This is a genomic window from Janthinobacterium darwini (genome assembly GCF_051380905.1).
GTDB lineage: Bacteria > Pseudomonadota > Gammaproteobacteria > Burkholderiales > Burkholderiaceae_D > Janthinobacterium.
In genome coordinates this window covers 1-56,672 of record NZ_JBNYXX010000001.1, presented here as the reverse complement: position 1 = coordinate 56,672, position 56,672 = coordinate 1, and the positions used below count along the sequence as shown (strand labels likewise).

The 56,672-nt window shown below is 57.4% G+C and carries 54 protein-coding genes and 1 pseudogene (1 of these 55 running past the window's edge); 37 read left to right on the top strand and 18 right to left on the bottom strand.

Going from position 1 to position 56,672, the window contains the following annotated elements:
* Nucleotides 1-185, bottom strand: the start of a protein-coding gene (locus ACQ4WZ_RS00275; protein WP_436572297.1) for a hypothetical protein. Its footprint begins 355 nt before the window's first position; 185 of the gene's 540 nt are visible here — the first part of the coding sequence; the start codon lies at nt 183-185; the stop codon falls past the left edge of the window.
* Between the two features lie 72 nt (nt 186-257).
* Entirely contained in the window at nt 258-1,283 is a 1,026-nt protein-coding gene (locus ACQ4WZ_RS00270) for a LacI family DNA-binding transcriptional regulator (RefSeq protein ID WP_133989482.1), read from the bottom strand.
* 207 nt (nt 1,284-1,490) lie between these two features.
* Between ACQ4WZ_RS00270 and ACQ4WZ_RS00265 the strand changes: the two are divergent.
* The 4 genes and pseudogenes from ACQ4WZ_RS00265 to ACQ4WZ_RS00250 form a co-directional block, all read left to right on the top strand.
* Nucleotides 1,491-2,729 (top strand): annotated as a pseudogene (locus ACQ4WZ_RS00265) (malic enzyme-like NAD(P)-binding protein); the annotation flags it as partial.
* A gap of 254 nt (nt 2,730-2,983) precedes the next feature.
* Nucleotides 2,984-4,195, top strand: coding sequence for an O-antigen ligase family protein (locus ACQ4WZ_RS00260; RefSeq protein WP_436572296.1), 1,212 nt, complete (start codon nt 2,984-2,986; stop codon nt 4,193-4,195).
* A 50-nt stretch (nt 4,196-4,245) separates the two neighbouring features.
* Nucleotides 4,246-5,979 carry a lipid A export permease/ATP-binding protein MsbA gene (msbA, locus tag ACQ4WZ_RS00255; protein WP_101482615.1) on the top strand — a complete coding sequence of 578 codons (1,734 nt, stop codon included), beginning with the start codon at nt 4,246-4,248 and terminating at the stop codon, nt 5,977-5,979.
* A 35-nt stretch (nt 5,980-6,014) separates the two neighbouring features.
* Nucleotides 6,015-7,115, top strand: coding sequence for a glycosyltransferase family 9 protein (locus ACQ4WZ_RS00250; protein ID WP_436572295.1), 1,101 nt, complete (start codon nt 6,015-6,017; stop codon nt 7,113-7,115).
* A 14-nt stretch (nt 7,116-7,129) separates the two neighbouring features.
* Here the strand turns inward: ACQ4WZ_RS00250 and ACQ4WZ_RS00245 are convergent, their stop codons facing one another.
* The 4 genes from ACQ4WZ_RS00245 to ACQ4WZ_RS00230 form a co-directional block, all read right to left on the bottom strand.
* A complete protein-coding gene (locus tag ACQ4WZ_RS00245) occupies nt 7,130-7,741 on the bottom strand; it encodes a response regulator transcription factor (protein ID WP_133989476.1) in 612 nt (203 codons plus the stop codon).
* Nucleotides 7,728-9,323, bottom strand: coding sequence for an ATP-binding protein (locus ACQ4WZ_RS00240; RefSeq protein WP_436572294.1), 1,596 nt, complete (start codon nt 9,321-9,323; stop codon nt 7,728-7,730). Before ACQ4WZ_RS00240 ends, ACQ4WZ_RS00245 begins: the two co-directional genes overlap by 14 nt.
* Before the next feature lie 112 nt (nt 9,324-9,435).
* Nucleotides 9,436-10,824: an ATP-binding protein gene (locus tag ACQ4WZ_RS00235; RefSeq protein ID WP_436572293.1), complete on the bottom strand. Its 1,389-nt coding sequence runs from the start codon at nt 10,822-10,824 to the stop codon at nt 9,436-9,438.
* Nucleotides 10,821-11,507, bottom strand: coding sequence for a response regulator (locus ACQ4WZ_RS00230; RefSeq protein ID WP_101482620.1), 687 nt, complete (start codon nt 11,505-11,507; stop codon nt 10,821-10,823). The genes ACQ4WZ_RS00235 and ACQ4WZ_RS00230 overlap by 4 nt, the downstream gene beginning before the upstream one ends.
* Nucleotides 11,508-11,663: 156 nt before the next feature.
* Between ACQ4WZ_RS00230 and ACQ4WZ_RS00225 the strand changes: the two genes are divergently transcribed.
* The 4 genes from ACQ4WZ_RS00225 to ACQ4WZ_RS00210 all read left to right on the top strand — a co-directional run bounded on the left by ACQ4WZ_RS00225 (nt 11,664) and on the right by ACQ4WZ_RS00210 (nt 14,589).
* Complete coding sequence (locus tag ACQ4WZ_RS00225; protein ID WP_166674698.1) at nt 11,664-12,485, top strand: MipA/OmpV family protein; 822 nt, start codon at nt 11,664-11,666, stop codon at nt 12,483-12,485.
* 103 nt (nt 12,486-12,588) lie between these two features.
* Entirely contained in the window at nt 12,589-13,134 is a 546-nt protein-coding gene (locus ACQ4WZ_RS00220) for a universal stress protein (RefSeq protein WP_436572292.1), read from the top strand.
* A gap of 46 nt (nt 13,135-13,180) precedes the next feature.
* Entirely contained in the window at nt 13,181-14,179 is a 999-nt protein-coding gene (locus tag ACQ4WZ_RS00215) for a VirK/YbjX family protein (protein ID WP_166674696.1), read from the top strand.
* 179 nt (nt 14,180-14,358) lie between these two features.
* Complete coding sequence (locus ACQ4WZ_RS00210) at nt 14,359-14,589, top strand: DUF6139 family protein (RefSeq protein WP_436572291.1); 231 nt, start codon at nt 14,359-14,361, stop codon at nt 14,587-14,589.
* A 65-nt stretch (nt 14,590-14,654) separates the two neighbouring features.
* Here ACQ4WZ_RS00210 and dnaE read toward each other — a convergent pair whose 3' ends face one another.
* Nucleotides 14,655-18,203 (bottom strand): DNA polymerase III subunit alpha, encoded by a 3,549-nt coding sequence (gene dnaE / locus ACQ4WZ_RS00205; RefSeq protein ID WP_243857946.1) that lies wholly within the window; start codon nt 18,201-18,203, stop codon nt 14,655-14,657.
* Between the two features lie 137 nt (nt 18,204-18,340).
* Between dnaE and ACQ4WZ_RS00200 the strand changes: the two genes are divergently transcribed.
* The 21 genes from ACQ4WZ_RS00200 (at nt 18,341) to ACQ4WZ_RS00100 (ending at nt 41,016) form a co-directional block, all read left to right on the top strand.
* On the top strand, nt 18,341-19,237 hold the full coding sequence (locus ACQ4WZ_RS00200) for a sulfurtransferase (protein ID WP_436572290.1): 897 nt from the start codon (nt 18,341-18,343) through the stop codon (nt 19,235-19,237).
* Between the two features lie 485 nt (nt 19,238-19,722).
* On the top strand, nt 19,723-20,805 hold the full coding sequence (gene rfbB, locus ACQ4WZ_RS00195; protein ID WP_436572289.1) for a dTDP-glucose 4,6-dehydratase: 1,083 nt from the start codon (nt 19,723-19,725) through the stop codon (nt 20,803-20,805).
* Nucleotides 20,805-21,698 (top strand): glucose-1-phosphate thymidylyltransferase RfbA, encoded by an 894-nt coding sequence (gene rfbA / locus ACQ4WZ_RS00190; RefSeq protein ID WP_101482627.1) that lies wholly within the window; start codon nt 20,805-20,807, stop codon nt 21,696-21,698. The genes rfbB and rfbA overlap by 1 nt, the downstream gene beginning before the upstream one ends.
* A 3-nt stretch (nt 21,699-21,701) precedes the next feature.
* Nucleotides 21,702-22,250, top strand: coding sequence for a dTDP-4-dehydrorhamnose 3,5-epimerase (gene rfbC, locus ACQ4WZ_RS00185; protein WP_436572288.1), 549 nt, complete (start codon nt 21,702-21,704; stop codon nt 22,248-22,250).
* Nucleotides 22,247-23,161 (top strand): dTDP-4-dehydrorhamnose reductase, encoded by a 915-nt coding sequence (rfbD, locus tag ACQ4WZ_RS00180; RefSeq protein ID WP_436572287.1) that lies wholly within the window; start codon nt 22,247-22,249, stop codon nt 23,159-23,161. Before rfbC ends, rfbD begins: the two co-directional genes overlap by 4 nt.
* 74 nt (nt 23,162-23,235) lie before the next feature.
* Nucleotides 23,236-24,006 (top strand): glucose-1-phosphate cytidylyltransferase, encoded by a 771-nt coding sequence (gene rfbF, locus ACQ4WZ_RS00175; RefSeq protein ID WP_101482630.1) that lies wholly within the window; start codon nt 23,236-23,238, stop codon nt 24,004-24,006.
* The gene (gene rfbG, locus ACQ4WZ_RS00170; RefSeq protein ID WP_101484710.1) at nt 24,006-25,073 is read left to right on the top strand and encodes a CDP-glucose 4,6-dehydratase; all 1,068 of its coding nucleotides are present in this window, start codon (nt 24,006-24,008) and stop codon (nt 25,071-25,073) included. The genes rfbF and rfbG overlap by 1 nt, the downstream gene beginning before the upstream one ends.
* A gap of 30 nt (nt 25,074-25,103) precedes the next feature.
* Nucleotides 25,104-26,429 carry a lipopolysaccharide biosynthesis protein RfbH gene (gene rfbH / locus ACQ4WZ_RS00165; protein ID WP_101482631.1) on the top strand — a complete coding sequence of 442 codons (1,326 nt, stop codon included), beginning with the start codon at nt 25,104-25,106 and terminating at the stop codon, nt 26,427-26,429.
* A gap of 8 nt (nt 26,430-26,437) precedes the next feature.
* Nucleotides 26,438-26,971, top strand: coding sequence for a dTDP-4-dehydrorhamnose 3,5-epimerase family protein (locus ACQ4WZ_RS00160; RefSeq protein ID WP_208327689.1), 534 nt, complete (start codon nt 26,438-26,440; stop codon nt 26,969-26,971).
* Between the two features lie 13 nt (nt 26,972-26,984).
* Entirely contained in the window at nt 26,985-27,902 is a 918-nt protein-coding gene (locus ACQ4WZ_RS00155) for an NAD-dependent epimerase/dehydratase family protein (RefSeq protein ID WP_436572286.1), read from the top strand.
* Nucleotides 27,899-29,275: an O-unit flippase-like protein gene (wzx, locus tag ACQ4WZ_RS00150; protein ID WP_436572285.1), complete on the top strand. Its 1,377-nt coding sequence runs from the start codon at nt 27,899-27,901 to the stop codon at nt 29,273-29,275. The genes ACQ4WZ_RS00155 and wzx overlap by 4 nt, the downstream gene beginning before the upstream one ends.
* A gap of 3 nt (nt 29,276-29,278) precedes the next feature.
* On the top strand, nt 29,279-30,307 hold the full coding sequence (locus tag ACQ4WZ_RS00145; RefSeq protein ID WP_436572284.1) for a glycosyltransferase family 2 protein: 1,029 nt from the start codon (nt 29,279-29,281) through the stop codon (nt 30,305-30,307).
* Nucleotides 30,308-30,364: 57 nt separating this feature from the next.
* A complete protein-coding gene (locus ACQ4WZ_RS00140; protein ID WP_436572283.1) occupies nt 30,365-31,627 on the top strand; it encodes a glycosyltransferase family 4 protein in 1,263 nt (420 codons plus the stop codon).
* A complete protein-coding gene (locus ACQ4WZ_RS00135) occupies nt 31,620-32,312 on the top strand; it encodes an acyltransferase (RefSeq protein ID WP_436572282.1) in 693 nt (230 codons plus the stop codon). Before ACQ4WZ_RS00140 ends, ACQ4WZ_RS00135 begins: the two co-directional genes overlap by 8 nt.
* On the top strand, nt 32,309-33,445 hold the full coding sequence (locus tag ACQ4WZ_RS00130) for a glycosyltransferase family 4 protein (protein WP_436572281.1): 1,137 nt from the start codon (nt 32,309-32,311) through the stop codon (nt 33,443-33,445). The genes ACQ4WZ_RS00135 and ACQ4WZ_RS00130 overlap by 4 nt, the downstream gene beginning before the upstream one ends.
* 60 nt (nt 33,446-33,505) lie before the next feature.
* A complete protein-coding gene (locus tag ACQ4WZ_RS00125) occupies nt 33,506-34,717 on the top strand; it encodes an O-antigen ligase family protein (RefSeq protein ID WP_436572280.1) in 1,212 nt (403 codons plus the stop codon).
* A 1-nt stretch (nt 34,718) separates the two neighbouring features.
* Nucleotides 34,719-35,792 (top strand): DUF1972 domain-containing protein, encoded by a 1,074-nt coding sequence (locus ACQ4WZ_RS00120; RefSeq protein WP_101482640.1) that lies wholly within the window; start codon nt 34,719-34,721, stop codon nt 35,790-35,792.
* A complete protein-coding gene (locus ACQ4WZ_RS00115; RefSeq protein ID WP_436572279.1) occupies nt 35,776-36,753 on the top strand; it encodes a UDP-glucose 4-epimerase family protein in 978 nt (325 codons plus the stop codon). The genes ACQ4WZ_RS00120 and ACQ4WZ_RS00115 overlap by 17 nt, the downstream gene beginning before the upstream one ends.
* Nucleotides 36,754-36,763: 10 nt before the next feature.
* Nucleotides 36,764-37,324: a sugar transferase gene (locus ACQ4WZ_RS00110; protein ID WP_101482642.1), complete on the top strand. Its 561-nt coding sequence runs from the start codon at nt 36,764-36,766 to the stop codon at nt 37,322-37,324.
* A gap of 100 nt (nt 37,325-37,424) precedes the next feature.
* On the top strand, nt 37,425-39,371 hold the full coding sequence (locus tag ACQ4WZ_RS00105; protein WP_436572278.1) for a polysaccharide biosynthesis protein: 1,947 nt from the start codon (nt 37,425-37,427) through the stop codon (nt 39,369-39,371).
* Nucleotides 39,372-39,774: 403 nt separating this feature from the next.
* Entirely contained in the window at nt 39,775-41,016 is a 1,242-nt protein-coding gene (locus tag ACQ4WZ_RS00100) for a GumC domain-containing protein (protein ID WP_243857945.1), read from the top strand.
* A gap of 253 nt (nt 41,017-41,269) precedes the next feature.
* Here the strand turns inward: ACQ4WZ_RS00100 and ACQ4WZ_RS00095 are convergent, their stop codons facing one another.
* Nucleotides 41,270-42,820, bottom strand: coding sequence for a DEAD/DEAH box helicase (locus ACQ4WZ_RS00095; RefSeq protein ID WP_133989444.1), 1,551 nt, complete (start codon nt 42,818-42,820; stop codon nt 41,270-41,272).
* A 318-nt stretch (nt 42,821-43,138) separates the two neighbouring features.
* Between ACQ4WZ_RS00095 and ACQ4WZ_RS00090 the strand changes: the two genes are divergently transcribed.
* Entirely contained in the window at nt 43,139-43,390 is a 252-nt protein-coding gene (locus tag ACQ4WZ_RS00090; RefSeq protein WP_257561097.1) for an oxidoreductase-like domain-containing protein, read from the top strand.
* 8 nt (nt 43,391-43,398) lie between these two features.
* On the opposite strand, the gene ACQ4WZ_RS00085 is transcribed toward ACQ4WZ_RS00090, so the two are convergent.
* A complete protein-coding gene (locus ACQ4WZ_RS00085; RefSeq protein ID WP_436572277.1) occupies nt 43,399-45,081 on the bottom strand; it encodes a methyl-accepting chemotaxis protein in 1,683 nt (560 codons plus the stop codon).
* Nucleotides 45,082-45,645: 564 nt separating this feature from the next.
* Between ACQ4WZ_RS00085 and ACQ4WZ_RS00080 the strand changes: the two genes are divergently transcribed.
* Nucleotides 45,646-46,365, top strand: a complete 720-nt coding sequence (locus ACQ4WZ_RS00080; RefSeq protein ID WP_101484713.1) for a Crp/Fnr family transcriptional regulator — start codon at nt 45,646-45,648, stop codon at nt 46,363-46,365.
* A 48-nt stretch (nt 46,366-46,413) separates the two neighbouring features.
* On the opposite strand, the gene ACQ4WZ_RS00075 is transcribed toward ACQ4WZ_RS00080, so the two are convergent.
* A complete protein-coding gene (locus tag ACQ4WZ_RS00075) occupies nt 46,414-46,845 on the bottom strand; it encodes a GFA family protein (RefSeq protein ID WP_436572276.1) in 432 nt (143 codons plus the stop codon).
* A gap of 120 nt (nt 46,846-46,965) precedes the next feature.
* On the opposite strand from ACQ4WZ_RS00075, the gene ACQ4WZ_RS00070 reads away from it, so the two are divergent.
* The 3 genes from ACQ4WZ_RS00070 to ACQ4WZ_RS00060 all read left to right on the top strand — a co-directional run bounded on the left by ACQ4WZ_RS00070 (nt 46,966) and on the right by ACQ4WZ_RS00060 (nt 48,352).
* Complete coding sequence (locus tag ACQ4WZ_RS00070) at nt 46,966-47,460, top strand: DUF4265 domain-containing protein (RefSeq protein WP_101482647.1); 495 nt, start codon at nt 46,966-46,968, stop codon at nt 47,458-47,460.
* Nucleotides 47,461-47,585: 125 nt separating this feature from the next.
* Entirely contained in the window at nt 47,586-47,954 is a 369-nt protein-coding gene (locus ACQ4WZ_RS00065; RefSeq protein ID WP_436572275.1) for a BPSL0067 family protein, read from the top strand.
* On the top strand, nt 47,951-48,352 hold the full coding sequence (locus tag ACQ4WZ_RS00060) for an STY0301 family protein (RefSeq protein WP_436572274.1): 402 nt from the start codon (nt 47,951-47,953) through the stop codon (nt 48,350-48,352). Before ACQ4WZ_RS00065 ends, ACQ4WZ_RS00060 begins: the two co-directional genes overlap by 4 nt.
* A 75-nt stretch (nt 48,353-48,427) precedes the next feature.
* On the opposite strand, the gene ACQ4WZ_RS00055 is transcribed toward ACQ4WZ_RS00060, so the two are convergent.
* Both ACQ4WZ_RS00055 and ACQ4WZ_RS00050 read right to left on the bottom strand, forming a co-directional pair.
* Nucleotides 48,428-48,958, bottom strand: coding sequence for a DUF2947 family protein (locus tag ACQ4WZ_RS00055; RefSeq protein WP_436572273.1), 531 nt, complete (start codon nt 48,956-48,958; stop codon nt 48,428-48,430).
* Nucleotides 48,946-49,671 (bottom strand): pyridoxine 5'-phosphate synthase, encoded by a 726-nt coding sequence (locus tag ACQ4WZ_RS00050; RefSeq protein WP_436572272.1) that lies wholly within the window; start codon nt 49,669-49,671, stop codon nt 48,946-48,948. Before ACQ4WZ_RS00050 ends, ACQ4WZ_RS00055 begins: the two co-directional genes overlap by 13 nt.
* A 131-nt stretch (nt 49,672-49,802) precedes the next feature.
* On the opposite strand from ACQ4WZ_RS00050, the gene ACQ4WZ_RS00045 reads away from it, so the two are divergent.
* The 3 genes from ACQ4WZ_RS00045 to ACQ4WZ_RS00035 all read left to right on the top strand — a co-directional run bounded on the left by ACQ4WZ_RS00045 (nt 49,803) and on the right by ACQ4WZ_RS00035 (nt 51,101).
* On the top strand, nt 49,803-50,516 hold the full coding sequence (locus ACQ4WZ_RS00045) for a YjjG family noncanonical pyrimidine nucleotidase (protein WP_436572271.1): 714 nt from the start codon (nt 49,803-49,805) through the stop codon (nt 50,514-50,516).
* A 97-nt stretch (nt 50,517-50,613) separates the two neighbouring features.
* Nucleotides 50,614-50,898: a hypothetical protein gene (locus tag ACQ4WZ_RS00040; protein ID WP_436572270.1), complete on the top strand. Its 285-nt coding sequence runs from the start codon at nt 50,614-50,616 to the stop codon at nt 50,896-50,898.
* Nucleotides 50,835-51,101: a DUF559 domain-containing protein gene (locus ACQ4WZ_RS00035; RefSeq protein WP_436572269.1), complete on the top strand. Its 267-nt coding sequence runs from the start codon at nt 50,835-50,837 to the stop codon at nt 51,099-51,101. The genes ACQ4WZ_RS00040 and ACQ4WZ_RS00035 overlap by 64 nt, the downstream gene beginning before the upstream one ends.
* Nucleotides 51,102-51,116: 15 nt before the next feature.
* Here the strand turns inward: ACQ4WZ_RS00035 and ACQ4WZ_RS00030 are convergent, their stop codons facing one another.
* The 6 genes from ACQ4WZ_RS00030 to ACQ4WZ_RS00005 all read right to left on the bottom strand — a co-directional run bounded on the left by ACQ4WZ_RS00030 (nt 51,117) and on the right by ACQ4WZ_RS00005 (nt 56,405).
* Nucleotides 51,117-51,452 (bottom strand): FKBP-type peptidyl-prolyl cis-trans isomerase, encoded by a 336-nt coding sequence (locus tag ACQ4WZ_RS00030; protein ID WP_101482653.1) that lies wholly within the window; start codon nt 51,450-51,452, stop codon nt 51,117-51,119.
* 217 nt (nt 51,453-51,669) lie between these two features.
* Nucleotides 51,670-51,951: a hypothetical protein gene (locus tag ACQ4WZ_RS00025; RefSeq protein ID WP_436572268.1), complete on the bottom strand. Its 282-nt coding sequence runs from the start codon at nt 51,949-51,951 to the stop codon at nt 51,670-51,672.
* A gap of 428 nt (nt 51,952-52,379) precedes the next feature.
* Nucleotides 52,380-53,474 carry a S41 family peptidase gene (locus ACQ4WZ_RS00020; protein ID WP_436572267.1) on the bottom strand — a complete coding sequence of 365 codons (1,095 nt, stop codon included), beginning with the start codon at nt 53,472-53,474 and terminating at the stop codon, nt 52,380-52,382.
* 108 nt (nt 53,475-53,582) lie between these two features.
* Complete coding sequence (locus ACQ4WZ_RS00015) at nt 53,583-54,332, bottom strand: LytR/AlgR family response regulator transcription factor (RefSeq protein ID WP_436572266.1); 750 nt, start codon at nt 54,330-54,332, stop codon at nt 53,583-53,585.
* Nucleotides 54,329-55,363 (bottom strand): sensor histidine kinase, encoded by a 1,035-nt coding sequence (locus tag ACQ4WZ_RS00010; protein ID WP_436572265.1) that lies wholly within the window; start codon nt 55,361-55,363, stop codon nt 54,329-54,331. The genes ACQ4WZ_RS00015 and ACQ4WZ_RS00010 overlap by 4 nt, the downstream gene beginning before the upstream one ends.
* A gap of 364 nt (nt 55,364-55,727) precedes the next feature.
* Nucleotides 55,728-56,405: a hypothetical protein gene (locus tag ACQ4WZ_RS00005; RefSeq protein ID WP_436572264.1), complete on the bottom strand. Its 678-nt coding sequence runs from the start codon at nt 56,403-56,405 to the stop codon at nt 55,728-55,730.
* Nucleotides 56,406-56,672 lie beyond the last annotated feature (267 nt).

Below are 56,672 nucleotides of genomic sequence, written 5' to 3'. Positions count from 1 at the left end.
GGGTCAGGCTGCTTGTTGCCGGCGCGGATCTCGGCGATCGCTTTCAATTCCTTGATGATGGCCGCGTCGCGCTCCGTGTAGTCGCGCATGCGTGCGTAAAACTCGGCGTCCAGGAAGGGATTGACGGTCAGCTTGACGGCGCCCTCTTCGCGGCGTTTGGGGGAAGGCGTGGTGGTTTTGGTCATGGCGATGGAGGGCAAAATACGTTGAGGGGCGCCAGTGTACCACCTTGCAGCGGGGCGGCCCCAGGCGTTGCATCAGCCCCTGGGGGCGGCAGTCGATTCACGCACCACCAGTTCGGGTTTCAGGCGCACGTCGAGCACGGGGGAATCGGGCGAATCGATGGTTTGCAGGATCAGCCGGGCCGCTTCCGTGCCGATGCCATGGTGGCGGATGCGGATGGTGGTCAGGGGCGGACGGATCATGTCCATGTAAGGCATGTCGTTGTGGCCCAGCACGGAAATATCTTCGGGGCAGCTCAAACCCAGTTCGCGGATGGCATCGTAGCAGCCGATGGCCACCAGGTCGCTGCCTGTCACCACGGCCGTCGTCTGTGGCGACTGGCGCAGCAGTTCCAGCAGTGCTGCCTTGCCGCATTCGCGTGAATAGCCGCTGCTTTCAAAGACAAACGCCTGCGAAGGATCGAGTTCGCTGGCCTGGATGGCGGCCAGGAAACCCAGGCGGCGCACGTGGCCCGTGGACAGGTTTTCCGGACCGGCAATGTGCGCGATATGGCGGTGGCCCAGCGCCAGCAAGTGCTCCACGGCCAGGCGCATGCCGACCACGTCGTCGCTGACGACGCAGGAAGCGACGCCCGTCTCGTCGCTGCGGTTGACAGTGACGACAGGCACATTCTGGTCGATGCACATCTTGATGACGGGATCGTGGCGGCGCGCCGTGGCCAGGATCAGGCCATCGACCTGCTGCCCCAGCAGCCGGTTGATGACGAACAGCTGCTCTTCCTCATCGGCGCCCACATTGGCGACGATGGCCAGGTAGCCATGCTTGCGCAAGCCTTCCTCGATGCCCAGCAGAATCGGTGGAAACACAGCATTGGTAATGTCGGGCAAGACCACGCCGATGATGCGCGACTTGCGCGTGACGAGCGTAGAGGCGGCGCGGTTGGGCCGGTAGCCGAGCCGGCCCGCCTCGGCAAGCACGCGCGCAGCCACCTCGGCGCTGACCATTTGCCGCGTTGCCGGGTTCATCACGCGCGAGACGGTGGAAAAGTGCACGCCGCTGGCCCGCGCGACGTCACTTAAAGTGGGGTTCTTGTTTGTCATGGGCTTCCCGGATCGCAATACCGTGATTTTATCGTAAAAATTCCCCATTCCGTCAAAAACCGAGCAAACGCTTGCATTGAAATAAAGCCGTTGCCCAAAGCGGTTTTGGGACTCTTAAGCACAATCCAGCCTTGACAGCGTGCAAACGCTTGCATACCATGGCCCGGATTGACCACTCGGGCCCTGTATGCCCTTCCCAGAATTCTTATGTCTACTTCCCACAGCAAGCACGCCGACCAGAACGGCGAAACCTTCAACCTGAAAGAAGCCGCCCTCGCCTATCACGCCGAACCCCGCGCAGGCAAGATTTCCGTCACGCCAACCAAACCGCTGGGCGACGCCCGCGCCCTGACCCTGGCGTACTCGCCGGGCGTGGCCTTCGCCTGCGAAGCCATCGTGGAAGATCCGCGCACGGCCGGCATCTACACCTCGCGCAGCAACCTGGTGGCCGTGATCACGAATGGCACGGCGGTGCTGGGCCTGGGCGATATCGGCCCGCTGGCCAGCAAACCGGTCATGGAAGGCAAGGCTTGCCTGTTCAAGCAATTTGCCGACGTCGATGTGTTCGACATCGAACTGGCCGAGAACGATCCCGACCTGTTCATCGACACCGTGGTGCGCATGGAGCCGACCTTCGGCGGCATCAACCTGGAAGACATCAAGGCGCCGGACTGCTTCTATATCGAGCAGCAATTGCGCAAGCGCATGAACATTCCCGTCTTCCACGACGACCAGCACGGCACGGCCATCATCGTCGCGGCCGGCATCCTGAACGGCCTGGAGCTGGTGGGCAAGGATATCGGCAACGTGAAAGTGGCCGTCTCGGGCGCCGGCGCCGCCTCGATCGCCTGCCTCGACTTGCTCGTCTCGCTGGGCCTGAACAAGTCGCTGCTGAAGGTATGCGACAGCCAGGGCGTGATCTACCCGGGCCGCGATGCCAGCATGGAAGAGAACAAGGCGCGCTACGCGAATGACACGAGCGACCGTGACCTGGCCGATGCCATGGTCGGTGCCGACATCTTCATCGGCGTCTCGAAGGGCGGCGTGGTGAGCGCGCAGATGGTCGAATCGATGGCCGCCAAGCCGCTGATTTTCGCCCTGGCCAACCCCCATCCGGAAATCGCCCCGGAAAAAGTGCATGCCGTGCGCGACGACGCCATCGTCGCCACGGGCCGCTCGGATTACCCGAACCAGATCAACAACGTGCTGTGCTTCCCGTACATCTTCCGCGGCGCGCTCGACGTGGGCGCCACCACCATCAACGAAGAGATGAAGCTGGCCTGCGTGCGCGCCATCGCCGCGCTGGCAAAAGAACCGTTGCCGGGCCACACCACCAGCGCGCTGACGCCGCTGCAACTGATTCCGTCGCCGTTCGACGAGCGTCTGCGCAGCTGGGTCGCGCCTGCCGTATCGCAAGCGGCCATCGCCACCGGCGTGGCTACCCGCGTACCGGCCAGCGCCTGATACGCATGACAGGCCTGCCGGCCTTGGCAAATTAACGGCAAGTTACCATTGCTTACAAAAAAAACCATGGCTAAAAACCATGGTTTTTTTCATTTTTGCCCTTGAAACCGCCTAAATAGCTATACGGAAGCATATTTCTCAGGGGCGTTCCTGCCAGTGCCTTCGATTACAATGATGCCTACTTTATGTTGCTACATTTGCCAGGATGGCGATGATGTGCGTTACCAAGGATTTTCATGCTCGGCCTGACTTCTGTTTCTGTTTTTCTTTTCTTGGCATTGGCGCTGGCTGTCAATAGCGGATATTCATTCGGAGCCCTGACCCTTCTGCTCGCCAGCACCTTCCTGCTATGGAAACGTCCCCGCCTGAATCTGCAACGCCAGGATTATCTGATGCTCGGCGCCCTGCTGCTGTACTTCCTCATCTTTTCCGCCAATATGCTGTACCACGGCGATCCGGCACGCGAACTCGACATGCCCCTGCGGGCGCTGCTGGCTATACCCGTACTGCTGCTGCTGATTGCCTATCCACCGCGGCCTGAGGCGTGGTGGGGCGGTTTGGCAATCGGCGCTATCGCGGGCGCCGCCTTGGCTGCCACACAATATATCCCAAGCAGCCCCTTCCGGCCACAGGCCGCCACCAGCAATGCTATTCACTATGGCAATGTCAGCATGCTGTTTGGCATGTTATCGTTATGTGGGCTCGAATGGGCCATCAAACAGCGCCACCGAATCGCCTGGAGCGTATTAGTGCTGGCCGGCGGCCTTATCGGAATTTTCGGCTCCGTTATCAGCGGCAGCCGCGGCGGCTGGCTGGCGCTGCCCGTCTGTGGATGCATATTTGTCGTCCACTATGCGAGAACACGCGGCAAGCACTATATGACTGGGCTGGTGGCGGTGCTACTGGCCGTGGCCGTACTGTCTTACGCAGTGCCCAATTCACCTGTGCTTGAGCGAGCGGCAGATGCCGTAGAAGATTTGAAAAAATTTGAAGACAGCGACAACGTCAGCACGTCCGTCGGCCAAAGGCTGGAAATGTGGCGTACCGCACTCACTTTATCAAATGACCATATATGGCTAGGCATGGGGCGTAACGGCTACTTAGAGGCAAAGCAAGAGCTGTCGGCCGAAGGAAAAATGAGCGAGATCGTCCTGAATTACACCAATGCGCATAACGATTACATCGACTCCCTGGTCAAGCGTGGCATCTTCGGCTTGCTGGCCCTGCTGCTGCTTTTCCTGCTGCCGTTGACCCTGTTTGCGCAGGCACTGCTGCGCAGCGCCGCTGCAGCCCGCCCATTTGCGCTGGCTGGCGTGATGCTGTGCACTTGCTATATGATTTTTGGCCTGACGACGAGTTCGCTCACCCTGAACATCGGCATCATCATGCTGGTCTTCCCGATGGTGATATTGTGGTCTCTGCTGCGCCATCAAAAGCGCATGAGCTGATTCGTTTTCCGTCTGACCGTTTTTGCTATCCCCTGCAAGGAATCATACCGATGCTCACGCCCGACCTGAAGCGCCTCACCGCGCTGCACGCGCCGTATAAAAAACATCTGGCCCTGGCTCTGCTGGCAATGGTCGTCACGGCCGCCACGGAGCCACTGTTGCCGTATGCGCTCAAGTTATTGCTCGACAATGGCTTCGGTGGCAAGGTCGATTTTTCCTTCTGGCTGGTGCCGCTGATCGTCATCGGTATCTTTGCCATGCGCGGCGCATCGACGTTTGCCAGCAGTTACCTGATGAGCTATGTCTCCACACGCATCCTCAACGAGTTGCGGCGCAGGATGTTTGCCAGCATGCTGAACTTGCCCATCGACTTCTACAACACGCATACGGTTGGCAAAGTCATCAATTCCATCATGTTTGAAGTGCAGCAGATCATTGAGATGGTGACCAAGGTGTTTACCTCGATCGTGCGCTCCTCGCTGACCGTACTGGGACTGCTGGCGTGGCTGCTGTACCTGAACTGGGTGCTGACCCTGGTCACCCTGGTGCTGCTGCCTCTGCTGACCATCGTCGTGCGCACCACGGGCAAGCGCCTGAAAAAACTCAACCGCGACTCGCTGGCCGTCAATGCCGAGCTGACCCAGGTCATCGAGGAAACCACGCGCGCGCAACAGGTGATCAAGATCTTCGGCGGCCAGGACTACGAAAAGGCGCGCTTCGAAGAGCGCGCCGAACAATTGCGACGCTACAGCATGCGCATGACGACGACCTTTTCCGCCACCGTGCCCATCACGCAAGTGATCACGGCAGCCGCCGTGGCCCTGGTCATCGTGATGGCGCTGCTCCAGTCGGAACAGGGGCAAATCACGGTCGGTGGTTTTGTTTCCTTCATCACGGCCATGCTGATGCTGCTGACGCCCTTGAAGCAACTGGCCGAAGTCAACGGGCCCCTGCAGCGCGGCATGGCCGCCGCCGAGGAAGTCTTCCAGCTGATTGACAAGACACCGGAACGCACGGGCGGCAAGCCGCTCGCTGGCCGCTGCAACGGCAACATCGAATTCAAGGACGTGAGCTTTGCCTACCCCGGACATCAGGAGCCGGCCCTGCGACACATCGATCTGAGCATCGCGCCAGGACAAACGGTCGCCTTTGTCGGCATGTCCGGTGGCGGCAAATCGACCCTGGTCAGCCTGCTGCCCGGTTTTTACTCGGCCAGCAGTGGTGAAATATTGCTAGATGAACAAAATATCGACACCATCTCCCTGACGAGCTTGCGCAGCCAGATCGCCATGGTCAGTCAGCAGGTGGTGTTGTTCGACGATACCCTGGCCGCCAATATCGCGTATGGCGATGCATCCCCTGACCGGCAGCGGGTCGAAGCGGCCGCTGCCGCCGCCTTCCTGTCTGACGTTATCGATGGCTTGCCAGAAGGCCTGGAAACGCGCCTGGGCGACAACGGCTCGCGCCTGTCCGGTGGCCAGCGCCAGCGCGTGGCGATCGCCCGCGCCATCTACAAGGATGCGCCCATCCTGATTCTCGATGAAGCCACCTCGGCACTGGATACGGAGGCGGAACGGGCCGTACAAGCGGCGCTGGAGCACCTGATGCAAGGTAAAACCACCCTGGTTATTGCTCATAGGCTATCAACAATTGAACGTGCGGACCGTATCGTGGTATTGTCACACGGGAAAATAATGGAAACCGGCAGTCACCAGCAATTATTGGATGCCAACGGCGCGTATGCCAATCTGCACCGCCTGCAATTTTCCCAGCAAGTGCTTTGACACCATCGAATGAATACCTGAAATCGTACTGATACATGACGCCTTTGATTCCCGCCGAACTTCTACAAAAGTCGGACAAAATTCTTTTCATCGCCCATCTGGCGCTGGGAGACTTTACCTACCTGCAGAACGGCTTCCGCGCCTTTGCCGCGGCCTATCCCCATATTCAGATCCACCTGTGGGTCGACGAAGTCCGCCGCACGTCCGACGCCAGGCAATGGGAAGGCTTGCGTACCTATTCGCTATACGACTGGGTCGAACAGTCGGGCCTGTTCGCCAAGGTGTACCGCAAGACCTACAGCCCCGCGCTGTACGAAGAGTCACTGCGCGAAGCCAAAGCGGAACACTATCCTGTCGTCGTATCATTGGCCCACGTACGGCCACAGCAGTACGCGGATCTTGCCCGCGAGATCAGCCCGAACGGGCTGGTGATCGGCACGCGCAAACCGTTCAGCCCCTTGCGCCCCTGGCATTACCTGGCCTACCGCAAGATCGATGCCGTGCTGGCCTCGTATGCGGGACAGGATGCGGGTGAGCACCATATCAGCAGCGTGTATGCGGACTGGTTCCGTCAATTGACGGGACTCGACATTCCCGTGGCCGAGCGCTATCCCTTCGTGCACATCCCCGAGTTCGCGTTGCAACAGGCGCGGGAACAGCTGAGCGCCTGGGGCTTCGCCCCGCGCCACGGTCCGCTCGTACTCCTGAATCCGTTCGCCAAATCGCACAAGCGCAGCTGGCCGCTGGAGCGCATCGCCGAGATGATCGCACGCATGCAAACGATGCCCAAATGGCAAAACGCCTGCTTCCTGATCAATGCCATGCCGCAGGAACTGGCCAAGGTGAATGCCGTCGTGCAGGCGCACAACTTGCCGCGCACGCAAGCCTTCAGTGCCGTCGACAACTTTTTCCAGCTGCCGGCGATGCTGGCGCAATGCGACCTGATTATCTCGGTGGAAACGTCGATCATGCATCTGGCGAACGCCGTGCATGTGCCCGTGGTGGCATTGATGCGCAAGAAAAATCCCGAATGGGCTCCCTTCGACAGCGGCAACAGCACCGTCATCACGGTGGCGCGGCGCAGCGAGTGGGTCAAGGCGATATCAGTCGATCAGGTATTGAAAACCATCACCTAGATAATTGCTAACGCTTAGCCGGTGCCCAGCATGCTGATGCGCACCAGGTCGGCCACATTATCGACCCCCAGCTTGTCCATCAGGCGCGCCTTGTGCACTTCCACCGTGCGCACGGAAATACCCAGCACCGGTGCGATATCGCGGTTGTGCTGGCCCGTCACCACCAGGTGCATCACTTCCCGCTCACGCGGCGTCAACGCGCGCAGCAAGGCTTGCCCCGCCGCTTGCCGCTGCAACTGGCCGCGCGCATGTGCCTCGCGCGAAAATGCTTCCTCGATGGCTGCCAACAACTTGTCGTGGTCAAATGGTTTTTCCAGGAAATCGCTGGCCTGTGCCTTGAAGGCCTGACGTGCCAGGGCCACGTCGCCGTGTCCCGTGATAATGATGATGGGCAGCATGCATTTGAGCTCCAGCAGGCGGCGCTGCAGGCTCAGACCATCCATGCCCGACATGCGGATATCGATCAGCAGACAGCCGGCCCACTCTGGCCGCCAGCTTTGCAGGAAATCCTCGCCGCAGGAAAACAGGGCCGTACGATAGCCGCGTATACCCAACAGCAAACCCAGCGCATCGCGCACGGCGGGATCGTCGTCCACGATAAACACCGTCAAGTTACTTGTCACCATGTTCTCCTGTCGCGGCCGCACTGGCACGCGCCAGGGGCAGGATAAAACGAAAAATACCATGCCTGCCCACTTCGGCCCAGAGCTGGCCGCCATGCGCTTCGACTATGGTGCGGCTGAGTACCAGGCCCAACCCCAGGCCGCTGGCCTTGGTCGAGACAAAGGGTTCGAACAGGCGTGCCGCCAGGCTATTGGAAATACCGGGGCCGCTATCTTCCACGGACAGGCGCAAGCGTCCGCCCTCGAGCCGCTCGGCCGACACCGTGATGCGGCGCTGGCCACGCGGCTGGCACATCACCGCATCCTGCGCATTGGCCAGCAAATTACGCAGTACCAGCTCGATTTGCAGGCGATCGGCATTGACCGCCAGCGGCGACGGCGGCGCCAGCACTAGCTCGATGCCATGCTCATGAAACAGCGGCGTGAACTGGCGTGCCATGCCCTCGATCAAGGCGCCCGCCTCCACCGCTTCGAGTTGCATCGCGCCCGTGCGGAAAAAGTCGCGCAGGCGACGCACCACATCCGCGGCGCGTCCCGATTCAACAATCATATGCCCTACCGCACCTTGCAGCAAGGCACCAGTCTCCCCCCGTTCCAGCAGGTATTCACACGCCTTGCCATAGGTGGACAAGGCCGTCAGCGGCTGGTTCAGCTCATGCGCGATCGCCGCTGCCATCTCGCCGGCGGCCGCCAGGCGCATCGTGTGTTTCAGTTCGTCGGCCACCTGGCGCATTTCATCGACGACGATGCCGATAAAAAATCCCACCAGCGCCAGCACGGCATCGAGCAGTTGCAATTCATAAAACTGGATATCGACCGCATGCGTCCATTTCACCAGGGTGATGATGCATAACTGCAATACAAATACAGCCAGCACGGCACCATGCAAGCCCTGACGCGAGGCGGCCCAGATCACGGGGAGAAACAGGAAATAGAAATGCTTGTATTCGGAACGCACGATGGAACCGAAGACGCTCCACAGCACAAAGCAGGCCAGGGCCAGATAAGCCAGGGTTTCCCAGCGCCAGACGGCAGCATGCAGGCGCTCCCGCCCCCGCTCGCTGAACAGCACCCAGATCAGCGGCATCGATACCAGCATGCCTACCGTGTCGCCGATGCCGAAACGCCATACTGCCGTCCCCCATTCGCCGGCCGGGATACGCCCCGTCAGCGACAGCAAGGAGATATAGCCCAGCGCATTGAGCACGGTGCCCATCAGCACGACGGCGACCCAGGTGCCCAGGCGGCTCCGGTTGTCGAAGATATCGCTGCTGCTGAAACTGCGGCGCAAGACTGCGCCGATAGCACCATAGCCAAGCACCAGCCAGGCCGAACAGAGCAAAGTCAGGGGCAGACCTGCCGGCATGCCGCGCACCAGCACCTCGCCAGCCAGCAAGGCGACAAACCACGGCAGCGCCGCCTTGCGGCCATGGATCAACCAAAACACCAGACCCAGCGCGGGATCGGGATTCCAAGGGGTGATGTTCAGCCCGTACATCGGGTCGATATAGGTCGCCCAGTCAAACAGCAGATACAGGCCGACAAAGGCGGGGTATTGCAGGTAGCGGGACAGGAATGGGCGCATAACGGTGTTTTTTGACTGTCCTGCATTATGCATCGCAGGCGTGCGCCACGCCATGCCATCTTGCGTTATGTGCACATATCTTCATGCCATATCACGAAGTCCGCCAGTACACTCAGGCATCGGCCAAGGGCAAACGGACCTCCACCAGCAAGCCCAGGCCGCCATTACCGCTATGCAGCTGAATCGTGCCGCCGTGCAGGCGCACGACAGAAGCGACGATGGACAAGCCCAGGCCGCTGCCCGCCTGCGCCTGCTGCGGGGCGCGGAAAAAGCGGTCGAACACGCGCGCATACAGCGCCGGCGCGATACCCGGTCCCTGATCGGCCACATGCAGCACGGCCTGGCCCCGCTCCGCATGCAGCGACACCGTCACGCTGCTGCCAGGCGGGCTGTACTTGATGGCGTTTTCCACCAGGTTGTCGATCAGCGACACCAGGCTCTCGCGCTGTCCGGGTACGCTGAGCGAGACGCTGGCTTGCAACTCGAGCTCGATACCGCCAGCCTGAGCCAGGCCGGACAGGGCCGCCAACCGGTCTTGCAGCAAACTATCGAGCGCCTGCCGCTGCGGCAGCTCGCCAGCGCCAGCCTGCACTTCGCTGCGCGTCAGCTGCAGCAACTGGCCCACCAGACGCGCGGCACGGTTGCCACTGTTCAAGATACCGTCCAGCAACTCTTGCTGGCGTGCGTCATGCGCCTGGCCCTGCAATGCCTCGACATTCACGCGCATGGCCGCCAGCGGCGTGCGCAGCTCATGCGTAGCGTCGGCGATGAAGCTGCGTTCACGCGCGGCACTGGCATCGACCCGCTGCAGCAGGGCATTGATATTGTCGACCAGTCCCGCCAGTTCGCCATGCGGCGGCTTGAACGCCAGCGGACGCAAATCCTGCGGCCCGCGCGCCGCTACCTCCTGCGCCACCTTGCGCCAGGGGCGCATGGCAAGGCGGATCGACAGCCAGGCCGGCACCAGCAAGAATGGCAGGCTGATCAATAGCGGCAGCAGGTAGTAGCCGTGTGAATTGATCGTGATGAAAAACTGCCAGGCCCCGCCCACTTCCAGTACCGTCACACGCGTAGTCCCCTCGGTCAGGCTGCGGCTGCGCCAGGCCTGCCCCTTGATGTAGATCACTTCCATCTGGTCGGGGCCGGCGCTGCGGATACCGCTGGGCGCTGCGGGGGCCTTGTAGACCAGCTTGCCATCGCGCCAGACCAGGATGCGCGGCGCCAGCTCCGGCACTTTCCCCATTTCAAACTCTTCGCGCAAGGCTTCGTCGATCGCGCGCAAGCTCTGCTCCTGGCGCTGCGGCTGTTCGGCCAAATTGTCGGCCACGCTGATAATGGCGTGCAAGACACCCCGACTCACGTTGCTCGCTTCACCCGTTCCCTCGAACAGCACATAAGCCACGGCCAGGCTCCACAGCACGGTCAGCATCAGCATTTGCGCCATCATCAGGCGGCGCACCAGGGTAGGCCGGCGCAGCATGACCCAGAAACGCCCCATCATGCGGCGGCACCCGGCGGAGTGAATGTCTCGCCTTGCTGATCGATGACATAGCCAACGCCGCGCACGGTACGGATATAACCTTCGCCTATCTTGCGGCGCAGGTTACCCATATGCACATCCAGTGTATTACTGGCATTGGCCAACCCGCCGGGCAGGATATGCTCCTCCAGCACGCGGCGCGTGATGACTCTGTTGGCGCGCATCAGCAAGGTCTTCAGCAAGGCATATTCACTGGCGGTCAGCTCCACCGGACGCCCATGCACGCTGACGCGGCGCGTGGGCACCTGCAGCAGCAGACCGCGCAACTCGATGGTGTCGCCATCGAAGCCATAGCTACGGCGCGCCAGGGCACGCACGCGCGACAGCAGCTCGGCCAGCACGAAGGGCTTCACCAGGTAATCGTCGGCACCGCCATCGAGGCCCCGCAAGCGCTGTTCCAGCGTGTCGCGGGCGCTGAGGATCAGCACCGGCAAGCGGGCCGCGCGCAGCCGAGCCAGCAAATCGAGGCCATCACCATCCGGCAAGCCCAGGTCCAGCAACACCAGCTCGCAGCTGTCGTGCTCGATGCTGCGCGCCGCATCCTCCAGGCTGCGCACCCAGACCACTTGCATGCCCTGGTCGCGCAAGGCGATCCGCACGCCATTGCCCAGGTCCATATCGTCTTCAATCAGCAGTATCTTCATGGTGAGTATTAAACCATCACAAGCTGAAGAATGGGTAAAGACGCGCTCTTCATGCAATCTTAATAAAGGGCTCATTTTTCCTTCATGGCACAGGCCGATACTGTCAGCAGTCAATCGAGCCACTCCGGACTCGGTTCTCCACCTGACGGAAAACCCATGCACGCACCCACAACCCTGCTGACCTCGCTGGCACTTGCCAGCGGCATGATCTTCAACCCCCTGGCCGCCGTGGCGGCCGAACCGCCGGCGGAAAATGTCTTCACCATCGGTGGCGGCGTCGCCGCAGTATCCAGCTATTCCGGCTCCGACAAGCTGTCGGCCTCGCCGCTGATCATCCTCGACTACGCCATGGCCAATGGCCTGTTCATCAGCACCTCGCGCGGCATCGGCTATGGCGGCCAGGCCGGCCCCTTCAGCTATAGCGCTGCATTGGGCTACCGCGGCAACCGCGAAGACCACAAGCGCAATGGCGCCAACGGCTGGGGCGGCAGCGATTATCTGAAGGGCATGGGAGAGGTCAAGGGCAACGCCAGCGCCCTGCTCAGCGCGGGTTATTCTCCATTGCCGGGCCTGTCGCTGAGCATTTCAAGCGACATTCCCCTGTCGAATCGCGAAAATGGCGCGAACGTGCATTTCGGCGCGACAGGCCAGATCTACGGCCGCGCCGATGCCAAGGGCGTGCAGCAGGACAGTGTGAGCATCAGTGGCGAGCTGGGCTGGGGCGAACGCAAGTATGTGCAGACCATGTATGGCGTAACAGCCACCCAGGCCGCGAATACCTCGTTCAAGCAATACACGCCCAAGGGCGGGTTCTATGAAGCGCAGGCCACCGTCAACTGGGAGCACCGCTTCGATGCGCGCTGGGGCATCAATACCCTGGTCGGCGTCGAACACCGCATGGGCGACGCAGCCAAGAGCCCCATCGTGCAACGCAAGACGGCGCCGATTGGTGCCGTATATGTCACCTACCGCTATTAAAACAGGGCAGGCATAAGGGAAACACGTACGCTGTTTCGCCAATTTACAGGGGGTGAGGGCATGGATAAGATGATACGGTTTTCCTGCCACGGTCATCTTTTCCATGCATGCATCGCGCCTTGCCCCGCAACGCCACCGCGCCCAAGATAGCGCCGAGGGCGAAGGCGCGGGCGGCAATCCGGACCAGGATACCCTGCTGCTGCTCTTGCCCGTCAAGCGCGCCAGCGACATCATCTACGGTGCGCGCTACGCCAGGCGCTTGCAGGAATGGGGCATCAAGGTTCGCGTCAGCCTGCTGCACGTGACACCGGCGCTGCCGTACCAGGCCGATGGCTTGCCCCAGCACAGCGCCAGCGACTGCCATGCGCTGGACCTGGCTACACAGCAGATGATGCACGAGGCGGGACTCTACCTGAGCCGTTCCCATCTCGCCTTCAGCACCCATATTTTCGCCGGCGAGCTGCTTTTCACGATACTCGACACGGCTGAACTGCTGGGCTGCCATGAAGTTATCTTGCCCGCGCACAGGCATAGCGGCTGGCCCCGGCATTTTTCGGGCGGACTGGCCGCCAGACTGGCGCGCAGCACCCGCAGCACCACCATCTTGCTGGCAAACCACGAGGGCGTCAGCAGCCCGGTACCCGTCTGAGCCAAAACGGCTTGGACGTTCTCTCTTTATCATGGACATGCGCACGATGATGCCAACTATTACCCTATCTGACGGCTTGATGGCGATGCCAAGCGGCATGCGCCGCTGGCGCGAAATGCTCAAGCTGCATCTGCGCGCCCGCGTGCAACAGCGCCAAACCCGGCTATGGCTACAACTGCTGAACTCGCATCCGGTCTTTCATGATCTGGTACAAGCCTATCCGCACATGATCCACAAGGTCTACCGCCCTTATCTGAGCCTGACGCTGAATTGCGGCCAGCGCGTGGCATTGCTTGCCGAACACTACCGCTTCATCTTGCAGCAAGGCTGGGGCAAGCTGATGAGCCAAGCGGCGCACGGGCCCGTGCGACTGGCCACGGTGCCGGGCAAGTCGGGAGCGCCCTACCATCTGCAACTGTGTTCGCTGCACCCCATGGACCGCGAAGGCGAGATGGTGCTGCAACTGATGCATGAGGATGACGTGCTCTATTCGATCGCCTTTTCTTTCTTTGGCTGCCCCTTGCGCTCCACCCTGGGCGTGAGCGTCGGCTGCGTGCAAGGCCCGAAGGGCCAGGAAAGCGCCCACCGCGTGCGTGAAGCAACGCGCGACCTGCATGGCATGCGTCCCAAGACGCTGATGGTGCGCCTGGTACGCCAGTTGGGATACGAACACGGCTGCCGCAAGATGCTACTTGTCGGCAATATCAACCGCGCCGTGCACCACTCCGCCAAGAAAGGCCGTTTGTTCGCCGACTACAATGCGTTATGGCAAGAACTGGGAGCGCAAGCGCGCCAGGATGGCGATTTTGAGTTGGCGTGCGAAGACCTGCCCTTGCCTGCGCTGCAAGAAATTCCTTCAAAAAAACGCTCGGAAGCGCGCAAACGCCACGAACTGACACTAGCCATGATCGCCAGCCTGCGCAGCGGTCTCGACGCCCATCGCAGCACGGTGCAGGTCGCCACGCCTAGCGCTGCGGTAGCCGCCAACGATGTACGGCAATCAGCCGGCCTCGACGACGACGACTACGTTTCCGCTGCCGCCTGAGCGTCCCTGGCCCCACACGGCGCCCCGCCCCCGCGTCGTTGCTCGCCGTCACTAGCCACACCGCCTTCCCTCTTGCGCCACACGCTAGAACCCATGCGTGGCGCAATCCTGTTACGCTAGCGCTATCGGTCATGCATTACGGTGCGCCGGTTCCCCCAACGCTTACTAGGAGGCAAGTCATGCGCGTAGACATCTACCGCCGGGCCGAGCACGACGGCATTTTTTCCTACCTCGCCGTGCCGGAAGGAAAGCTCATTCCGGAAGAAGTTACCAATACAGACTGGCAGCTCGAAGTACGTGCCAGCGAAGTGGCCGACGATGCCAAGGCCTTGCCCGACTTTCATATCGAACAGCCGCACCAGCAGATCGCTGCCAAAGGCTATGCGATCACGGGCCTGAAAGACATGTAAACGTCAAAAGCCAAACCCGATTCACATCCGGTTTGGCTTTGGCGTAGCGCCTGCGCTGCAGCCGGTCAGTATTCGACCGCCACCTCTTGCGCACCCAGCATTTGCTCCAGTGCCATCTGCAATTCATCCGATGGCGCCACTTTCCACTCGTCCCCAAACTGCAGCACGCAACTGACGCCTTGCGGGCTGACCCGCGCAGCGATAGGCAAGCCCGTCTCGGCACGGTGCGGCATGATCACATCACGGATGCGCTTGGCGTCCAGGGTCGCCGGCAACGTCAGGCCCAACTGGCGGCCATACTGTACGCGCGCGGCGATGATGTCGAAAGCGCTCTCGGCCGTGATGCGCAAGCCGCCCGAAAAACGGTCTTCCGACACCTTGCCCACGACGGCCAGGAATTCATCTTCCTTGAAGATTTTCCGGTTGGCGTCGAACAATTCGCCATATACCGTCACTTCCACCGTGCCACTCTTGTCGTCCAGGGTGACGATGAGGATCTTGCCGCGCTGCGTCATCTGCGTGCGCAAGCCCGTGATGACGCCGGCCATCATGCGCGGTTCGCGCGATGGCGACAATTCGGACAATTTCGTGCGCGCAAAACGGCGCGCCTCGGGCGCATACGAATCGAACAAGTGGCCGGAAAGGTAGAAGCCCAGCGCGATCTTTTCTTCCGTCAGGCGCTGCTTGTCGGTCCACACGGGCACCTTGACGTACTCGGGCGGCGCCACCATGTCGCTGTCGTCGCCGCCGAACAGGCTCACCTGGTTCGCCGCCTTGGCGGCCTGGTCCGCGCATTCCATGGCGAACGCCACGGACGCGAGCAGGATGGCGCGGTCGACCTTCAGGCAGTCGAAGGCACCGCTGCGTATCAGTGACTCGATGGTGCGGCGGTTGATTTGCTTTTTATCGACACGCTTGCAGAAATCGAACAGGCTGGTGAACGGTCCGCCCGCCTCGCGAGCGGCGATGATCGCTTCGATGGCGTTCTGGCCCGAGCCTTTCACGGCGCCCAGGCCATAACGGATTTGCGTGACCTTTTTACCGCTCACGGACGGCGCTTCGCCGCTCGGCGTGAAGCGGTAGTCCGATTCGTTGATATCGGGCGGCAACAAGGTCAGCTTGCAGATTTCCAGCGAGTCTTCCACCAGGATCTTGATCTTGTCCGTGTCGTCCATGGCCAGCGACAAGTTGGCGGCCATGAAGGCGGCAGTGTGGTGCGCTTTCAAATACGCCGTGTGGTACGACAGCAAGGCGTAGGCGGCGGCGTGCGATTTGTTGAAACCGTAGCCGGCGAACTTTTCCATCAAGTCGAAGATCTCGTCGGCCTTTTCCGCCGTCAAGCCGTCTTTCGCCGCCCCCGCGCGGAAGATCTCGCGGTGCTCGGCCATTTCCTCGGCCTTCTTCTTACCCATGGCGCGGCGCAGCATGTCGGCGCCGCCCAGCGAGTAGCCGCCGACGATCTGCGCCATCTGCATCACTTGCTCCTGATACACCATGATGCCGTAGGTTTCGGACAGAATCGATTCCGTACGCGGGTCGGGATAATCGAAGCGCTCACCGTGCTTGCGCTTGCAAAAGTCGGGAATCAGGTCCATCGGGCCCGGACGATACAGGGCCACCAGCGCAATAATGTCTTCGAAACGGTCGGGACGCGCATCTTTCAGCATGCCCTGCATGCCGCGCGACTCAAGCTGGAACACGGCCACAGTCTTGGCCTTGGTCAGCAAGTCGTAGGACGGCTTGTCGTTCAGTGGCAAGGTAGCCAGGTCGAAATCGGCTTGCGCGGGATCGAGCTGCTTGATGTAGCGCACGGCGCGGTCGAGAATCGTCAGCGTGGTCAAGCCCAAAAAGTCGAACTTCACCAGGCCGACGGCTTCCACATCGTCCTTGTCGTACTGCGACACGACGCCCGAGTCGCCGCCCTGCGTGTACAGCGGGCAGAAATCCGTCAGCTTGCCCGGGGCGATCAGCACGCCCCCGGCGTGCATGCCGATATTGCGCGTGATGCCTTCCACTTGCTGCGCCAGCTCCAGCAACTGCTTGACCTCTTCCTCGTTTTCCAGGCGCTCCTTGAGCAGCGGCTCTTCCTCAATGGCATCGGCGATCGACACGGGTTTGCCCGGTTTGAACGGGATCAGCTTGGAAATGCCGTCGCAGAAGTTATAGCCGAAATCCATTACGCGGCCCACGTCGCGGATCGCCCCCTTGGCCGCCATGGTACCGAAGGTGGCGATCTGCGAGACCGCCTCCTTGCCATACAAATCCTTGACGTGCTGAATGACGCGGTCGCGCCCTTCCTGGCAAAAGTCGATATCGAAGTCGGGCATCGAGACGCGTTCGGGATTCAGGAAACGCTCGAACAGCAGGTTGTACTGCAATGGATCGAGGTCGGTAATGAGCAGCGAATACGCCACCAGCGAACCCGCACCCGAACCACGGCCCGGGCCGACGGGCACGCCGTTTTCCTTGGCCCACTGGATAAACTCGGCCACGATGAGGAAGTAGCCAGGGAATTTCATGTTGCAAATCGTGTCCGTCTCGAATTTCAAACGCGATTCGTAGCGCGGCCGTTCCTTTTCACGGCGCTCGGGATCGGGATACAGCTGTAACAAGCGTTTTTCCAGGCCAGCCTGCGATTCGGCGACGAGGAACTGGTCGATCGTCATGCCGGGCGGCGTGGGGAAATTCGGCAGTTGCGGCTTGCCCAGGGTCAAGGTCAAGTTACAGCGTTTGGCGATTTCCACGGAATTGGCCAGCGCGGCCGGCAAGTCGGCGAACAATTCCGCCATGTCAGCCTGCGACAGGAAGCGCTGGCTGTCGTTGAAGCGTTTCACGCGCTTGGCGTTGGCCAGCATTTCGCCTTCGGCGATACAGGTGCGGGCTTCGTGGGCAATGAATTCTTCAGGGGAAATGAATTGCACGGGATGCGTGGCCACCACTGGTAAACCCAGCTTGGCCGCCAGCGCCACCGCATGACGCACCTGTGCCTCTTGGTTGGCCTGGCCGCCGCGCTGGATTTCAATATAGAAATGGCCAGGGAAAATCTCGGCCCAGCGCTGGGCATTGCGTTCGGCCAAGGCCAGGTTGCCATTCTCGATAGCAATACCAACATCGCCGAAATGCGCGCCGGACAGGGCGATCAGGCCATTGGCCGCGCTTTCGCCCGGATACAGATCATAGGTATTCGTCGCCAGCGCCTGCAGCCACTCGATGCGCAGCTCGGCGCGTCCCTTGTACTGGTTGGTCAGCCAGGCCATCGACAGCAGTTCGCACAACTGCAGATAGCCCATGCGGTTCTTCGCCAGCAACAACAGCCGCGACGGCTTTTCACGGTTGTCGTCATTCGTGATCCACACATCGACGCCGACGATGGGCTTGATGCCCTTGCCGCGCGCTTCCTTGTAGAACTTGACCATGCCAAACAGGTTCGACAAGTCGGTAACGGCCAGCGCCACCTGCTTGTCCTTCGCCGCCGCCTTGACCACATCGTCGATACGCACCAGGCCATCGACGATCGAATACTCCGAGTGCACGCGCAAGTGGACGAAGGCGGGTCCTTGCGGGGCTTGCTGCATCGCTTGCGGTGAACCTGCCGGAGCGCCGGCCTCTTGCATTACCATTTCCATCCTGTGTACCGTTTCGTGCAAAATTCAATGGGGTCTATTCTACCGCGTCGCGGGTACGGACCGGGTATCCTGCCAGGCCTGTCGGGCTTATAATATCGGCTGTTCAGTCTAAGCCGATCGCCATCATGCAAGCCATCACCCCAGCAACACCCGCCGTTTCCGCCGCCGTCAGCCCGCTGGCCGCCACGTTTGTCAATATCGCCGCGTATAAATTCATTACGCTGGCCGATACGGAAGCCATGCGCCCCTTGTATCAGGAGCAATGCCTGGCACTGGAACTGAAGGGCACGATCCTGCTGACGCCGGAAGGCATCAATATGTTCCTGTCCGGCACGCGCGAGCATATCGATGCCTTCCTCGCCTGGGTGCGCAGCGACGAACGCCTGGCCGATCTGGAGTGGAAGGAAAGCTTGTCGAACGAGCAATCGCACAAGCGCATGCTGGTCAAGCTGAAAAAAGAAATCATCACCATGCGCATGCCGCTGATCAAGCCGGAACTGGGCCGCGCCCCGTCAGTCGACGCGCATACGCTCAAGCGCTGGCTCGACGCCGGCGTGGACGACGCGGGCAAACCCGTGGTCATGATGGAAACGCGCAACGCCTTTGAAGTGGACGTGGGTACGTTCAACAACACGCTTGATTACCGCATTGACAAGTTCACGGAATTCCCGGCCGTCGCCGCAGCGCACAAGGACGAACTGGAAGGCAAGACCGTCGTCACCTTCTGCACAGGCGGCATCCGCTGCGAAAAGGCCGCCATCCACATGAAGGAAATCGGTTACGACAGCGTGTACCAGCTCGACGGCGGCATCCTGAAGTATTTCGAGGAAGTGGGCGGCGAGCACTATACGGGCGACTGTTTCGTGTTCGATTACCGCACCGCCCTGAACCCGAAACTGGAACCGACGGAAACGGTGCAGTGTTTTGTGTGCCGCGCCGTCGTTACGCCGCGTCAGCAATTGGCGCCGGAATATGTGTATGAAGTGTCTTGCCCAAACTGCCACGATAAAACGATGCCTTGATGTGCTTACGATTTCGCCATTTCCCAGGCGGAATCTTTCAAAAAAATCAATTCAAAATAGCAATTGATCAGCATTTTCTCTGCCAGGCCTGGCGCTGTCCAGGCGGCTCAAAGAAGCAAACAAATGTAACAATATTGGATTTGTTTGCCATTCTCATAAACACTCGCTTTCTTTGGCTCATTGAGTCATGTGAAATATTCAATTGCCAGCTGCTTCGTGCCGAACTGCCCACAGGCGGCTTGCCTATGGGAAAACAACAACACGCCCTGTGGAAAGCGCTCACTAGTACGCGGGAAAACTGCTGTAAATTCGGCAATTTATGGGGTTCTGAATTATAATCAAGAGTTAAGGATTGATTGATTTTTTCAGTTATTAACCTCATGAAATATACGCATCTTGGATAGACAAATTCTCGTTGCCTACTATTATTAGAGAAATGAATTGACAGCATCTCTTATTTGTATTTTTTTGCTCAGGAAGCTCAGATGATTTTAGTGACAGGTGGCGCAGGCTTTATCGGATCGAATTTCGTTCTGGATTGGCTCGCGCAAAGTAATGAACCGGTAATTAATCTGGATAAGCTGACGTATGCAGGAAATTTAAATAACTTGCTAGCGGTACAAAACGACCCACGTCACCAGTTTGTCAAAGGCGATATCAATGACGGTGCCTTGCTGGCACAGTTATTGGCACAGCATAAGCCACGTGCCATCGTGCATTTTGCAGCGGAGAGCCATGTCGACCGCTCGATTCATGGACCTGCAGATTTTATCAGCACCAATATCAATGGCACCTTCAGCCTGTTGGAAGCCGTGCGCACCCATTGGCAAGCACTGCCTGAAGCAGAACGTATGGCATTTCGCTTCCTGCATGTCTCGACCGATGAAGTGTACGGGACACTGGGGCCGGATGATGCTCCGTTTACCGAAACCACGCCTTATGCGCCCAACAGCCCTTACTCGGCAACAAAAGCAGCCTCGGACCATTTGGTGCGCTCCTATCATCATACCTATGGCTTGCCGACGCTGACCACCAATTGCTCGAACAATTATGGTTCCTATCATTTCCCGGAAAAGCTGATTCCCTTAATCATTGCCAACGCGCGCGCTGGCAAGCCCTTGCCTATTTATGGCGATGGCCAGCAGGTGCGCGACTGGCTGTATGTCAGCGATCACTGCACGGCCATTCGCCGGGTACTGGAAAGCGGACGTACGGGAGAAACCTACAATATCGGCGGCTGGAACGAAAAAGCCAATCTCGACGTCGTGCATATCCTGTGCGACATCCTCGATGAACTGCAACCGAAGGCAGCTGGCGGCAGCTATCGCGAGCAAATCAGCTATGTTGCCGACAGGCCCGGACATGACCGGCGCTATGCCATCGATGCACGCAAGATTGAGCGCGAACTGGGCTGGAAGCCGGCAGAAACCTTCGACACCGGCATACGCAAGACGGTGCAATGGTATCTGGACAACGATGCATGGGTGCGCGACGTACAATCCGGCGCTTACCTGACCTGGCTGGAAAAAAACTATGTGGCCCGCGCCGAACAGAAGGCGGAGGCCTGATGGAAGCCAAACTGGCCCGCAAAGGCATCATCCTGGCTGGAGGTTCAGGCACACGCCTGTATCCCGTGACCATGTCGGTCTCGAAGCAACTGTTGCCCGTGTACGACAAGCCGATGATTTATTATCCGCTGACAACATTGATGCTGGCGGGAATACGCGACATCCTGGTCATTTCCACGCCCTCCGATACGCCCCGCTTTCAAGAGTTGCTGGGTGACGGTAGCCAATGGGGGATTAAGCTGAGCTATGCGGTACAGCCATCACCCGATGGCCTGGCGCAGGCGTTTCTCATCGGCCGCGAGTTTCTGGGCGATGCGCCCTCGGCATTAATCTTGGGCGACAATATTTATTATGGGCATGATTTTGAATCGAGCCTGTCTGCCGCGACCGAGCGCACTGACGGCGCAACCGTATTTGCCTATCATGTGCAAGATCCGGAGCGATATGGCGTGGTGGAATTCGACGCCAATCAGCAAGCCATCAGCATAGAAGAAAAGCCATTGCAGCCAAAGTCGAACTATGCCGTCACTGGCCTGTATTTTTACGACAAGGACATTGCCGATATCGCCGCATCGATCAAGCCCTCCGAACGGGGAGAGCTAGAAATTACCGATGTCAACCGCGTCTATCTGAACCGCGGAACGCTCAAGGTGGAACGCATGGGGCGCGGCATGGCCTGGCTCGATACAGGTACGCACGAGTCACTGCTCGAAGCAAGCCAATTTATTGCCACCATCGAACACCGCCAAGGCTTGAAAGTTGCTTGCCCTGAGGAAATTGCTTACCGTAAAGGCTACATTACCGCCAACCAGTTGGAACAGCTTGCTCAACCGCTGAAAAAAAACGGTTACGGACAATATTTGTTACGCCTGTTGAATGATAATATTTTTTAAGCCATGCATATTCAAACCACTGTCATTCCCGACGTATTGATCCTCGAACCCAAAGTATTTGGCGACGATCGGGGCTTTTTTTACGAAAGCTTCAACCTGCAGCGCTTTGCCGACTTGACGGGCATTACCGCCAATTTCGTCCAGGATAACCACTCCAAGTCCAGCAGGAATGTCCTGCGCGGCCTGCATTACCAGATCCAGCAACCGCAAGGCAAGCTGGTGCGTGTCGTGGCAGGCGAGGTCTTCGATGTCGCCGTCGATATCCGCGCCTCCTCCCCGACGTTTGGTAAATGGGTCGGCGTCGTGCTGTCTGCCGAGAACAAACGTCAGCTCTGGATACCTGAAGGATTTGCCCACGGCTTCATGGTGACCAGCGAGAGCGCCGAATTTCTCTACAAGTGCACGGACTATTGGGCACCCGAGTTTGAGCGCAGCATTGCCTGGAATGATGCGGATATCGGCATTGACTGGCCATTGCATGGCGACGCACCCATGCTGTCGGCAAAAGATCAACTGGGCAAGCAACTGGCAGCTGCCGAGGTCTTCGCATGAAAATCCTCATTACTGGCAAGACCGGGCAGCTCGGATATGCATTGCAGAAACGCCTGCAGGACATGGGTGAAGTGATAGCGCTGGACCGCTCGCAAATGGACTTGGCCGACCTCGATCAGGTTCGAAGCGTGATCCGCGCAATCGAGCCAGACCTGATCATCAATCCGGCGGCCTATACGGCCGTCGACAAGGCAGAGACCGAGCTGGCGCTGGCGATGCGCATCAATGGCGAAGCGCCAGGAGTCATGGCGCAAGAAGCCAAGCGGCTCGGTGCAGCCATCATCCACTACTCGACTGACTATGTCTTCGACGGCAGCAAGGGCAGTCCATACACGGAAGACGATGCAACGGGGCCGCTCAATGCCTATGGCCGCAGCAAGCTGGCGGGCGAGCAGGCGGTGCGCGAAAGCGGCGCAAGCCACCTGATATTGCGCACAAGCTGGATATACGGTGAGCATGGCAACAATTTTCTAAAAACGGTGCTCCGCCTGGCACAGGCGCGGGATGAGCTGCGCATCGTTGCCGATCAACATGGAGCGCCCACCTGCAGCGCCAGTATTGCCGATGCAACGGCCTGCGCCATTGCCAAACTCGGTTCGCCCTCCGGTTTCGCGACGGCAGAAGACGCCAGGACTGATGCGTGGAAACAACACTCCGGCCTGTATCATCTGACTGCACAAGGGGAAACCACCTGGTATGGCTTTTCCAAAGCCATCTTGGACCATCCATCAACGTCCAGGAAACCACCAGTCGTCCCTATTGCCACGCAAGACTACCCATTGCCGGCAGAACGGCCGGCCTACTCGGTGTTGTCCAGCGCGCGGTTTATCAAGACCTTCTGTGCGTTGCCGGATTGGCATGATGCACTCACGCTTTGCCTCGATGGCATGGCCAAAGACAACAATCAGTAAGCAACAGAAGTTGTCAATTCAATAAAAATAACGGCGCTAGCAGCCACCACTTCGATCAAGAGGAATAATTAATAATGAAAGCAGTCATTCTTGCCGGCGGCCTTGGCACCCGAATTTCCGAAGAGACACATCTCAAGCCAAAACCGATGATTGAAATTGGTGGCAAACCAATCCTGTGGCACATCATGCAGAGCTACTCAGCGCACGGCATTAATGATTTCGTGATTTGCTGTGGCTACAAGGGCTATGTGATCAAGGAATATTTCGCCAATTATTTTTTGCATACATCCGATGTCACTTTCGATATGCAAAACAATCAGATGGAGGTACACGCACGCAATGCCGAGCCCTGGAAGGTGACCTTGGTCGATACTGGTGACGAAACCATGACGGGGGGCCGATTGAAGCGCGTCCGCGAATATCTGAATGATGAAGAAATGTTCTGCTTCACCTATGGCGACGGTGTCAGCGATGTCGACATCACCGCGCTGGTCGAATTCCACCGCGCGAATGGCAAGCTCGCCACCGTCACCGCGACCCAGCCACCGGGCCGCTTTGGCGCCCTGAGCCTGGACGGCCACAAGATCAACAGTTTCCAGGAAAAGCCGCAAGGCGACGGCGCCTGGATCAATGGCGGCTATTTTGTCCTTTCACCAAAAGTCATCGACTTCATCAGCAATGATGCTACCGTCTGGGAAAAGGAACCGATGGAGAGCCTGGCCAAACAAGGTGAAATGAATGCCTTCTTCCATCACGGCTTCTGGCAACCGATGGATACCTTGCGCGATAAAGTGCATCTGGAAGAACTGTGGCAATCGGGCAAGGCGCCCTGGAAGGCGAAGTGATGAATTCCACATTCTGGCAAGGGAAACGTGTTTTCCTCACCGGCCATACCGGCTTCAAGGGAGGCTGGCTGAGCCTGTGGTTGCAGCAGCTTGGTGCCGACGTGACCGGTTACGCGCTGGAAGCGCCCACTAAGCCCAGCCTGTTTGAGGTGGCTAATGTAGCGCACGGCATGCAGTCGGTCATTGGCGACGTGCGCGATGGCGACGCCGTCAAACGCGCCATGGCTGCCGCGCGCCCGGACATCGTGATTCACATGGCGGCTCAGCCGCTGGTGCGCTACTCGTACGTGAACCCGGTGGAAACGTATGCCACCAACGTGATGGGCGTGGTCAACCTGCTCGAAGCCGTGCGCGCCACGCCAGGCGTGCGCGCAGTGGTGAATGTCACCAGCGACAAATGTTACGAAAACCGCGAGTGGCCCTGGGGCTACCGCGAAAACGAAGCCATGGGCGGTTATGACCCGTATAGCAACAGCAAGGGCTGTGCGGAACTCGTCACGGCCGGCTATCGCAGTTCCTTCTTCAATGCGGAGAAATATGCGGAGCACGGTATTGCCCTGGGCAGCGGCCGCGCCGGCAACGTCATCGGCGGTGGCGACTGGGCGCTGGATCGCTTGATTCCGGACATGCTGCGCGCCATCGGCGCCGGTGAACCCGTCATGATCCGCAACCCCCACGCCATTCGTCCGTGGCAGCACGTGCTCGAGCCGCTCAGCGGCTATCTGACCCTGGCGGAAAAACTGTACACGGAAGGTCCCGTCCATGCCGAAGGCTGGAATTTCGGTCCGTACGATACCGATGCCAAACCGGTGGAGTGGATCATCGAGCGCATGACGCAAGAATGGGGCGCTGGTGCTTCCTGGTCGCTCGATGGCCAGGACCATCCGCACGAAGCAAGCTATCTGAAACTCGATTGTTCCAAGGCCCGCAGCACGCTGGGCTGGCATCCGCGTTGGGACATTGGCCGGACCATCGCCAACATTGTCGAGTGGCATAAGGCGTTCGACCAGGGTGCAGACATGCGTGCGTTCACCCTGGCGCAAATCGCCACTTATCAAAATACCTAATAAATCATCCAACAAATTGAAGGCTGTATCATGAGCGAACAACTGACCCAACAACAAATCCGCGAACAGATCGCTGCACTCGTGGCGCAATATGGCGCACTGGCCAGCATACCGAAACCATTCGAACCGGGCGTGACGGTGATTCCACCTGCCGGCAAAGTGGTCGGTGCACCTGAAATGGGCCTGATGGTCGAAGCGTCGCTCGACGCCTGGTTGACGACGGGCCGTTTCAATGACGAGTTCGAAAAGCGCCTGGCCAAATTCATCGGCGTCGAATTTCTGATCACCGTGAACTCCGGTTCGTCGGCCAACCTGGTCGCCTTCTCCGCCCTGACCTCACCTAAATTGGGCGCGCGTGCCATCCAGCCCGGTGACGAAGTCATCGGCGTGGCCGCTGGCTTCCCGACTACCGTCAATCCTATTTTGCAGTTTGGCGCCGTGCCCGTCTTCGTCGATGTCGAACTTGGCACCTACAATATCGATGCCTCGAAAATCGAAGCGGCCATCACGGACAAGACCAAGGCCATCATGCTGGCCCATACCCTGGGCAATCCATTCAATCTGGAAGTCATCGTCGCGCTGTGCAAGAAATACAATCTGTGGCTGGTGGAAGATTGCTGTGACGCCCTGGGCGCCACGTACAACGGCCAGATGTGCGGCACTTTTGGCGATATCGGCACCATGAGTTTCTACCCTGCGCACCATATCACCATGGGCGAAGGCGGCGCGGTCTTCACCAACAATCCGGAACTGAAAGCGATTGCCGAATCGTTCCGCGACTGGGGCCGCGACTGCTATTGCGCGCCGGGCAAGGATAATACCTGCGGCCAGCGCTTCTGCTGCAAGCTGGGCACGCTGCCGGAAGGCTATGACCACAAGTACACCTACAGCCACCTGGGCTACAACCTGAAAATCACCGACATGCAGGCCGCTTGCGGCCTGGCGCAGATGGACCGCGCGGCTGGCTTTGTGCAGGCACGCAAGGATAACTTCGCCTATATGAAAGATGGCCTGCAAAGCTGTGCGGAATTCCTGATCCTGCCGGAAGCGACGCCAAACTCGGATCCATCGTGGTTCGGCTTCCCGATCACGTTGCGCCCGGAAGCCAATGTGGACCGTGTCAGCCTGCTGACGTTCCTCGATCAAAACAAGATTGGTACCCGTCTGCTGTTCGCCGGCAACCTGACGCGCCAGCCGTACATGATTGGTCGTAACTACCGCGTCTCGGGTGAACTGACGAATACCGACCGCATCATGCACGACACGCTGTGGATTGGCGTTTTCCCGGGTTTGACCAAGGAAATGATGGACTTCTCGATCAGCAAGATTGAAGAATTTTTTGGTGTGAATTTCTAAATTACATCATGAAACTAATAGAAGAACTCCTTCCCGCCTGTTTTTTGCTTGAGCCTAGCCGCTTTGAAGATGCGCGTGGCACCTTTGTTAAAACCTATCATGAAGGCATCTGCAAAAGTTTAGGCGTCAATCTGGATATCCAAGAGGAGTTCTATTCTGTTTCACGCAAGGACGTAATTCGCGGCATGCACTTTCAGCTACCGCCGCACGATCATGAGAAGTTGGTTTACTGTACCCGCGGCGCCGTCCGCGATGTGCTGCTAGACCTGCGAAAAGGACCAAATTACGGCAAAGTAGCTTCAGTCGACCTGTCTGGAGAAAACGGCCTGATGGTCTTTATTCCCAAAGGAATAGCCCATGGTTTTGTTGCGCTGACAGAGGAAGCGTTGATGCTGTACAAGACCAGCACGGTGCATGCCCCGTCCGCCGACTACGGCATCCACTGGGACAGCTTCGGATTCGATTGGCAAGTGACGCGCCCCCTCCTGTCGGCGCGCGATGAGCAGCACGGCGTCTTTGCCGATTTCATTTCTCCGTTTTAATAGGATATGTTACGTGAAAGTATTTCTTACAGGCGCTACCGGTTTTATAGGCAGTCAGCTGGTCAAACGTCTGCTTGGCGATAATCACGAGGTTGCAATCCTGGTACGCGAGCACTCTGATCTCAGCGTATTGCATGACGCTTTACCAAAGATCAGCGTGCATATTCATGATGGCAGCTATCTCTCATTACATGCGGCACTGGCGCAAACTCAGCCAGACGTCGTGTGTCACGTTGCCTCCTTGTTCCTGGCACAGCATCAACCGGAAGATGTGACCCGCCTGATCGAGTCAAATCTCGGCATGCCAACGCAGTTGCTTGAGGCCATGCAACAGTTGGGCCTGCGTCGCCTGATTAATACCGGCACGTCCTGGCAGCACTTTGAGGACGCTGCCTACAACCCCGTGAACCTGTATGCGGCGACCAAACAAGCATTCGAGAATTTGCTGGCTTACTATGTATCAGCGCATGGTTTTCAGGCCATCACATTGAAGCTGTTCGACACGTACGGCCCCGGCGATACCCGTGCAAAATTGTTCAGCCTGTTGCGCAAGACAGCCCGCAGCGGCGTCATGCTGCGCATGTCGCCGGGAGAGCAACTGCTCGACCTCGTGTACATCGATGACGTACTCGATGCCTACCTGTTGGCCATGCACCGCCTCCCCTCGATTGGCGCAGCGGAATGCTATGCCGTCAGCAACCCCGAACGTCTGACATTGAAAGATCTGGTGCAGGTCTACGGCGCCGTCGTAGGCAAAGACCTGCAGATAGAATGGGGTGGCCTTCCCTACCGTCCACGTGAAACGATGCAACCGTGTACACATCAGCCACGCCTGCCAGGTTGGCAGCCACATATCAGTTTGCAGCAGGGGATCGCACGCATGGAAGCCGACACGCTCATCGACGGCTTGCTGGTCGGGCCAAGCAAATGAAAAAAGACATGATCTGGGGCTACCTGTCTCAGTTTCTACAGTACGGAGCAGCTTTGCTGGTTCTGCCATTATTACTGAGAAAACTGAGTAGTGCCGAACTAGGCATCTGGTATGTCTTCATGACGATATCGGCTCTGGTGACGATGCTCGACCTCGGATTCACGCCCACGCTTGCTCGCAATGTCAGTTATGTCCTGGGCGGCGCGAAACGCCTGCTCAAGGATGGTTTCGAGGTGCTGAGCACACCGTCCCCTGTCGACTATAGCCTGTTCAACGCCATCATTCACGCAGCACGGCACATCTTCATGGTATTGGCCGGCTGCGCCTTCGTCTTGCTGGCCACTCTGGGTAGCTGGTACATCGTGCATGTATCGCAAGGGCAGATCGCCGCGCAAGAAGTGTTGCTTGCCTGGGGTGTGTTTGTTGTCGCTACAGTAATCAATCTGTATTACAAATACTATACGCCGTTGCTGCAAGGCCGCGGCCTGTATTCTGCCTTCTACAAATCGAGTGCTCTTTCCAATCTCGGCTTCGTGATTGTCACGGCCATTCTTTTGCAATGCGGACTGACCTTACTAGCGGTGGCTTTGGGATACCTTGCTTCGGCGCTCATTGGACGCTGGCTCAGCTGGTATTATTTTCACGACCAGTCTTTCCAGGCAGCCCTGCATCAGGCGCCGCCTTCCAGCATCTCCACGCGTGATATTTTCGGTATTCTCTGGCATAACGCCTGGCGCATGGGCCTTGGGGTTATCGGCGCTTTCCTGATACTAAGAGCCAATACCCTGCTATCGTCGGCCTATCTGGGCTTGGCCACCACCGCCGCGTATGCATTGACGCTGCAGGTCTATTCCGTCTTGCAAAATATGTCGATGGTTTTGTTCAATATCCAGCAACCTAAACTTGCGCAATACCGTGTCGCCAATGACCCAGAGCGCCTGCGTCACACAATACAGCTAGGCATCGGCTACGCACTCGGGATCTTTCTCTGTGGAGCGGTCATCCTAATATGTTTTGGCCCGGCCATGATTAAATGGATCGGAGGTCAAACCGGACTGGTAGCACTACCGCTGCTGATTTGGGTTGGAATCATGGTCCTACTGGAATTGAACCACTCATTGGCCGCCAGCGTCATTGTCACCGGTAACCGAGTGCCATTTGTCAAACCAGCACTCGTTTCTGGAATAGCTATTGTCACGCTCTCATGGCTCGGCCTGCGTTTTGGAGGAATGGGTCTGACGTGGCTCATTGCAAGTCAATTTACAGTACAACTCATCTATAACAATTGGAAATGGCCATACATGGTCTGGCTCGAACTGTATCGCAATAAAGCGTCGCCTGCGGCCTCCTCGCAACATCAAATGAAAGTGTAACGTTTGAACATTCTTGATATTGAAGACCAGTTTGCCATTTGTGCAGATCGCCCTTCGTCACTCATCATTGATGGTGGCAAGCACATCTTGCCAACACTGTCCATCATGATCCCGACCTATCGCCGCCCAGCCATGCTGGCGCAGGCGATTCGTTCGGTACTGGCCCAAACAAGCGATATCGACTTCGAAATCGTCGTGGTGGACAACGATCACTCAATGAGCGAGCAAATCGACGAGCTGGTTCGTCAATTTGGCGATGATCGTCTACGCCTGTTCCGCAACAGTGAGAACCTGGGTATGTTCGGTAATTGGAACCGCTGCATTGAACTGGCGCGCAGCGAATGGATTTCCATTTTGAATGATGATGATTTATTGCATCCAAATTTTGTCGACGAAATGTTTTCAGTACTGGAGAAAAAACCAGCGATTAGCATGCTGTACTGTCGTTCCATTTTCATGGATGATCGCGGTAATTTTGCCAGAAAGCTCAAAAGCACGGTAAAACAGGGCCTGAAAAATATCAAGAATACCTGGCTGATGCCGCAGCTGAGCACGATCCCGATTTCGCATGTGTATATGGATGCGCCATCAAGCGCTCTCGGCCTCATTTTCAAGCGCAGCAATGCTATGGAGATAGGTGGCTATAAAGCGTCGGCCTTTCCGAGTTCGGACTACGTATTTTTCACGATGTATTTCCTGCGCTTTGGTGCCAGCAGGCTGAACAAGACCCTGGCTTATTACCGCATACATGAAAATGAGACCGCCAACCCGAGTACCGGTGAAGGTTTTATCGCAAAAAATCTGCAATTACGCAGCAGCCTTGAACAGCATGTCAAGGCGCCGCCTTCGCTGTTGCGCATTTATGCACAACTCTATGCGTTGACCACGATAAAACAATATAAAAGCTTCTGGAATGTCGAGCTTGACCTGGATCGCCTGCGCCGTGAACACGGCTTGACGGATTTGCCAGTCTTTCCGTTTTACCATTTTAGCCGGCTGGCATTGCGTCTGTGGCTGCTCGTTTCCCGGTAACCAGATCGCAGCTATATTGAAATACGTTCAGCAATACTTTTATAAAAAAATAAATTCATGACTTCCAAAATTTCGCAGAAGAAAAAGATACTGATTGCTGCCTACGCTATTTCTCCGTATTCCGGTTCGGAATTCGGCGTGGGGTGGAATTTTGTTTCCAAGTTAAGCGAATTTTATGACATTACCGTCATGTACGGCACCTCGGGAGTCTGCATGGGCAATCGTGATGCCATGCTCGCCTATCTGCAATCCCAGCCTGCGGACGGCGTCAAGTATGTCTACGTTGAGCCAAATGCACTGGTGCGCCTCTTCGACTGGATGAACCGTTCGGTGACGCCGCTGTTTTTCTCCTTTTCTTACATGTTATGGCAACGACAAGTACTGGCAACTGCAAAAAAGTTAAAGAAAAATGAAGATTACAGCCTGGTGCATCAGTTGAATACCATCGGTTTTCGTCATCCTGGTTTTTTGTGGAAACTCGACCTGCCCTATGTCTGGGGCCCGGTAGGCGGAAGTTCGGATTTGAACGATATCTTCTTCCCCATCCTCAGCAGAGGAAATTACCTGCGAAATAAGCTGCGTAACTGGACAAACTGGTATTTTCTGCGGCATTCCGCACGCGTCAGGAATGCCGCAACAGCTGCCAAGGCGGTTTTTTGCGCCACCTCGGCGGACAGCGACAATTTCAGACGGTTTCTCAATGTGGATTGCCAGGTTATCCGTGAAAATTCAGTGCTGAACATGAAGGAAGCGATCAAGCCTACAGGTGCCAAGGTGCAGTTCGTCTGGGCCGGCAGCGTCGACGAACGCAAGGCATTAAATCTGCTGCTCAGTGCCCTCGAGCAATTGCCGTCCCGTTCAGACTGGTGCTTGCACGTGATCGGCGACGGACCGAGCAAATCCATGCTGCAGGCCAGGGCCGTGGCATCCGGGCTGGACAAGCAGATAGTCTGGCATGGCCAGGTCCAGCGCGAGGAAGTGCTGCGTATCATGCGCGAAGCAGATGTGCACATCATGCCCTCGATCATGGACAGCAATCCGACTGTCTTACTGGAAGCGTTTGAAATGGGCTTGCCAAGTATTGCTCTGGACCAATTTGGCGCGCATGACCTGATAACGGCAGAAACTGGCTTCAAAGTGAGCGTTAATTCACTGGAAGAAATCATCGAGCAATTGGCACAGCATATAACGTTCTGTCTCGATAACCACGCCACCGTCGACTTGATGAAGACCAATGTCCTGCTCCGCCAAAAGGAATTACATTGGGATATCAGCCTTCGCCAGGTGCGCGACCTCTACGAAAAGGTATCACATGAGTGATTTTTTCTCGGCACTGGCCTCACGGGCGAGAAAGGAGAAATTTGCCATTGATCCTGACGTGCCTCGCTCCTACCTGCTGCGTTTTTTCTCGGCTAAGGTCATTGACCTCCTGCGGGGCGTGCTCGTCTTCCGGCGACTGAATGCACGTATTTTTATCGGCAAGAAAGCCGAGATTTTGTGCGCGTCGAAAATCAGTACGGGTCGCTTCATTAAATTCGCTCCCGGATGCTATGTCGATGCCCTGTCGCGCGATGGCATCAGGCTGGGTAACAATTTCTCCCTGGGGCGGGGTGCGTCCATTGAATGTACGGGTTCCCTGGCCACCTTAGGCGTAGGTTTTTCCGCGGGCAATAACGTCGGCATTGGTTCCTTCAGTTTCCTGGGTTGTGCAGGTGGCGTCAGCATAGGCGATGACACGATACTGGGAAATTTTGTCAGCATACATTCCGAAAACCATAATTTCGAACGCCTTGATATCCCTATCCGCCTGCAAGGCGTTACCCAGCAAGGCATACGCATCGGGAAAAACTGCTGGATCGGCGCCAAGGCCACTATACTTGACGGCGCAAGTATCGGCGACCACGCCGTGATCGCCGCCGGTGCGGTCGTCACGGCGGGAGAATATGAAGGTAATGCCGTATATGGCGGTATTCCTGCGCGCAAATTGAGATCACTCATCGCATGACACAAGCTACTCCCATCCCTCGCGCGGACCACGCAAAAATCGGCCTGGTTTTTTGTCATTTGTTAAATGATGCGTCGGGCAGTCCACGCGTTCTGCGTGGAACGATCAAGGCATTGGTGGACGATCCTGCGCGCGCCATGCTGTTTGTCGGCTCCCAGGGCCGCGGCGTGCTGGAAAACTGCGGTATTCCCATCCGCCGCTATTGGTACCACCGCTCACAGTTTCGTATCATTACCCTGTGCAATTTGATACTCAGCCAGCTATTTCTGCTGTTTTCGTTGCTGTGCGAGCGACAGATTGCCAAGGATGCCGTTATCTATGTGAATACCCTGCTACCATTCGGCGGTGCACTGTATGGCAAGCTCACCGGACGCAAGGTCATCTATCATGTGCATGAAATTTCGATAGAACCGAAGCCGTTGCGCGTATTCTTATGCACTATCGCGCGCCTTTGCTCTGCCTATAACATTTATGTGTCAAAGTCGCATGCGGATGCCTTGCCCATCGCTGGCGTGCCGTCCGTGCAAATCTACAATGCGCTTGATGATGATTTCACGGCAATCGCTGCCCAAGCCGTCTATCAGGCGCGCCACGACGGCATATTTACGGTGCTGATGCTGGCTTCGCTGCGCGACTATAAAGGCGTACCAGAAATGGTGGCGCTTGCAGTGGCGCTTGCTGACCGCACGGACGTGCAATTTGAACTGGTTGTCAATGATGATCAGGCTGCCATCGATCAATATTTCGCCAATAGACCGGTCACGGCTAACCTGCGAATTTATCCTCGCACCGACAATCCGGCCATGTTTTACCAACGCGCCGGCCTCCTGTTCAATCTCTCGCGCATCGACAGCTGGATTGAAACATTCGGCCTCACGGTGCTGGAAGGAATGGCATTTGGAATACCGGTGCTGGTACCGCCAGTGGGCGGACCCGCCGAACTGGTTAACGATATGCAAGAAGGTTTTCTAGTCGATTCACGTGACTTCGCCAAGTTAAAGCAAAGAACGCTCACCCTGGCAGACGATACGGCCCTGTGCAAATCCATGTCGGAAGCCGCACGTCGCAGAGCGGACAATTTTTCAAAAGAAAAATTTTCTCAGGCGCTCAGAAGCGTCATGCAAAAACTGTAATAAAGCGCAACACACCGGCCCAATAATAAGACGTGCCCTTCCAATATAACGGGAAATAGTTTGTTAATCAGTAAAATAATCCATACCCCACGTCAGATCGGTGCGCCGTCGCAATTCCTATTCTGGGGACTCCTGCTGTCTGTGCTTGGCCTCTTTTTCAGTTCCAACTATCTCAAGCTGGGCAGCCTGTTCCTGATGGGAATCTATATTTTTCTGCCCGTAAAAAAGGTCCGGCTCTACCATGGGGAAAAGCTCGAATTTTATTTGCTTTTACCATGCGTCATTGGTATTGTTTTTGCCTGGAAAAACCATCTCGCCGATGCGGTCCGGGATATTTTATTCTTTCTCATTCCATACATTTATTTTTTGGCGGGTAAAAGGTTCTTCAAGCAAGGCGGAAATATTCGGGCATTGATTTTTGGCTACTCAAAAATATACTGCGTTATTTTCCTGTTGCTTCTATGTTGCTTATGGTATGAAATGGGATTCATAGGCGTACTGGAGATACGTGATTTTGTCAGCCCTGGCAGCTTCTTGCTGGTTTACTGTATCGTACTGCTGTATGAAAAACGAAAATCATGGCAAAATCTCTTGCATAACCCCTGGTTTATTGCCGTGCACGCCGTTTTCCTCGCACAATTTTCACGCACTTATGTAATTATTCTGGCGGCATTTTTCTTTCTATCCGGAAAAAAAATCGTGGACGCCAAAATAATATGGCGCGCCATCGCCTTTTTTGTCATCGCCACGCTCATAGCGGGAGCTTTTGGCTTGTATGATTTAATCGGCGAGACTCTGCATAAAGCCATGTCTGAACTGCATTTCAATGACGATTGGACTCAGGAAGACATGGGTACCAGTTATCGTGCCTACGAGATTTTTGCCGCGTTTAATGAATTTAAAAACTATCCTTTTATCAGTAAAATCTTTGGCGGTGGGTTTGGCGCCTTGGTGCATTTGGATTTTTCAGTCGTGCTGGGTGGTGGCGAGTATTCCGAAATTCCCTGGATGCACAATGGTTATCTTTACATTCTGATCAAGAGTGGATTGATCGGCATGCTGTGTTATCTAACTTTCCTGGTAAAAATATTCAAGCGTGCCAAACACTGTGTCGATCCCCGTGGCAGAGTCATGATACTTGGCAGCATCGCAGGACTGTTACTGTCCAATATGGTGATCTGCGGTATCTTCAGCAATGAATCCGTATTCTGTTACATCGTGTTAGGCTATTTCTCAAGTTTTCTTGCAACAAAAAAAACAGGTTTACATTAATATGAAAAAAATCGCTATCGTAGGTTCCGTCGGATTGCCAGCAAAATATGGAGGATGGGAAACACTTGTCGACCACCTGACGGCGCGCTTGTCCACCTCCTTCGATTTCACCGTGTATTGCTGCGCTGAAAAATACCCGGAGAAACTGGCAACCTATAATGGCGCCAAGCTGGTTTATATCAACCTGGATGCCAACGGCATGCAAAGCATTATCTATGACCTGTGGTCGATGCTGAAAGCTATCCGTTATGCCGATACGATCGTGGTCTTGGGGGTGTCCGGCTGCGTCTTCATGCCTGTGCTGAAACTCATATCGCGCAAAAAATTTGTCATCAATATTGATGGCCTGGAGTGGCGCAGGGCCAAATGGAGTGGCTTTGCCAAATGGTTTTTGAAACTATCGGAATCGGCCGCCGTACGCTTTGCCGACCAGGTAGTGACCGACAACAAAGCGATTCAAGATTATGTCAAAACGCAATATGGACGCGATAGTGCATTGATCGCCTACGGTGGGGACCATGCCGTACGTCCACAACGGGATGATGCCATTTTGGCAGCATACAAGCTTGATCGCGTGAAATACGCATTTAAAGTATGCCGCATCGAACCTGAAAACAATATCGACATGATTATCGAGGCATTCGCCAGCGCGCCCACGATGGATCTTGTCATTGTAGGAAACTGGGACAATAGCGAATATGGCAAGCAATTAAGGCAAAAATATTCCGGCATTGCCCATTTACATTTACTCGACCCAATCTACGATCACACTATCCTGAATCAGCTACGCGCTGCCTGCCAGGTGTATGTCCACGGCCACAGCGCCGGCGGCACCAATCCATCGCTGGTCGAGGCGATGAGCCTTGGCTTGGCAGTGCTCGCGTATGGCTGCATCTTCAACCGCGAAACTACCAAGCAGCAGGCTTGCTTTTTCAATACGTCAGTAGAATTAACTGAACTGCTGAACAATCTGGATGAAGCAAAACTGACGCTCCTGGGACAGCAGATGAAACAGTTGGCGGATCAATTGTATACATGGGACAGAATTTCGAGCGGCTATGCAAACATCTTTTAATCCCCGCAGTTTTCTCGTAACGGGTGCCTCGGGCTTTGTCGGCAGGGCACTGACACAACACCTTGGCGTACAGGCCGGAACGCGTGTGGTGTGCGCTGCACGTAGCCACATCCCATGCCCGGCGCCAAACATGGTGTACTTCCAGTGCGGCGACGAGCTTGAAACACAGGACTGGCGCCCGGCGCTCAACGGTGTGGAGGTGGTCATTCATCTTGCAGCAAGAGTCCACGTCATGCGAGATACGGCGGCGTCTCCCGCGGATGAATTTCGTCGTGTTAACGTACAAGGCAGCATCAATGTGGCCCGCCAAGCAGCGGATGCAGGCGTCCGCAGATTCATCTTCATCAGTTCCTTAAAGGTGAATGGCGAACAGACACTTCCTGGACACCCTTTCCAGGCCACTGATGCCGCGAATCCACAAGATCCTTACGGCATCTCCAAACACGAAGCCGAACAGGCCCTGCTGGCCATGGGACGCGAAACGGGCATGGAAATCGTTATTCTGCGCCCCCCGCTAATCTATGGGCCTGGCGTACGCGCTAATTTTGAACGTTTGATGCGTTTGGTACAGCGCGGTGTACCATTGCCATTCGGCGCTGTACACAATGCCCGCAGCATGGTTGCACTAGAAAATTTTGTAGATTTGATTGCTCTCAGTACATGGCATGCACAGGCACCGGGAAAAATATTCCTTGTGTCAGATGACCACGATGTCAGCATTGCACAGTTGCTGCGCATGTTGGCAAGCGGCATGAAAAAACATATTTGGCTGATACCCATTCCTCCCAGCCTGATTGTGGCGTTGGCGCGCCTGGCAGGAAGATCGATGGATGCGAGCCGCTTGCTTGACTCCTTGCAGGTTGATATTAGCGAAACCAAACGCACACTGAACTGGCAGCCCCCCCATGCAATGCAGGACGCCATCAATAAGACGGTGACTTCTTTTACTTCAAAACAATAAAAATACTCCAATGAAAAGACTATTTGATTTCGCCCTTTCGGTGGTACTGCTGCTGGCCTTTGCCATCCCTATTCTCATCGTTACCATCCTTGTCAAGCTGACCTCACCAGGGCCTGCCATTTACTGGTCAGACCGGATCGGGGTGCGTAACAAGATCTTCCGCATGCCAAAGTTCCGTACGATGCGTACAGATACACCGGCCGTGGCAACGCACCTGCTCAATAACCCTGGGCAGTTCCTCACACCGATAGGCTCCTTCCTGCGCAAGTCCAGCCTTGATGAGTTACCGCAATTGTGGAGCATTCTGCGCGGCGACATGAGCTTTGTCGGCCCCCGCCCCGCCTTGTTCAACCAACAGGATTTGATCGCGCTACGGACAGAATACGGCGTCGACCGCATACTGCCCGGCCTGACCGGCTGGGCGCAGATCAATGGCCGCGATGAATTGCCGATTCCGGAGAAGGTCAAACTCGATCTGGCCTATATGCAGCAGCAGTCGTTCTTATTTGACTTGAAAATTATCGTCCTGACGGCACTCAAAGTTGTACGCCGTGATGGCGTCACGCATTGATGAGTTTTACATTGGAAACAGTACAGTTATTGCAATGTTTCAACGACATGCAGCAAAGCCAATGCTGCCCTTATCCTTTCTAAAGTAATTATTCGTCAAAATGAAATTAATTATTGATTTGTCACGCTTTAAAAAACAGCTGATTGCTGTTACAGCTGATTTGATATTCTTGCCATTGACCTTTTGTCTGGCGATTATTTTGCGCTACGATGTCGTCAACCTGAACCTGTTCCTCGGCTATTTTTGGATCATTGTTGCGGCCCCCATCGTTGCCATCCCCATCTTTATCAAAATTGGCCTGTACCGCGCCGTCATCCGCTTCATCGATCAGAAAATCGTGTATGTGGTCGTCTTCGGTGTCACGCTGTCGGTCGCTTTTTTACTGGCATTGGCGGGGCTATTGACGCATATGGCAGGAGTCTCACGCGGCGTATTTGGCATTTATTGGGTGAGTGCCTTGACCTACGTAGTGGCCAGCCGCTTTCTCGCGCGAGGTGTGCTATTACACCAGATGGGACGTCGCTGTACTCGCGTCGCCATCTATGGTGCAGGCAAAGCGGGCGTGCAACTGGCCAGTGCCTTGCGTGCAGGCCGCGAGTATCTGCCAGTGGCGTTCATCGATGATATGAAAGAATTGCGCGATGCAACTATTTCTGGCATCAAAGTACATCCGTCCAATGCCCTTGCCGACGTGATCGAAAAATATGGTGTGAACGAGATACTGCTGGCCATGCCTGCATTGAACAAAGGCGAACAGAAAAAAATCCTCAATAGCCTTGAACACCTGAAAGTGAAGATCAAGGTTACCCCGCCCGTTGAAAGCCTGGTCAGTGGCGAGTTACGCGTGCAAGATGTCCGCGACATCGAAATTGAAGATTTGCTGGGCCGTGACCAGGTATCGCCCGATCTGTCGCTGATATCCAGTTGCATTGTCGGCAAATCCGTCATGGTCACGGGCGCAGGTGGTTCAATCGGTTCCGAACTGTGTCGACAGATCATCCGATTGAAACCTGCACGCCTCGTCTTGCTGGATATGTCCGAATTTGCTCTTTATTCCATCAAGCAGGAGTTAAAAAGCATCAATGAGGGATATGAGTTGGGTGTGGACATACTCCCCTTCCTCGGCAGCGTGCTCGATACGGAAAAAGCTCAGCGCATCTTGCAGTCCTTCTCGGTGGAGACGCTGTATCATGCGGCGGCCTACAAACACGTGCCATTGGTCGAGCATAATCCCATTGAGGGAGTACGTAACAATGTCTTTGGCACACTCAGCATTGCCAAGGCGGCGATGGCGGCCCATGTCAAATCTTTTGTCTTGATTTCCACGGACAAAGCGGTACGCCCAACCAATGTAATGGGCACTACCAAGCGCCTTGCGGAACTCATTTTGCAGGCATTTACACGCGAGCAGAGCCACACGCGCTTTTGCATGGTACGTTTTGGCAATGTCCTGGGCTCGTCCGGTTCCGTCGTTCCCCTGTTCCGCCGGCAGATCGAGGCCGGTGGTCCGATCACCCTGACGCATCCGGAAATCACACGCTATTTCATGACCATTCCAGAGGCCGCCCAGCTTGTCTTGCAGGCCGGCGCCATGGGCACCGGCGGCGATGTGTTCGTTCTTGACATGGGCGAGCCCGTGAAGATCATGGATCTGGCTGAACGCATGATCCATTTGAGTGGCCTGGAAGTGAAGAGCAAGGCTGCCCCCGACGGTATTGAAATACAACATGTAGGTCTGCGCCCCGGAGAGAAGCTCTATGAAGAGCTATTGATTGGGGGCAATGTAGAAGGGACTGAGCATCCTCTCATCATGCGTGCAGAAGAGTCGGAAATACCTTGGCAAGATTTGAAAAAAATCTTGGAGGAAATGGATCTGGCGTGCAATAACTTCAATTTCGAGATGCTACGCAATCTGCTGCTGCAGGCTGTGCACGAATATGTACCGCAATGTGGTATCGAAGACCTGATCTGGACGGAACAGCAGCGTCAGCAGTCCGAACCGCTAGATAAGCTGCCATCACTCAAGGAGTCCAATTTTTTGACATGAAACGAGCAACTCACTGAAGACTGCTTTGACTAGCAGTGGAGCGGGGAATGTATAGGCAATGAGACAGGAAAGCCAAGAAATTATAGAAAATGCCTATTACATTCCCGCATTATTCCCTATGATATTTTTGTGAAACAATCTGCTCTCCATGCCTCAAAAAAAACAATATCGTTTTTCATCCAGATTGCTCCGAAAAAATCGTTGCCTCAGTGTTTGCACTCAATAGAAATCAATCCATTCAGCAAGAATAGCATTACAGAACACATATTATTCAGGCAAGGCATATTGCGAAAGGTCATATCCACCCTGCATCTTCCGGCGGAACTGAACAATATAACGGCCTGGTCCTTTGAAACATCCTTACCTGCCTTAAAAAAATTGCAAGCTGAAATTAGAAAGCGAAATGATGGAAAAATATGACGAATTGAATAACGCGGAATTTTACGTTGAAGATGATGACTTCAATTTGACAAATTTCCTTGCAGTCTTATGGCAATCGCGTGGCGTGATCATCGCGGGAACTGCATTGGTGACGCTGCTCGGCACTTCCAGCGCTTTGTTTCTCGGGAAATACCAAAGCGAGGGTTTTTTACAATTCGGCGGCGCCATTCCTGAAAAAAAAATAGATAAGGACGCGAAGGAAGTAAAAGAACCGCCGCCTGGCATTGCCTTGGCTGACTACAAGCGTTATTCCTCGGCATTAAACACCAGCGAACGTTTTTACGAATTTGTCAGGCAAAATAATATAGAAAACGACCCTGCCGTAATCGCTTTGACCCAGACATTTAGCTCGCGCGGCGGAATTACCAAAGTCATCGAACCAATATTTCCATTCACCAAGCTTGATGCGAAAGAATTGATGGCCAGCACCAAGGATGCCGAAAACAATGTCATCGCGGTGTCCATCAACTACGCGGCCAATACGCCGGAAAGCGCACAACAAGGGGTGAGTTTGCTTGGGCGATATACAGTCGACACTATTGTCTACATGATTTATACGGATATTTTACGCTTCAAGAATTCCGAAATTTCCGTTGCCATTACCAAGTTGGATAATAAAATCATTGAAAACAAGGAAAAAATCGATTCGTATGAACGCAAGGGCAACAAGCTGAAGCAAATCGTTACACGCTACCCGGACGCTGCCAGCCAGGCTTCCCGCCAGTTGGTTTCAATCACCGAAGATACAGCGCGCTACCTCTCTCCGCTAAGCCAGCTGATGACTAGCGAAGTCGAGATTACTGAAGCGAATGAAGCCATTTACAAGGCAAAGCGGGAACAAAAGCAGTACAAGATACTCGAAGAGTACTATGGCCGCGCAAAAGCATTGGCTGAGAGCACAAAATCTGGCGAGGCCATTCTGCGAGGACTGGAGCCAATCAAGAAAACGGTTTTTAGCAACAAGGATATGGAAGACGAAACGATCAAGGAAGTCTATAACAAGATCAGTGTCGATAATAGTTCCGCCATTAGTCTCTATCTGGAAAAAACACGATTTATTGCCGGTCCCAGCCTGCCCAAGAATCGGACAACCCGTACGTCAATTGCCCTGCTAGGCAGCCTGCTGGCAGGCTTGGGGATCTCTATCTTTTTCGTGCTTGGACGTCGTTGGTGGCAGAATAACCGTCAACAACTGCAAGGCTGATTGCGATAGCACACGCGGCGCCGGCTCCGCTAACTGGTTTGCCAGCCTTCGCTTTGGGCTGTCGCCGGCACAGCGCCTGGATTTCCTGCCGCGCGGCGGCCACAGCCAAAACATGGTGCACGGTCGCCCCCCATCAGCAGCAGCATAAAAAAACCCAAAAAGTTCGCATGGAACTTTTTGGGTTTTATTCATAAATGCATGGGCCTTTGCTTTCCGTACAATAACGGGCAACACTCAGCCGCGGCAAAAAGCGTCAACTCTTCAGCAATCCACCCAGCAACGCCGCCACCTTTTGCTTCGGCTTGGCGGCCACAGGCGCCATGCTGGCGGCAGCGGGAGCGGCTGCCTTGGCGGGCTCATACGGCTTCAGGAACCAGGGATCGGCCTTTTCGCGACGGGCGCCAGGGCCAAAGGCGGGACGCGTACCGCGCTCGGCGGAGCGGCTGTCGCGGCTCTCGCCAACATGGCGGCTCTCGGGCGCGCGCGCAGGACGCGCCTCGCTACCTTCGGTCCGGCGCGGAGGGCGGCGCTCGCTGTCGCTGCTGCGGGCGGGAGCCGGATTGAAGCCCGTCAATTCACCACGCTTGATGCTTTGCTTGATGAGTTTTTCAATGTCGGCCAGCAAGCGCTCGTCTTTATCCGAATAGATCGAAATGGCGTCGCCCGAGGCGCCTGCACGGCCCGTACGACCGATGCGGTGCACATAGTCTTCCGCGTTGTACGGCAAGTCGAAGTTGATGACGCAAGGCAAGTCAGAAATATCCAGGCCGCGCGCTGCCACGTCGGTGGCGACCAGCACGTCGATTTCGCCCTTCTTGAACGCTTCCAGCGCCGCCATGCGCTCCTGCTGGCTCTTGTCGCCGTGAATTGCCGTGGCGCTCATGCCTTCCTGTTCCAGCACGCGGGCCAGGCGCGAGGCGCCGATCTTGGTGTTCGAGAATACAATGACCTGCTTCAGGTCGCGCTGGCGCAGCAGATGGGCGACCAGGGCATGCTTCTGATCTTCCGTCACCTTGTAGACCACTTGCGTGACCTTGTCGGCCGTCTGGTTGCTGCGCGCCACTTCGATCGTCAGCGGATCGTTGAGGAAGGTTGCGGCCAGCTTCTTGATTTCTGGCGAGAACGTAGCCGAGAACATCAGGTTCTGGCGCTGTTTCGGCAGCAAGTTGATAATGCGCTGCAAGTCCGGCAAGAAACCCATGTCCAGCATGCGGTCGGCCTCATCCATGACCAGCATCTGCACCTGGCTCAGGCTGATGTTCTTTTGCTCGATATGATCGAGCAAGCGGCCCGGCGTGGCGATGACGATTTCCACGCCCCCGCGCAGGAGAACGGTTTGTGGCTTCATGTCCATGCCGCCGAAAACGACGGTCGAACGCAGTGGCGTATGCTTGGCGTAGGCCTTGACGTTTTCCGCCACCTGCACCGCCAGTTCACGGGTCGGTGTCAGGATCAGCGCGCGCACCGGATGGCGTGCCGGCGACATGCTGCTACTGGCATGCGCCAGCAGCAACTGGATGATCGGCAAGGAAAAACCTGCCGTCTTGCCTGTGCCCGTTTGCGCGGCACCCATCACATCGCGGCCTTGCAGCACCACGGGGATCGCTTGTTCCTGGATCGGTGTCGGATGGGTGTAGCCTTGATCGGTCAGTGCGCGCTGGATTTCAGGCGCGAGGCCAAAGTCGGCAAAAGTCAGGGTGGGGGCAACGGATGCGGCAGGTGCAGGTGCAGCGGTAACGGCAGCGGGCGCCGCTTCAGGGGCATTCGCCGGGCTGGGCGTAGGAGTCGATTCGGTTTCAGACATAAATTTTCTGGTGTGCCTCCGCACTGCGGAAGCCATGCTTTCTCAATAAACAACATTTCGGGGCACAGGCAGCTCCGTCTTGCAAGCCATGGATCATCGTTCTTGCGGCACCTCCGTGCTCCGGGACATGCTGTATGGCGTATGCGGAAGCGTCGAAGAGATGTGCTGCGATGGCGGCGGAGATCGCGCCGGCGGAACATCGCGCGCAGAAGATACAATATCAGTGCTGTAAACGATACCCTAATTCACCGCAACTGTACACGGAAACCGTCATTTTTGAGCAAAAAGCGTTCCAGCGATGGCACGCCGGAATGCCGTATGATGCCAGCTCCGCCGTCGCCTTCCCTCACCATGCCCACCCCGCCTCTCCCCCATGATCCGCAACCGCAAGCGCCCAGCAAACCCGGCAACGACGAGTGTTGCCACAGCGGTTGCACCTTTTGCGTGCTGGAAATGTACCAGGAAGAGCTGGCCGCCTACGAAGCTGCCCTGAGGGCGTGGCAGCAGCGCCAGCAAGCCGCTGCAGCGCCTGCCAGCCAAGGCATCAAAAAAGCGCGCAAGCGCGCTTAATGTATTCATTAAAAGCTTTCCCACTCCTCCGCTGAAGCCGTGCGACGTGCAGTGCTGCTGGCCAATTGACGCGGTGCCGGTGCGGGCGCTACGGCTGCTGGCGCCTTGACGGGCGCACGCTGCCGGTTTCCAGTGGCATTGGCAACGTCAAGCTTGAAGATGCTGACCACGGCGCTCAGGCTGGCCGCCTGCTCCTGCATCGATTCGGCCGCCGCGGCCGCCTCTTCCACCAGGGCCGCATTTTGCTGCGTCACCTGGTCCATCTGGGCGATGGCCTGGTTGACCTGCTCGATACCGGCGCTCTGCTCGCTGCTGGCGGCCGTAATCTCACTCATAATGTCCGTCACGCGAGTAATGCTGGCAACGATGTCGTCCATCGTGCGGCCCGCCTGGTCCACCAGTGCTGATCCCGCTTCGACTTTCTCGACGGAATCGCCGATCAAAACCTTGATATCCTTGGCCGCCGCGGCCGAGCGTTGCGCCAGGTTGCGCACTTCCGTGGCCACGACGGCAAAGCCGCGCCCCTGCTCGCCTGCCCGCGCCGCCTCGACGGCAGCATTCAAGGCCAGGATATTGGTCTGGAAAGCAATGCCGTCGATGACGGCGATGATGTCGACGATCTTGCGCGACGACGCATTGATCGACGCCATTGTGCCCACCACTTCGCTGACGACCTTGCCGCCCTCGATGGCGATGCTCGACGAGGTCAGCGCCATGGTGTTGGCTTGGCGCGCGTTGTCCGCATTCTGCTTCACGGTCGAGGTCAGTTCTTCCATCGACGACGCCGTTTCTTCCAGCGAACTGGCCTGCTCTTCCGTTCGCGACGACAGATCCTGGTTGCCGGCGGCGATCTGACTCGACGCCGTAGCAATGGTATCGGTGCCGCTGCGTACCTGGCCCACCAGGTTCTGCAGGCTGGCATTCATGTCTTTCAGCGCCTGCATCAATTGCCCCGTTTCGTCTTGCGATTGCACAACAATATGCGCCGTCAAGTCGCCGGCAGCCACCTGGCGCGCCACGCCGACGGCCGCGATCAGCGGACGCGCCACGCTGCGCGCCACCCACAGCGCCAGCAGCATGCCGATGACGACGATGCCCACCAGCAAGCCGATCAGGCTGGCGCGCGAGGCCGCATACGTTGCATCGGCGCTGGCGCTCGAGCGCAGGCCGCCGTCCGTGTTAATGGACACCAGCTTATCGAGGGCCACCATCATGTCCGCCATGACCTTGGCCGACGGTCCAACGGCCAGCGCGCGCGCCTCTTCCTTTTTCATTTCACGCGACAGGCTCATCATGGTTGCGTGCAAGCGCATGAATTCATCGTTGAGCGCCAGGAAGCGTTCGAAGACTTCGTTCTCGCCCGGCTCCGAAATCAGGCGGCGGTAGTTGTCACCGTCCGCCTTCAGCTTGGTCTGCGTTTCCGTCATGCGTGCTTCATTCTGCGTCATGTCGGCATCCTGCGCGGCCAGCATGTGCGCCAGTTCCCAGCGGCGGAAATCGCTGACATCGCTGCGCATGGACATGGCGGCCAGCACGCTGGGCATCCAGTTGGCGGACAGGTCCGTCGACGCGGTATTGATGCGCGCCATGGAAAAGATCGCCGACACACCCAAAGCCGCCGTCAACAACAGCACGGCACCAAACGTCAAGATCAGCTTGGTGGCAATTTTCAAATCAAAAAACCATTTCATGCGTTGCTTCCTTCATTAAACGGAAATACGGGACAAGGCAGGCGCGCGAACCGGCACATGCACGGCGCGGGCAGTGAAGCGACCATCGCAGGCGTCGCAGGATGAAGCGGAAGTGAGCAGGGTCGAACGGCAGGTGCCGCAACTCCTATCGAACGCGCGTCAAATTTCCACAAGGCAACATCTTATCACCGCCGTACTAGCACGCAGAGTGATTTGACTGCGGCCTGTGGCCAAAATTCGCATGTAGCGGTCTGCGTGTCGCATTTTTGCCCAGTCGCAATTGTTTCCACGGGAGAAAACAGAAGCAAGCGTAGGAGTCGGATGACACGAGGCAATGTTCCTAGCCTACATAAGCGCGTCGGCTCATCCGATGCCCGCCCGCAGCCCCTGGCCCTATAGTGGATACAAGATTCAGCACAACGCTAGCAAGCCAGAAAAGCAGCGCCATCCAACAAAATCAGAAGACGAGGCCCTACCATGTACAAAGCTTATAGCAACCTGACCCCAGCAACGAATAGCCACGCCGCCGCCCAGCACAACTGGCAAGCCGCGCCGGCCACGCCCATGATCAGCATCACTGGCGCCCAACAGAACGAATTGCTGCGCGCCTTGTCACGCGCCGATCTGGAGCGCCTGTTTTGCCAATTGGAACTGGTCGCTCTGCCTGCCGGCAAGCACTTGTTTGATTGCGGCGGCAAGATTGAATACACCTACTTCCCCACCAACGCCATCGTTTCCCTGCTGTATGTGATGGAAGACGGCGCCACCACCGAGATCGCCGTCATCGGCCGCGAAGGCGTCGCTGGCGTGGTGCTGTACGAAGCCGAGCGCGCCACCTGCACCGCCATCGTGCAAACGGCCGGCTACGGCTACCGCCTGAAAACGGCCTTCCTGCGCGAAGTCTTCAATGAAGGCGGCGCGCTGGCACAATTGCTGATGCGCTACACCAGCGCCATGTTTGCGCAAATGGCACAGAACGTGGTGGGCGGCCGCCATTGCAGCATCGAACAGAAACTGTGCCGCTGGCTGCTGGACCGCCTCGACCGTTCGCTGTCGAATGAGCTGAAGGTCACGCAAGACACCATGGCCAATATGCTGGGCGTGCGGCGTGAAAGCGTCACCGTCACGGCGCGCAAGCTGCAGGACGAAGGCTTGATCCAGTACCGCCGTGGCACGGTCGAAGTGCTCGACCGCGAAGGCCTGGAGGCGGCAGCCGGCAATTGCTACAAGGCAGCACGTGCCGGTTTCGAACAGTTCCGCAGCGCCATCAGCGCGCATAACTAAGTCATCAGCGCCAAGTCATCCGCGCGAGCACGCTTCGGCGTGCTTTTTTCATTCCGGGGTGTTGACTCCGCTGCAAACCAGACTCGCCTCATCACAAGCGGTACTGGCGACCCGCCACCAGTGCGGCTTGCGATCTTCAAACGAGTGATATTCAGGCGCAAAGGCCGGCTGGACAGGGTCATCAAAACTTCCCACCAGCAAGGCCACCGTGGGCGCATCGTCGATGGCGCCGATGGAACTGCCGCAAACGGCGCAAAAGGCCCGACTGGAATACTCGGAAGAGCGATAAGTGGCAGGTACACCGGACGTGCCCGTCCAGCGCACCTGATCGCGCGCAAACTCCATCCACACCACAGTCGGCGCGCCCGTGTGCTGCTGGCAATTACGACAGGAACAACTGTGCGGATTGCTGCCCTCGCCTGTCACTTCGAAGCGCACGGCGCCACATAAACAGCCGCCTGCCTGTACCGCGTTCTCCATTGCCTCTCCTCGTTTGCACCGTTGCGTACCTCGCCAGCTGGCACGTCCCGGTACAATATTGCCATAAACCCCAACCCGGCGCGACCCGCAAACCAGCGTGCCGGCACTTTGAAAGAATGAATGGAAGACATCAATTGCGAAGGCTTGCCGCACATCCGCGTACTGGCAGGCGAAAACACCCACGGCCCCGTGTATGAAACCCTGCCGGCGCGCCAGATTGACGAGCACGTCTACGAACTGCTGGCCTCGCCTGGCCTGACCATGAACCTGGCGCGCGGCGACATCATCAACATCGCCGACCCGCTCGCCCCCGCCGAAGTATTAAAGCGGGGCGGCAACTTCTGCATCCAGATCTACGACGCCGATACCGTGGACCAAGCCGCAGTCGACCGGCTCGAGCGCGACGTACAGGAGCAATTGGGCGGCACGCTCGACGGCCAGTACAAGGGCAATCTTACCTTCAGCGTGCCGGGCCACCACGGCATCTACAACGTCAACGGCCCCTTCGACGCCTTCCGCACGGCGACGGGCGTGGAATGGTACTTCGCCAACATCTACGTCAACCTCGATGACGACGATGATGAAACCTTGCTCAACTGGTGGGTGGATAGGTAAGCTTGCCCGTACGCCAGGCGAGGCCATGACGCAGGTCAATGCGCCATATTGCTCTGGCACACGTCAAGCTGCGTTCCCGCCCCTTGCGTACGCTCTCTGTATCGTCAACCACAGAGAGAAACGATATGCCTTACATTGCGCGTGCCGACTATGCAAAGCAAAAGGAAATAGTGGGAAATGGTGAGTGCGTCACCTTGGTCACGCACCTCACTGGCGCCCGCGCCTCATCGCTTTGGCGCGAAGGCGACAAAGTGCCGGACCTGCTGGAAAAAGGTGGCATCGCGAAAGGCACGCTGATTGCCACCTTCGTCAATGGCCACTATCAGAATCTGGGGCAGGGCAACCATGCGGCGCTCTTCATTCGCCAGGTGCCTGGCGGCATTGAAATTTTCGACCAGTGGCGCAACCACAAACCCAGCGCCCGCGTGATTTACTTTGGCCGTTCGGCGGCAGGGGCATCGAATCGCCCCGAACTCTATTCGGTGGTGGAATGAAGCCGCTCGCACTGCTGGCATTGCTCATCGCTGCCGCGGCGATGCGGCCAGCTGCCGCAGCCCCCGTTGCGTCCGTTTCTTGCCCACAAGCAGCACCATCAACCGGGAACCTGCCAGCCGCCAAGCTCGACGGCGTGCGCGTGCTGTCCTATCCGGCGGATCAGCCGCCGGCAGACGGTGAAGCCCTGCCTATCCTGGCCCCGGTCAGGGAATGGACACGCGCCGGCACCTTGTATCAACGCTGGGACATCAATTTTGATACCCCCCAATATCTGTTCCAGGTGGACTGCCTGTATGCCGGTACCGAGCGCTACCTGCGCATGGCTTTGCCAGGCGTCAAACAGTGCGTCGCAGCCGTTACACAGCGAACGAAAATGGTCAGGTTTCAGTGCAAATAGGCAAGGCGGCTGGCATTCAGCGGAGCTGATACCGCTGCCGAATGGGCGCATGAATAGATCGGGCCCGTTATCCCGTTAAATGGGCTGCAGCCTGTCCTCACCGCCCGCCAGCGCCCCCTGTGGCCGGCACCAGACGAACTTGCCCGTGGCGGGCTGGTACAGCAAGGGGCCCTCGTCAAAAATGGCCAGCAGACAAGGCCAGCATGTGGCAAGCGCGCCCGGTGTCAGCGCGTAGGCGAGCGCGCGGCTGGCCATGAAAAAGACGGGTGCCGCCTCGGCAGCGTGAAAGTGGGAAGAGAGAAACGCGGCCACACGGCCATCCTGCGCCGGGCGCTCGCTAGAAACAGCATCGAACTCGGCCAGCCAGTCCGGGCCCGATACTGTCAGGTGCAGAAGATGCCCCTTTCGCAGCCGCATGGGGTGTATTTCATCGGGATGGGCCGACACATGGCGCGTCCACAGTAGCGCCGCAGCATCGGGCGTCAGCGCCTGCACCTGCGCCAGCATCTGTGTCGGAATGGAGACGTCGGCATCGAAGAAGGGCCAGTCCCGCTCAGGCTGCAGTGGCCGGCCAGCATCGCTGCCCAAGTCCCCTACGATTGACATATCTCAAGGTAGCTGCCCAGCACCTTGTCCATGCCCAGCTCGATGCATTCAACTACCAACGCATGGCCGATCGACACTTCCAGGATGCCGGGAATATCCAGGAAGCGCGCCAGGTTGTGCAAATCGAGGTCATGCCCGGCATTCACGCCCAGGCCCAACGCCTGCGCGCGCCGCGCCGCCTGCAGATAGGTGTCAAATACGGCATCGCCTTGCTCGCTGCCATGACTTTCGGCAAACTGCTCCGTGTACAGTTCAACGCGCGCCGCGCCCACCTCGCGCGCCCATTCCAGCGCCCGATAATCTGCATCGACAAACAGGCTGACGCGGATGCCCAGGTCGTTCAATTGCGCAATGGCGGGACGCAACAACGCTGCATGCTGCTCGATGTCCCAGCCGTGATCGGACGTCAGTTGGCCCGGCATGTCGGGCACCAGGGTGCATTGCGCCGGACGCGCGTCTTTCACGACCTGCAGAAATTCCGCCGCCGGATAGCCCTCCACATTCAGCTCGCGTCCCCGCTCCGCGCACAGACGCTGCAATGGCGCAACATCGTCGTAGCGCGCATGGCGCTGGTCCGGGCGCGGATGCAAGGTGATGCCGGCGGCGCCCAAGTCGAGAAAGCGCGCGGAAAACGCCAGCAGGTCCGGGAAGTTGCGGCCGCGCGAATTGCGCAGCAGGGCGATTTTATTGACGTTGACAGAGAGCTGGGTCATGAAAATGAATGGAGTGAAAGTAACGGGTCTGGCAGCGATTGTAGCGGATCGCCCGCACAGGGCACGGCCAACCGAACTCAGCGCTACGTGCTACGATGCAAGATAGATTTCCACGCTTTCAACAACATGCCATGAAATACAAATTATTCCTGTTTGACCTGGACGATACCCTGCTCGATTTCAGGGCTTCCGAAAAACGCTCGTTCCTGCATACCATGCACGAGCTGAACTTGCGCGACGGCATCGACGATCTGTTCACCCAATACCAGGCGATCAACGTCGATCTGTGGAAACGTTTCGAGACGGGTGACGTGAGCAAGGATTTCCTGAAAGTGGAGCGCTTCCGCAAGACGTTTGCACTGAACGGTATAGCCATCGACCCGGAACTGGCCAGCCGTTTGTATCTGGAGTCCCTGCCGGACACGGTCGTGCTCATCGATGGCGCCAAGCATGTGTGCGAAACGCTGTCGCGTATCGGCGAAGTGGGCATCATCACCAACGGCGTCGAGTCCATCCAGAACCGCCGTATCGCCGCATCCGGCCTGAGCGACTACATCTCCTTCGTCGCCACCTCCGAAGCGTGCGGCCACGCCAAGCCGGACGTGCGCTTCTTCGAATACGCGGCCAACATGGCGCGCGCCTTCCGCAAGGAAACAACGATCATCATCGGCGACCGGCTGGACGCCGACATCCTCGGCGCGAACCGCTACGGCATCGACAGCTGCTGGTTCAACCCGGACAGCATGGCCAATACCTCGGCCGCCATCCCCACCTGTGAAGTGGCCAGCCTGCATGACATCGTGCCGGTGCTGGACCTGATGCAAGTCAAGCTGAAACAGGCTTGATCTTCCACAAGCGCACCACCTGAAATATGCTGGCAGCGGCACGAAAACATGCCGCTTCTCGCGTACCATCAGGACTCGCCCATCCTGGTGCCAGCCCATGCCTCCCTTCATCGTCCTGCTCGCCATCGCGGCCTTGCTCCTGTTCTTTGTCATGCTGGCCACGCGCCAGACTGCCAAGTCCCGCAGGGCGCTGAGGCTGCAAAGAAAACCCGTCATGACGGCGCGCGAACAACAGATGTACCAGCTGCTGCAGACGGCCTTGCCGGAATGCACGGTGCTGGCGCAAGTGGCGTTTTCCGCGCTGGTGACGGCGAAGGGATGGGCAAACAGAAACGTTTCGACCGCAAGGTGGCCGATTTTGTCCTGTGCAGCCAGCAACTGAACGTCATCGCCATCATTGAGCTAGACGACCGCAGCCACGCTGGTCGCGAACGCCACGACAAGGAGCGCGACGCCATGCTCAGGCTGGCAGGCTATGTCACCTTGCGCTATGTAAACTTCCCCACCCAGCAGGCGCTGCGCGCCGATGTCGAGCAACTGCTCGTGCAAAAAGCGGGAGTGAAGGCAAGTACCCTGCCCGCCTGACGTCGCGTCAAGAGATCAATCGCGCGTCAGCACTTCCAGCAGCTCAATCTCGAAGATCAAATTGGAATGCGGCGGAATCAAGCCCACCTGCCGCTCGCCGTACGCCAGCGCCGCCGGCACCCACAGCTTGCGCGTGCCGCCGGCCTGCATGCCATGCAAACCCAAAATCCAGCCCTGAATGACCTTGTTATTGCTCAACACACAGCGGAAAGGCTCCCCCCGCTGATGCGACGAGTCAAACTCCGTCCCATCTTCCAGCCAGCCCCGGTAATGGGCCGTCACCAGCGCGCCACGCGCAGCCGCCTTGCCATCGCCCGCCACGATATCGTCAATCTTCACTTCAGCAGTCATCTCGTTTCATCCTTCATCAATCGCCATGCCGCGATTGTACGACAGCATGAAAAAAGCCCCAAAGCCGGTTAGGCAGTGAGGGCAATAGCGAAGCAGGCCGCCCTCCGGGACCTCGCTAGCGGTGAGTGCAGCAAACGAGTGTTACACGCAGACGTAGCCTCTCAACTGACATGAATGTTAGAAAATTTCGATACAACTGCTTCCTGGGAGACGGCACTTACTTGTACCTGGCAACATCTTCTTTAGTAATATGACGATTGAAGGTCAGAGCGTACTCTTTGTTGACATCGCCGAGTTGCTCGTCGATGACGGCCCGGATACGCTTGGCTTTACTTTCGACGTCCAGACATTTGTCGTCATCCTTGGCGCATTCGACCCGGATAATGCGGGTAAAGCGCTGCCTGGGAAAATTCATGTCCGGACCGGTCTGTGTGATGATGTCGGCCAGAGTTCCTTTTGGAATCTGGGCAAATTCGACGCTGTCGGGGTACGTTGACATTGACCATCATGGAATTCCAGCCGGATGAGATGTGCACGCGTGCCATACGCATGCCGAAATCGCGCTGTTCGTCATACTGCACGGAGGAAACCCACTCCTTGTCGGTTGGGTGGAAGTCGGTTGTATCCAGCACCACGGCCACGACTACCCCACGCCAAATTTTGCCTTGCCACGTTTCCACAGATTTATGATTAGACGTGCTGCAGACCGCCACTACGACGGCAATTGACCCATTCTGCCCGACACGCCTTCCACTGCCTGGCAAACGCTGCCACGCGGTCGTATGACCGTCGTGTACATTCTGAATCGCCTGACCGTGCGCAGCGGCTAGGGTACCGGCGCCCGCGCCGGCTTGGCCGCAGGCGCGCGCTGGTCACGATTGTAACCAGCGCGCAGGGCAGGCCCATCCTGCATGCGCACCGGTTCGATTAAGGCTCGCCCCTGAGCGTGTAGACCGGCTTCTCGGACTCCCCTTTCTCCGCCATCGCAAGCAGGCGCTGCAGTTCCGTGCGTGCGTTGCCGCCGTTTGCGGATGACACCAGATTGCGCAGGATGGCGACGTGCGCCGTCTGCAGCGCCTGTGCTGCGGGCACGGCGATGTCCGGTTTCACGCCGACGTGCTCCCAGTTGGTTTTGGTGACGACATTGGTCGTGCGCGCGGTCGGGATCGAGACAATGATGTCCTGCCCCACGTTGTACCAGCTCACGGGATTGGAACCGCCGCCTGTGGTTTCTCCGACCACCGTGCCGCGCTTCTGCGCCTGGATGCCATAGGAGAAGTCCTCCCCGCCGGAAAACGTGCGGGCCGAGGTCAGCACGTACACGGGCTTGTCGTAACGCTGTGCGACCGTCTTCACGGTCCAGTACTGCCGCGTCGTACCGGTCGGGCGATCGTACATGTCGATCAGGTGACGCTCATCGCCGAGCGGAAAGAAATGACTCATCAGGTAAGCCACGCTGGCCGGGCTGCCGCCGCCGTTGCGGCGCAGGTCGAGGATCAGCGCATCCGTCCCCGCCATGAGCGACATCGCCGCCGTGTACGCCGCGCCGACGAATTCCGGGCCTCCGAAGCCGCGCAGCTCGATATAGCCGACGTTGCCGGGAAGACGTTCGATCTTCTCGATGTCATAGCCGCGCCGCGCGGTTTGATCGCGCGCTTCGTCCATCCTGGCGCGGCCAGGCAGTTCAGCGGGACCGCTGCGCTCACGCAAACCCGCGTAAACTGCGGTGCCGAAATGTAAGTCGCCGCTGAATTCGCGCAAGTCATTCGCCAGCGCCTCACTGAACGTCTGCACGCTGGCGGCGGTCGCATAACCTCCTTCGGCATTTTTCCTGGCGATCGCAATGCTGACCCGTTCGGCCACTGCTGGCTCGATGTAATTCGCGTTCATTTTTGTTACCAGTGTTTGCACGATTGCACTGCGAGCGGATGCATTCAACGCGGTTTCCTGCGCCGCAAAGGCGTGAAACGACAACAGCGTGCCCAATACGACAGCTGCGACAAACTTCTTGCTACCTGACATACATTCCTCCAAGTTGGACTACGAATCGTTTGATTGTTGTGTGAACAAATGCGCGTGATGCGCCCCTGGGAGCGTCATCGAATCGGTGCTTGGGCAGGCATGCCTCCATCATTCGGGTTTCTTGTCGAGGTGTTGCAGTGCTTCCGTCAAAGCGGGCATATAGGAGCGACTGGCGCGCAGCACACTGCCGTCGCGCAGGCGCAGCATGGCGTCCCGGTTGGTGAGCGAGCGCAGCTCGGCGATCATGTCCAGCCGTACGATGGACGAGCGGTGCACGCGATGGAACTGGCGCGGATCGAGCTGCATGGCCAGGTTGTGCAGGCGTTCACGCACCAGCCAGGTCTTCCCATTCGCATACAGAGAGGCGTAGTCGCCGTCGGCCTCGATGCGTTCGACCTCCGCAACCGGCACCAGCACCGTGCGCGATCCGACACGCACGCTGAAAGTGCGCGCTTTCGGTGACACCAAAGCTGCGGCACGGGCATGGCCGCGGTAGGGAAAAGCCTGCTGAGCACGGTCAAGGGCTTCGTCGAAGCGTTCGTCATCGACGGGCTTGAGCAGGTAATCGAGGGCGGCCAGTTCAAAGGCTTGCAGGGCGAAGCCGTCGTAGGCGGTGAGCAGGATCGCCATCGGCCGCTGCGCCGGCGGAAGTGCAGCCAGCATGTCGAGGCCGGACTTGCCCGGCATTTCGACGTCGACGAACACCAGGTCGGGCTTCAGCGCCACAATACCTTCGTAGGCGCTGGCTCCGTCACCGAATTCGCCTACCAGCTCGAAGGCATCGCGCCGGGCCAGCCTGACTTTGACCGCCAGCCTGGCCAGTGGCTCGTCGTCGATGATAACGACCCGGATGTTCATGCTACTGCCCCTATACTGCGCAGCGGCATGGCGATGCGCACGTGGAAGCGACCGTCGGTACCCCAACCCGCGTTCACGTCTTGACCCTCGCCGTACAGGTGGCGCAGGCGCTCCCTTACGTTAGCCAGGCCGATACCGCTTTCCGCGTGCGCCCGCTGTTGGCCATCGTTCTGCACGTCGATGAGCAGGCGCGCCCCGGCGCGCTCGACCAGAATATCGAGCCGCCCGGGAGCGGACAACGGCGCGATGCCGTGGCGGATCGCATTCTCCACCAGCGGCTGTAGCATGAGGTAGGGCACGACGCTGTCCAGCAGGTCTGGGCCGGCCTTCATCGTCAGGCGCAGGCGCTCGCCTAGCCGCGCCTTTTCGATAGCGAGGTAGGCGTCGAGCAGGGCCAATTCATCGGCCAGTGTATGCTCGTGGCGGCCATCGTGCGCGAGGGTGGCGCGCAGGAAGTCGGACAGGCACGCGAGCATGCGGTTGGCTTCGCGGTTGGACTGGGTCGACACCAGCGCGGAGATCGCGTTCAGGGAGTTGAACAGGAAGTGCGGATTGACCTGCAGGCGCAGCGCGCGCAGCTCGGCGTCGCGCGCAGCGCCTTGCGCCTGGGCGAGATGCAAGCGGACCTGTTGCAGCGACAGGTAATAGACCGCTACCGCATGGGCCGCGCAGAACGCGATCAGCGCCAGCCAGCAGCCATCCAGGTCCCGGAGGAGATCGGCCAATTCGTAGCCGGTTCCCAGTCCTCGCGAGATGGCCAGGCGCTGCCCCAGCACGGCGTTCAGGACGGACATCACGTAGGTGCTTGCCAGCAGCATCAACGCCATCCGCAGCCAGGGCCATTCGCGGCGCCACATGGCCCGCTGCAGCAGCGTCAGCGGAATCAGCCACGCCAGGCAGGCGACAAAGAAAAGCGTGCGGAAGGCAGTCGCATGCCCATGACCGACGGCGGGCAGGCCGAGGATGGCCATGCAGGCGCACACGGGCAGTGCGGCCAGCACGGGAACGAGCAAAGGAGTTTCGACTTTCACGATGGGTTTCCAAAAATGCAATTCTGCAATTCTATCGTTTCAGTCACCCATTGAATAGAAAGTAAAACGCGCATGGAAAGTTCCGAGGCAGCAAAGCGTTCACCTTAAGCGCTGGCTGGACGGTGGGCCAGTCAAATGCGCTGACCCGTGCATGCCCTGCGACCAGCCGGTTCGAGCTTGAGATGTGGCTCGCGAGCACATGTAACTGTGCGATGAGCGTGATTGGCGCAACTACGAACGGCCGCACGGGGCGAAAGCAGTCTCCCATACATAGTGGGTATTGAGAGCGGGGCGCGAGGGCTAGTAAGGTGTGGTGCTGTTGTTCGCGTTGCGGCCAAGGTATCGGACAGCAACCCTGACAAAACTAATTCGATTTCTGTTTTATCAACGCAATAAGCTTGGCGGCCATTGGCGACCAGCTATACTTGGTAGCGTCCCAGCTAGGGGACAGAGCAGTCAACAGTCCCAACCTAATGAGGCCGGTCACAGCAATCTCGTCCGCCGAGCCTTTTTCCACAGAATATGTACCATTGGGTAACTTAAATGTATCTTTTTCCACAACATATATTCCAGTGAAGTGGAATAGCTCCTCTACCAACTTAACTTCCGGAACAGTGATATCTCGAATGAGGCGTCCTAACGCTTCTGGAACGCCGCCTGAGACGGTAGGATCGGCAAGATTATTCCTAATAGCATGCCGTAGATACTCAAGCTTCGCTGGATCGATAGTGAAATAAATCGCACTGGCACAATCAAGTGTCAGTTTGATTTGGTCGTCTGAGACCTGTGAAACGTCTAGGCGAAGCTCCTCGATATCTCGACGGATCGCCTGCAATTTCTCTTCTAGACGGGCTTCCGTTTTGTCAGACACTACTTTCTGAAGCGCTGGAGGTAAGACGCTTGCAACAATGGTAGCGATCCCCAGTGTAGCGGTGACGGTCTCGGCACCAAGCCCGAGAGGAATCGCTGCTGCGATGCCAGCCAGCCCTACCGTAACAGCTGCACTTCCCCCAATTTTCTCAAGTCTTCCTTTTTCGCTCATATCACCTCCTTATGTCTCCGACAATGTATTTGGCAAGCTAAGCGAAGTCAACTGCTATTGAGGTTGGTTGAACTTTGGTTGAACCTTTTCGAAAAAATAATAAAAAAGGGGCTACGAAAAATCGTAACCCCTTGTTTATAATGAATATTCTGGTGGGCCTCCCGTGAGTCGAACACGGCACCAACGGATTATGAGACACATCATCGACATCATCATGCCGAAGCGTTCTACCCCACAGCTGTCATTCTAGCGTTCTTCGCCATCAAC

Bases quoted from the DNA above. Each gene is read 5' to 3' on its own strand.
- ACQ4WZ_RS00090 (WP_257561097.1), top strand. From the start codon at position 43,139: ATGATGCCAGCTCCGCCGTCGCCTTCCCTCACCATGCCCACCCCGCCT.
- ACQ4WZ_RS00040 (WP_436572270.1), top strand. From the start codon at position 50,614: ATGCCTCCCTTCATCGTCCTGCTCGCCATCGCGGCCTTGCTCCTGTTC.
- ACQ4WZ_RS00215 (WP_166674696.1), top strand. From the start codon at position 13,181: ATGATGCCAACTATTACCCTATCTGACGGCTTGATGGCGATGCCAAGC.
- ACQ4WZ_RS00060 (WP_436572274.1), top strand. From the start codon at position 47,951: ATGAAGCCGCTCGCACTGCTGGCATTGCTCATCGCTGCCGCGGCGATG.
- ACQ4WZ_RS00085 (WP_436572277.1), bottom strand. From the start codon at position 45,081: ATGAAATGGTTTTTTGATTTGAAAATTGCCACCAAGCTGATCTTGACG.
- ACQ4WZ_RS00035 (WP_436572269.1), top strand. From the start codon at position 50,835: ATGGGCAAACAGAAACGTTTCGACCGCAAGGTGGCCGATTTTGTCCTG.
- ACQ4WZ_RS00260 (WP_436572296.1), top strand. From the start codon at position 2,984: ATGCTCGGCCTGACTTCTGTTTCTGTTTTTCTTTTCTTGGCATTGGCG.
- ACQ4WZ_RS00120 (WP_101482640.1), top strand. From the start codon at position 34,719: ATGAAAAAAATCGCTATCGTAGGTTCCGTCGGATTGCCAGCAAAATAT.
- ACQ4WZ_RS00240 (WP_436572294.1), bottom strand. From the start codon at position 9,323: ATGCGCCCATTCCTGTCCCGCTACCTGCAATACCCCGCCTTTGTCGGC.
- ACQ4WZ_RS00100 (WP_243857945.1), top strand. From the start codon at position 39,775: ATGATGGAAAAATATGACGAATTGAATAACGCGGAATTTTACGTTGAA.
- ACQ4WZ_RS00005 (WP_436572264.1), bottom strand. From the start codon at position 56,405: ATGAGCGAAAAAGGAAGACTTGAGAAAATTGGGGGAAGTGCAGCTGTT.
- ACQ4WZ_RS00080 (WP_101484713.1), top strand. From the start codon at position 45,646: ATGATCAGCATCACTGGCGCCCAACAGAACGAATTGCTGCGCGCCTTG.
- ACQ4WZ_RS00135 (WP_436572282.1), top strand. From the start codon at position 31,620: ATGAGTGATTTTTTCTCGGCACTGGCCTCACGGGCGAGAAAGGAGAAA.
- ACQ4WZ_RS00160 (WP_208327689.1), top strand. From the start codon at position 26,438: ATGAAACTAATAGAAGAACTCCTTCCCGCCTGTTTTTTGCTTGAGCCT.
- ACQ4WZ_RS00065 (WP_436572275.1), top strand. From the start codon at position 47,586: ATGCCTTACATTGCGCGTGCCGACTATGCAAAGCAAAAGGAAATAGTG.
- ACQ4WZ_RS00030 (WP_101482653.1), bottom strand. From the start codon at position 51,452: ATGACTGCTGAAGTGAAGATTGACGATATCGTGGCGGGCGATGGCAAG.
- rfbC (WP_436572288.1), top strand. From the start codon at position 21,702: ATGCATATTCAAACCACTGTCATTCCCGACGTATTGATCCTCGAACCC.
- ACQ4WZ_RS00220 (WP_436572292.1), top strand. From the start codon at position 12,589: ATGCATGCATCGCGCCTTGCCCCGCAACGCCACCGCGCCCAAGATAGC.
- ACQ4WZ_RS00235 (WP_436572293.1), bottom strand. From the start codon at position 10,824: ATGATGGGGCGTTTCTGGGTCATGCTGCGCCGGCCTACCCTGGTGCGC.
- ACQ4WZ_RS00025 (WP_436572268.1), bottom strand. From the start codon at position 51,951: ATGTCAACGTACCCCGACAGCGTCGAATTTGCCCAGATTCCAAAAGGA.
- rfbD (WP_436572287.1), top strand. From the start codon at position 22,247: ATGAAAATCCTCATTACTGGCAAGACCGGGCAGCTCGGATATGCATTG.
- ACQ4WZ_RS00225 (WP_166674698.1), top strand. From the start codon at position 11,664: ATGCACGCACCCACAACCCTGCTGACCTCGCTGGCACTTGCCAGCGGC.
- ACQ4WZ_RS00210 (WP_436572291.1), top strand. From the start codon at position 14,359: ATGCGCGTAGACATCTACCGCCGGGCCGAGCACGACGGCATTTTTTCC.
- ACQ4WZ_RS00095 (WP_133989444.1), bottom strand. From the start codon at position 42,820: ATGTCTGAAACCGAATCGACTCCTACGCCCAGCCCGGCGAATGCCCCT.
- wzx (WP_436572285.1), top strand. From the start codon at position 27,899: ATGAAAAAAGACATGATCTGGGGCTACCTGTCTCAGTTTCTACAGTAC.
- ACQ4WZ_RS00200 (WP_436572290.1), top strand. From the start codon at position 18,341: ATGCAAGCCATCACCCCAGCAACACCCGCCGTTTCCGCCGCCGTCAGC.
- rfbA (WP_101482627.1), top strand. From the start codon at position 20,805: ATGGAAGCCAAACTGGCCCGCAAAGGCATCATCCTGGCTGGAGGTTCA.
- ACQ4WZ_RS00245 (WP_133989476.1), bottom strand. From the start codon at position 7,741: ATGGTGACAAGTAACTTGACGGTGTTTATCGTGGACGACGATCCCGCC.
- rfbH (WP_101482631.1), top strand. From the start codon at position 25,104: ATGAGCGAACAACTGACCCAACAACAAATCCGCGAACAGATCGCTGCA.
- ACQ4WZ_RS00075 (WP_436572276.1), bottom strand. From the start codon at position 46,845: ATGGAGAACGCGGTACAGGCAGGCGGCTGTTTATGTGGCGCCGTGCGC.
- ACQ4WZ_RS00130 (WP_436572281.1), top strand. From the start codon at position 32,309: ATGACACAAGCTACTCCCATCCCTCGCGCGGACCACGCAAAAATCGGC.
- ACQ4WZ_RS00020 (WP_436572267.1), bottom strand. From the start codon at position 53,474: ATGTCAGGTAGCAAGAAGTTTGTCGCAGCTGTCGTATTGGGCACGCTG.
- ACQ4WZ_RS00140 (WP_436572283.1), top strand. From the start codon at position 30,365: ATGACTTCCAAAATTTCGCAGAAGAAAAAGATACTGATTGCTGCCTAC.
- ACQ4WZ_RS00105 (WP_436572278.1), top strand. From the start codon at position 37,425: ATGAAATTAATTATTGATTTGTCACGCTTTAAAAAACAGCTGATTGCT.
- ACQ4WZ_RS00115 (WP_436572279.1), top strand. From the start codon at position 35,776: ATGCAAACATCTTTTAATCCCCGCAGTTTTCTCGTAACGGGTGCCTCG.
- rfbF (WP_101482630.1), top strand. From the start codon at position 23,236: ATGAAAGCAGTCATTCTTGCCGGCGGCCTTGGCACCCGAATTTCCGAA.
- ACQ4WZ_RS00045 (WP_436572271.1), top strand. From the start codon at position 49,803: ATGAAATACAAATTATTCCTGTTTGACCTGGACGATACCCTGCTCGAT.
- ACQ4WZ_RS00250 (WP_436572295.1), top strand. From the start codon at position 6,015: ATGACGCCTTTGATTCCCGCCGAACTTCTACAAAAGTCGGACAAAATT.
- ACQ4WZ_RS00070 (WP_101482647.1), top strand. From the start codon at position 46,966: ATGGAAGACATCAATTGCGAAGGCTTGCCGCACATCCGCGTACTGGCA.
- ACQ4WZ_RS00055 (WP_436572273.1), bottom strand. From the start codon at position 48,958: ATGTCAATCGTAGGGGACTTGGGCAGCGATGCTGGCCGGCCACTGCAG.
- ACQ4WZ_RS00050 (WP_436572272.1), bottom strand. From the start codon at position 49,671: ATGACCCAGCTCTCTGTCAACGTCAATAAAATCGCCCTGCTGCGCAAT.
- ACQ4WZ_RS00015 (WP_436572266.1), bottom strand. From the start codon at position 54,332: ATGAACATCCGGGTCGTTATCATCGACGACGAGCCACTGGCCAGGCTG.
- rfbG (WP_101484710.1), top strand. From the start codon at position 24,006: ATGAATTCCACATTCTGGCAAGGGAAACGTGTTTTCCTCACCGGCCAT.
- dnaE (WP_243857946.1), bottom strand. From the start codon at position 18,203: ATGCAAGAGGCCGGCGCTCCGGCAGGTTCACCGCAAGCGATGCAGCAA.
- ACQ4WZ_RS00270 (WP_133989482.1), bottom strand. From the start codon at position 1,283: ATGACAAACAAGAACCCCACTTTAAGTGACGTCGCGCGGGCCAGCGGC.
- ACQ4WZ_RS00230 (WP_101482620.1), bottom strand. From the start codon at position 11,507: ATGAAGATACTGCTGATTGAAGACGATATGGACCTGGGCAATGGCGTG.
- msbA (WP_101482615.1), top strand. From the start codon at position 4,246: ATGCTCACGCCCGACCTGAAGCGCCTCACCGCGCTGCACGCGCCGTAT.
- ACQ4WZ_RS00110 (WP_101482642.1), top strand. From the start codon at position 36,764: ATGAAAAGACTATTTGATTTCGCCCTTTCGGTGGTACTGCTGCTGGCC.
- rfbB (WP_436572289.1), top strand. From the start codon at position 19,723: ATGATTTTAGTGACAGGTGGCGCAGGCTTTATCGGATCGAATTTCGTT.